Source organism: Kitasatospora sp. NPDC101155, from assembly GCF_044768305.1.
Taxonomy (GTDB): domain Bacteria; phylum Actinomycetota; class Actinomycetes; order Streptomycetales; family Streptomycetaceae; genus Kitasatospora.
The window spans coordinates 341,036-388,330 of record NZ_JBIWPN010000006.1 but is presented as its reverse complement, the minus strand read 5'-3'; the positions used below and the strand labels follow the sequence as shown (position 1 = coordinate 388,330).

The 47,295-nt window shown below is 71.6% G+C and carries 35 protein-coding genes, 1 tRNA gene and 1 pseudogene (1 of these 37 running past the window's edge); 22 read left to right on the top strand and 15 right to left on the bottom strand.

Annotated features, from left to right (window positions below):
• The coding region (locus ACIRYZ_RS12515; protein ID WP_402942650.1) for an ATP-binding protein at window positions 1-490 on the bottom strand (490 nt) is incomplete at its 3' end.
• Between the two features lie 161 nt (window positions 491-651).
• Between ACIRYZ_RS12515 and ACIRYZ_RS12510 the strand changes: the two genes are divergently transcribed.
• The 5 genes from ACIRYZ_RS12510 to ACIRYZ_RS12490 all read left to right on the top strand — a co-directional run bounded on the left by ACIRYZ_RS12510 (window position 652) and on the right by ACIRYZ_RS12490 (window position 3,333).
• A complete protein-coding gene (locus tag ACIRYZ_RS12510; RefSeq protein WP_402942647.1) occupies window positions 652-1,464 on the top strand; it encodes a helix-turn-helix transcriptional regulator in 813 nt (270 codons plus the stop codon).
• Window positions 1,461-1,661 carry a DUF397 domain-containing protein gene (locus ACIRYZ_RS12505; protein ID WP_402942644.1) on the top strand — a complete coding sequence of 67 codons (201 nt, stop codon included), beginning with the start codon at window positions 1,461-1,463 and terminating at the stop codon, window positions 1,659-1,661. Before ACIRYZ_RS12510 ends, ACIRYZ_RS12505 begins: the two co-directional genes overlap by 4 nt.
• A gap of 211 nt (window positions 1,662-1,872) precedes the next feature.
• The gene (locus tag ACIRYZ_RS12500) at window positions 1,873-2,730 is read left to right on the top strand and encodes a hypothetical protein (protein ID WP_402942642.1); all 858 of its coding nucleotides are present in this window, start codon (window positions 1,873-1,875) and stop codon (window positions 2,728-2,730) included.
• 236 nt (window positions 2,731-2,966) lie between these two features.
• Window positions 2,967-3,043: transfer RNA gene (locus tag ACIRYZ_RS12495), tRNA-Met, on the top strand.
• 47 nt (window positions 3,044-3,090) lie between these two features.
• Window positions 3,091-3,333, top strand: coding sequence for a hypothetical protein (locus ACIRYZ_RS12490; protein WP_402942639.1), 243 nt, complete (start codon window positions 3,091-3,093; stop codon window positions 3,331-3,333).
• Between the two features lie 289 nt (window positions 3,334-3,622).
• Here ACIRYZ_RS12490 and ACIRYZ_RS12485 read toward each other — a convergent pair whose 3' ends face one another.
• From ACIRYZ_RS12485 to ACIRYZ_RS12470, 4 genes are all read right to left on the bottom strand, one after another.
• On the bottom strand, window positions 3,623-4,183 hold the full coding sequence (locus ACIRYZ_RS12485; protein WP_402942636.1) for an ATP-binding protein: 561 nt from the start codon (window positions 4,181-4,183) through the stop codon (window positions 3,623-3,625).
• A gap of 139 nt (window positions 4,184-4,322) precedes the next feature.
• Window positions 4,323-5,543 carry an Ig-like domain-containing protein gene (locus tag ACIRYZ_RS12480; RefSeq protein ID WP_402942633.1) on the bottom strand — a complete coding sequence of 407 codons (1,221 nt, stop codon included), beginning with the start codon at window positions 5,541-5,543 and terminating at the stop codon, window positions 4,323-4,325.
• A gap of 191 nt (window positions 5,544-5,734) precedes the next feature.
• Window positions 5,735-6,994 carry an Ig-like domain-containing protein gene (locus ACIRYZ_RS12475; protein WP_402942630.1) on the bottom strand — a complete coding sequence of 420 codons (1,260 nt, stop codon included), beginning with the start codon at window positions 6,992-6,994 and terminating at the stop codon, window positions 5,735-5,737.
• 167 nt (window positions 6,995-7,161) lie between these two features.
• Window positions 7,162-8,400, bottom strand: coding sequence for an Ig-like domain-containing protein (locus ACIRYZ_RS12470; protein ID WP_402942627.1), 1,239 nt, complete (start codon window positions 8,398-8,400; stop codon window positions 7,162-7,164).
• Window positions 8,401-8,727: 327 nt separating this feature from the next.
• Here ACIRYZ_RS12470 and glgX point away from each other — a divergent pair, with 327 nt between their 5' ends.
• Window positions 8,728-10,938 carry a glycogen debranching protein GlgX gene (gene glgX / locus ACIRYZ_RS12465; protein WP_402942624.1) on the top strand — a complete coding sequence of 737 codons (2,211 nt, stop codon included), beginning with the start codon at window positions 8,728-8,730 and terminating at the stop codon, window positions 10,936-10,938.
• Here glgX and ACIRYZ_RS12460 read toward each other — a convergent pair.
• Window positions 10,939-11,133 (bottom strand): annotated as a pseudogene (locus ACIRYZ_RS12460) (Crp/Fnr family transcriptional regulator); the annotation flags it as partial. It lies immediately after the preceding gene.
• 123 nt (window positions 11,134-11,256) lie between these two features.
• Here ACIRYZ_RS12460 and ACIRYZ_RS12455 point away from each other — a divergent pair.
• Both ACIRYZ_RS12455 and ACIRYZ_RS12450 read left to right on the top strand, forming a co-directional pair.
• Window positions 11,257-13,077, top strand: coding sequence for an ABC transporter ATP-binding protein (locus tag ACIRYZ_RS12455; protein ID WP_402942621.1), 1,821 nt, complete (start codon window positions 11,257-11,259; stop codon window positions 13,075-13,077).
• On the top strand, window positions 13,074-14,960 hold the full coding sequence (locus ACIRYZ_RS12450) for an ABC transporter ATP-binding protein (RefSeq protein WP_402942619.1): 1,887 nt from the start codon (window positions 13,074-13,076) through the stop codon (window positions 14,958-14,960). Before ACIRYZ_RS12455 ends, ACIRYZ_RS12450 begins: the two co-directional genes overlap by 4 nt.
• 177 nt (window positions 14,961-15,137) lie before the next feature.
• Here the strand turns inward: ACIRYZ_RS12450 and glgP are convergent, their stop codons facing one another.
• Complete coding sequence (glgP, locus tag ACIRYZ_RS12445) at window positions 15,138-17,882, bottom strand: alpha-glucan family phosphorylase (RefSeq protein ID WP_402942616.1); 2,745 nt, start codon at window positions 17,880-17,882, stop codon at window positions 15,138-15,140.
• 1,080 nt (window positions 17,883-18,962) lie between these two features.
• Between glgP and ACIRYZ_RS12440 the strand changes: the two genes are divergently transcribed.
• The 7 genes from ACIRYZ_RS12440 (at window position 18,963) to pyk (ending at window position 31,949) form a co-directional block, all read left to right on the top strand.
• Window positions 18,963-20,918, top strand: a complete 1,956-nt coding sequence (locus ACIRYZ_RS12440) for an alpha-1,4-glucan--maltose-1-phosphate maltosyltransferase (RefSeq protein WP_402942681.1) — start codon at window positions 18,963-18,965, stop codon at window positions 20,916-20,918.
• Window positions 20,915-22,639 (top strand): maltose alpha-D-glucosyltransferase, encoded by a 1,725-nt coding sequence (gene treS, locus ACIRYZ_RS12435; protein WP_387617108.1) that lies wholly within the window; start codon window positions 20,915-20,917, stop codon window positions 22,637-22,639. The genes ACIRYZ_RS12440 and treS overlap by 4 nt, the downstream gene beginning before the upstream one ends.
• A 254-nt stretch (window positions 22,640-22,893) precedes the next feature.
• Window positions 22,894-24,384: a maltokinase N-terminal cap-like domain-containing protein gene (locus ACIRYZ_RS12430; RefSeq protein ID WP_393031665.1), complete on the top strand. Its 1,491-nt coding sequence runs from the start codon at window positions 22,894-22,896 to the stop codon at window positions 24,382-24,384.
• Between the two features lie 314 nt (window positions 24,385-24,698).
• The gene (glgB, locus tag ACIRYZ_RS12425; protein ID WP_402942612.1) at window positions 24,699-26,918 is read left to right on the top strand and encodes a 1,4-alpha-glucan branching protein GlgB; all 2,220 of its coding nucleotides are present in this window, start codon (window positions 24,699-24,701) and stop codon (window positions 26,916-26,918) included.
• Between the two features lie 153 nt (window positions 26,919-27,071).
• A complete protein-coding gene (gene pta, locus ACIRYZ_RS12420; protein ID WP_402942609.1) occupies window positions 27,072-29,207 on the top strand; it encodes a phosphate acetyltransferase in 2,136 nt (711 codons plus the stop codon).
• The gene (locus ACIRYZ_RS12415; protein WP_402942606.1) at window positions 29,204-30,427 is read left to right on the top strand and encodes an acetate kinase; all 1,224 of its coding nucleotides are present in this window, start codon (window positions 29,204-29,206) and stop codon (window positions 30,425-30,427) included. Before pta ends, ACIRYZ_RS12415 begins: the two co-directional genes overlap by 4 nt.
• 94 nt (window positions 30,428-30,521) lie before the next feature.
• Window positions 30,522-31,949, top strand: a complete 1,428-nt coding sequence (gene pyk, locus ACIRYZ_RS12410; protein WP_393031653.1) for a pyruvate kinase — start codon at window positions 30,522-30,524, stop codon at window positions 31,947-31,949.
• An 86-nt stretch (window positions 31,950-32,035) separates the two neighbouring features.
• Here the strand turns inward: pyk and ACIRYZ_RS12405 are convergent, their stop codons facing one another.
• The 4 genes from ACIRYZ_RS12405 to ACIRYZ_RS12390 all read right to left on the bottom strand — a co-directional run bounded on the left by ACIRYZ_RS12405 (window position 32,036) and on the right by ACIRYZ_RS12390 (window position 36,758).
• Window positions 32,036-33,526: a hypothetical protein gene (locus tag ACIRYZ_RS12405; RefSeq protein WP_402942603.1), complete on the bottom strand. Its 1,491-nt coding sequence runs from the start codon at window positions 33,524-33,526 to the stop codon at window positions 32,036-32,038.
• Complete coding sequence (locus ACIRYZ_RS12400) at window positions 33,523-34,212, bottom strand: DUF6114 domain-containing protein (RefSeq protein ID WP_402942600.1); 690 nt, start codon at window positions 34,210-34,212, stop codon at window positions 33,523-33,525. Before ACIRYZ_RS12400 ends, ACIRYZ_RS12405 begins: the two co-directional genes overlap by 4 nt.
• 152 nt (window positions 34,213-34,364) lie before the next feature.
• Window positions 34,365-35,036, bottom strand: coding sequence for a DUF6230 family protein (locus ACIRYZ_RS12395; RefSeq protein ID WP_402942597.1), 672 nt, complete (start codon window positions 35,034-35,036; stop codon window positions 34,365-34,367).
• A gap of 726 nt (window positions 35,037-35,762) precedes the next feature.
• A complete protein-coding gene (locus ACIRYZ_RS12390; protein WP_402942594.1) occupies window positions 35,763-36,758 on the bottom strand; it encodes a tetratricopeptide repeat protein in 996 nt (331 codons plus the stop codon).
• Window positions 36,759-37,259: 501 nt separating this feature from the next.
• Here ACIRYZ_RS12390 and ACIRYZ_RS12385 point away from each other — a divergent pair.
• Complete coding sequence (locus ACIRYZ_RS12385) at window positions 37,260-37,811, top strand: TetR/AcrR family transcriptional regulator (RefSeq protein WP_393031687.1); 552 nt, start codon at window positions 37,260-37,262, stop codon at window positions 37,809-37,811.
• A 183-nt stretch (window positions 37,812-37,994) separates the two neighbouring features.
• Here ACIRYZ_RS12385 and ACIRYZ_RS12380 read toward each other — a convergent pair whose 3' ends face one another.
• The 3 genes from ACIRYZ_RS12380 to ACIRYZ_RS12370 form a co-directional block, all read right to left on the bottom strand.
• The gene (locus tag ACIRYZ_RS12380) at window positions 37,995-39,680 is read right to left on the bottom strand and encodes a methylmalonyl-CoA mutase (protein ID WP_393031639.1); all 1,686 of its coding nucleotides are present in this window, start codon (window positions 39,678-39,680) and stop codon (window positions 37,995-37,997) included.
• A gap of 181 nt (window positions 39,681-39,861) precedes the next feature.
• The gene (locus tag ACIRYZ_RS12375; RefSeq protein WP_402942590.1) at window positions 39,862-40,203 is read right to left on the bottom strand and encodes a DUF3817 domain-containing protein; all 342 of its coding nucleotides are present in this window, start codon (window positions 40,201-40,203) and stop codon (window positions 39,862-39,864) included.
• Window positions 40,204-40,279: 76 nt separating this feature from the next.
• The gene (locus tag ACIRYZ_RS12370) at window positions 40,280-40,816 is read right to left on the bottom strand and encodes a MarR family winged helix-turn-helix transcriptional regulator (protein WP_402942587.1); all 537 of its coding nucleotides are present in this window, start codon (window positions 40,814-40,816) and stop codon (window positions 40,280-40,282) included.
• A 498-nt stretch (window positions 40,817-41,314) separates the two neighbouring features.
• Between ACIRYZ_RS12370 and ACIRYZ_RS12365 the strand changes: the two genes are divergently transcribed.
• Both ACIRYZ_RS12365 and ACIRYZ_RS12360 read left to right on the top strand, forming a co-directional pair.
• Window positions 41,315-42,943: a M4 family metallopeptidase gene (locus ACIRYZ_RS12365; protein ID WP_402942585.1), complete on the top strand. Its 1,629-nt coding sequence runs from the start codon at window positions 41,315-41,317 to the stop codon at window positions 42,941-42,943.
• 400 nt (window positions 42,944-43,343) lie between these two features.
• Complete coding sequence (locus ACIRYZ_RS12360) at window positions 43,344-43,475, top strand: M4 family metallopeptidase (RefSeq protein WP_402942582.1); 132 nt, start codon at window positions 43,344-43,346, stop codon at window positions 43,473-43,475.
• 114 nt (window positions 43,476-43,589) lie between these two features.
• Here the strand turns inward: ACIRYZ_RS12360 and ACIRYZ_RS12355 are convergent, their stop codons facing one another.
• On the bottom strand, window positions 43,590-43,907 hold the full coding sequence (locus ACIRYZ_RS12355; protein ID WP_393031624.1) for a DUF3817 domain-containing protein: 318 nt from the start codon (window positions 43,905-43,907) through the stop codon (window positions 43,590-43,592).
• A gap of 246 nt (window positions 43,908-44,153) precedes the next feature.
• Between ACIRYZ_RS12355 and ACIRYZ_RS12350 the strand changes: the two genes are divergently transcribed.
• From ACIRYZ_RS12350 to ACIRYZ_RS12335, 4 genes are all read left to right on the top strand, one after another.
• Complete coding sequence (locus tag ACIRYZ_RS12350; protein ID WP_402942579.1) at window positions 44,154-44,951, top strand: DUF2127 domain-containing protein; 798 nt, start codon at window positions 44,154-44,156, stop codon at window positions 44,949-44,951.
• Between the two features lie 105 nt (window positions 44,952-45,056).
• A complete protein-coding gene (locus tag ACIRYZ_RS12345; RefSeq protein WP_387617143.1) occupies window positions 45,057-45,695 on the top strand; it encodes an AIM24 family protein in 639 nt (212 codons plus the stop codon).
• Entirely contained in the window at window positions 45,695-46,345 is a 651-nt protein-coding gene (locus ACIRYZ_RS12340) for an AIM24 family protein (RefSeq protein ID WP_402942577.1), read from the top strand. Before ACIRYZ_RS12345 ends, ACIRYZ_RS12340 begins: the two co-directional genes overlap by 1 nt.
• Before the next feature lie 212 nt (window positions 46,346-46,557).
• Window positions 46,558-47,295, top strand: the 5' portion of a protein-coding gene (locus ACIRYZ_RS12335) for an AIM24 family protein (RefSeq protein ID WP_402942678.1). The gene runs 63 nt beyond the window's last position; only the first 738 of its 801 coding nucleotides appear in the window; the start codon lies at window positions 46,558-46,560; the stop codon falls past the right edge of the window.

Here is a 47,295-nt window from a genome sequence, read left to right as displayed (position 1 = left end):
TTTCGACGCCAGGTAAGCCATTGGGCCCAGGAATAACCTCCGAATTCCTCCCGGCTCTACCGGGAATACAACCAGGCGCTTTCAGGGCGCACTCGCACCAGGTGGTCTTGCCGACGTAGCCCTCGCCGCGCGGGTGGGCGCCCCAGGAGGTGGCGAGGGCGGCGACGAGTTCGAGGCCTCGGCCGGACTCGTCGTCGCGGGCGGCCTGGCGGAGGGCCGGGAGCTCGGGGCTCGCATCGGAGACTTCGATGCGGAGCACGGAACAGGTGGGGAGGAGGACCCGGACGCCGATCAGACGGTCGCGCGGGGTGCGGGCATGGCGGCAGGCGTTGGTGACGAGTTCGCTGAGGAGGATCAGGGCGGTCTCTGCGGACTCGACGGGCACCTCCCACTCGAAGGCCTGCCGGAGGAGGCGGATTCGGGCACGGCCGGCGCTGCGGGGGTGGGTGGAGAACATCCACTCGACGGCATCGACGGGCTGAGTGATCATCAAAGTCCTTGGACGCGTACGGAAGGCTTCACTCGCAAGGACTGAGTTCTGCCATTTCACCCTTCAAGAGTCGGTAGACGGGCTTAGCCTCGGGAGTAACACCGCTGGTACAGCGCGAGCTTGTAGCGCCCTCTGACCAGGGCAGGGAGGAGCGCCGGGCAATGAGCACGCCGAAGGAAAACCCGATGTCGTGGAAGTACTGCGGCAATCAGGTCAAGCGGTGGCGCGAACAAGCCGGCGTGACCCGGGAGGCGCTGAGCAAGGCGGCCTGCTACGACATCGAAAGCGTGCGGTCGATGGAGGCGGGGCGGCGGAAGCCGTCGCTCAAGCTCCTTCAGGTGGCGGATGAACTGTGCGGCGCGAAGGGCATGCTGGTGGGAGCGGTGGAGTTCCTGAAGCCCGAGAAGTTCCCGTCCTACTCACAGGGCTACACGGATGCCGAAAGCACGGCGATCGCGATCCACACGTACGAAGCCCTGCTCGTCCCGGGATTGCTCCAGACCGAGGAGTACGCCAGGGAGTTGATCAGCCACGCCTGCCCGCCCCTGGACGACGAGACGGTCGAGGTTCGTGTCGCGGGCCGAATGCAGCGCCAGGAGAAGCTGACTAGCTCACCGCCGGTGCTGTTCGGGTTCGTGATCTACGAAGCAGCACTGCACGCAAAGGTCGGCAGCCCGGACCTCATGAAGAGGCAGCTCGCACACATCGTCGAGATGAGCAACCTGCGCAACGTCGTAGTTCAGGTGCTCCCCGCAAGCCGCGCGGCATACCCGGCTCTCACGGGCCCCATGATCCTGCTGGAGACCGCCGACCACGAACAGCTGGCCTACGTGGAAGGACATCGAACCGGCGTACTGCATGCCGATCCTGACAAGGTCAACGTGATCACACAGCGGCATGGCATGATCCGCATGCAGGCCCTCAGCACCGAGGAGTCCGTAGAGTTCATCAGGAAAGTCGCGGAGGAGCTATGAGCGCCGGAGCCGACTGGTTCAAGTCCAGCTACAGCAACGACGAGGGCGGCGCCTGCGTCGAAGTCGCCGCCTCCCCTGCCGCCATCCACGTCCGGGACTCCAAGGACAAGGCCGGCCCGACCCTCACCTTCTCCCCCGAGGCCTGGTCCGCCTTCGTCTCCTTCGCGCCCGAAGCTCAAGCAGCGCGAGTCGAGTGACCCCCTAATGGAACGGTGGGGTAACCACCTTCCAACCACCCTCGCACGCAGCAGATATGACTTATCGTCACGACTACGCCACAGCCGGTTCCCCCGTGTAGCGTGCGCACTAATGAATCAGCCCCCGCCGGTGCGTCAACACCGAACGGGGGCCTGACCGGCACGATCGAAAGCGACGTTCGATCCTGTGGCTACCCACGACTCTACCGCCATGGCCGCGCCCGGGTACGGCAAGCAGTCCGCCCCGGAGCAACTTCCCCGCTCCGCCCGAGACTTCTCCCACCTGCCGGCGCGCGAGGCCTACCTCGCCTCCCTCATCGACCACCTCCCCGACGGCGCCGCCATGGACGCGAAGACCCTCGCCGTCCTGCAGCCCCACTACGGGCAGATGGCCGTCCGCACAGCCCTCACCAGGCTCTCCACCGCAGGTCACCTGCGTCGCGTCCGCGAGCGCATCGACTCCAAGGACTGCCGGTGGGTGTTCCGCACCTACTTCTCCCGGACGCCCCGCTCCGACGCCTGGTGGACGCACTTCCTCGCCACGGGCGAGGCGTCAACGTCCGGAGCGCCCGATCCCCCCAAGGGGCGAACGCTCAACCGCACCTCCCCCACCTCGGCCGCCTACGCCGCCCTCGCCGGCCTCGGCCTCGCGGACACCCGGCTCGCCCTCTCCGCCGCCGACTGCACGGCCCTCGAACCGCTCGCCGCCGAGTGGCTGGCCCGGGGCACCACGCTCGCCCTCTTCACGGCCGCGCTCACCGCGAACCTCCCGCCCGACGTCCACAGCCCCGCGGCCTTCACTCGCCGCCGCCTGCTCGACAAGATGCCCCCGGAACGCCCGCTCCCCCAGCAGCAGCCCACCCGCATCGTCGAGTGCACCGACTGCCGCACCCCCTGCCGCCCGCACGCCCTCCTCGGCGGCCTCTGCCGCGCCTGCCGAGGCAGCGACACCTTCAAGACCCCGCCACCCCACCCCGGCGCCCTCTCCCCCGCCGCCGTCCATCGCCATGCCGCCCGCATCCGTCATGAGCTCGGGGGCAGCAACACCCCAGCTCTCCATGCTCGTTGACGGAGGCCGGCCTGGCGGGCCGGGCCCGGCCGATCGGTGACCTGGCTGTCGACTACTGGGGTGGCGCCTGCCGAGAGGGCCTCAGGTGCGACTTCCGGCGGGACTACGGCGACTGCTCGCCCCGCCCTTGTCCAGCTGGCGCCGACTGCGCGTGAGTGGGCCGAGTGCAGGGTCTGGCTCGCTGGAAGAAACTGATTTCGTGTTGGCGCGGTTGTCGCCTAGAGTGGTCTCACCGACGCGGGGTGGAGCAGCTCGGTAGCTCGCTGGGCTCATAACCCAGAGGTCGCAGGTTCAAATCCTGTCCCCGCTACCACCAGGGCCGGGGCCGGCGCGTGATTGCGCCGGCCCCGGCCTTGTTCGTTGGTCAGTTCGCTACGCGAGCAGGATTGCGCCGAGGGCAAGAACAGCCATCGGAGGGGCGGGGCGCATCGGCCCGCCCCTCCGCCAACCGCCCGACGCACAGCCCCGGCCGCGCCGGGGCCGGCCATCGGGATCACCGTCCTCTACCCGTACCTGCGGGAGTCGCTGCACAGCACCGCGACGAAGCTCGGCGTCGACACCCCGATGCGCTCGCTGCGGAACCCCTGGCGGACGCCCGAGTAGGCCAACCGCGCCAGGGATCATGAATATTCACAGGTGGCGGCGTTAACCTATGCAAAATCTAAAGGTGAAGTAGGTTACAAACCTTGCAATCCAAGACGCCTGGTTTGCCCATATGCTGAGATCCGTGCGATAGTCAAGACATCGAACTTCGGCGGGCCCGACCTGGCACTGCCGACGCCCATCGCGCGGCACGCACCCCCTTGGTCGGCGCGATGACTTGCAGGGGCCCCCATCCGCCGGAACACGGCGAACCGGGGGCCCTGCGCGTATCCGGAACCGAAAGCGCGACTCAGTGCCGCTCGCGCACCCGCAGCTCGAACCAGACGCCCTTGCCGCGCGGCAGCAGGTCCGCACCCCACCGGTCCGCGAGGTCGTCGACGATCTTCAGCCCGCGGCCGCGCTCGTTCACCGGCCTGGCCTCGGCGAGGATCATGCAGGGCAGCGCCCGCGAGGAGTCGCGGACCTCGATCCGCAACCACCCGGGCTTACGGCTGACGTGCAGGCCGATGGTGCGCCCGGCGGCGTGCCGCACCGCGTTGCTCACCAGCTCACTGGTGAGCAACTCCCCGGCCTCCAGGAGCTGGTGGAGGTCCCAGGACTCCAGGACGTCCAGCACCAGCTTGCGGGCCACCGGGCCCGACTCCGGCCGGGACGGCAACCGCACCTCGTTCGGCGCGGACTGATCGCACAGCCTGCCCGAATACATCTCCCGCAGCTCCCGGGAACTGAGCCGCTCCAGCGCCGAGAGCGCGCCCTGGACATCGATCCAGGACGCGCTCTCGGCGACCACGCCGGCCCCGGGAACCGATGACTGATCTGTTTCGCCCCAACCCGCCATGCGGACCATCATTGCGGAACGCAAGCGGCCGCGTACGGACAATGAGCAAAGGATCTCTCCCGGATCGGCATATGCCCGGGGCAGGAAAGCAGTCAACCCGGGCCTGCACTCGTCAAGCCCGGGTTGACCTCAACACGCCCCTACCTGGCGATTACCACTGACTCCACGGCACGTTCCAGCCGCTCAGCCCGTTCGCCGGGTCGAGCGTCTCCTTCTTGGTGGAGTTCTTCACGATCACCACGTCCCCGACCATCGAGCCGTCGTAGAACTTGCCCATCGAGGTGCCGTCCCCGCCGCCCTTGACGTCCCGCAGGCCCACGCAGCCGTGGCTGACGTTGTCCTCCCCGAAGGCGTCGCTCCAGTAATTGCCGTGCACGTACGTCCCGCTGGTGGTCAGCCGCATCGAGTGCGGCACCTGCAGGTCGTACGGCGAGCCGGTCATGCCGGGCAGGGTGCTGGACTGCATCCGCACCGTGCCTTCCTTGGACATGATCACCATGGTGCCGTTCCAGGTCGGGTGTTCGTCCGAGCCGGAGGTGATGTCGATGTCGCTCGACTGCCCGTCCCGGACCACCGTCATCTTGTGCGCGGCGGCGTCAACCGTCGAAACCTGGGATCGCCCGATAGTGAAGGGCTCGTCCCGGTCGGTGCCGTACACCCCGGGGGCGATCTCCACGCTCTTGAGGCGGTAGTGCACCGTCACCTTGGTGCCCGGCTTCCAGTACTGCTCCGGGCGGAGGTCCAGCCGCCGGTCGTCGAACCAGTGGCCCTTGACCGCGGTGCCGTCGCTGGTCTCGAAGGTGATGCCCTTCGCGACCGCGTCCTTGTTCTTGACGTCCTTGCTGAAGTCCACCGAGACGATCATGCCGACGCCGTACGTGGCGTTGTCGTCCACGTTGTCGGAGGCCTTGGCCAGCGCCTCCGGGGTCAGCGTGGTGAAGCTGCTGTCCGCCGTGGCGACCACGCCGTTGGCGTCCGCGGCCATCGCGCTGACCTGGTAGGCGGTGCCCACCGAGAGGCCGGTGGACGGGGTCCAGCTGGAGCCGTCCGCGGCGATGGTGCCGGCGACCTCCTTGCCGGTCTTGTCGCTCACCTTGACGGTGGTGAGCTTGCCGCCGGTCGCCCCGATCTTGAGCGCGCCCGGCGCCACGTCCACCGCGCCGCTCTTCGGCTCGATGCTCACCGTGGCCGCCGACGCCTTCGGCGCCGAACTGGCGGGCGCCGCGGCGGGCTTGGAGGCGGCCGCGCCGGCCCCCAGGTCGGCCTTCGCGGCGCTGCCGCCCCCGCCACCGCTGCCGCCGCCACAAGCCGCGGTCAACGCCATCGCCCCGCCGACCAGACCGACGGCCACCACCCTGCGTATCGACCTCACGTCGACTCCCTCCCTCAGAACTCCCCGTGGACCCGACGGACCGGCGGACCCGACGCACCGGCGGACCCGACCCGTATACGCGCCCGGCCACCGGAAAGGTTGCGCCATTCGAGGGGCTTCTTGCCCCAAAAACCGAGCAGCCCGAACCCCAACGGGTGAGGATCGGGCCGCTCGGTGACAAACCCGCCGATCTACCAGCTGGCCCAGTCGACGTTCCAGCCACCAAGCCCGTTGGAGGGCGAGACGGTTTTCTCCTTGGTGTTCACGATCTTCACGACGTCGCCGACCATCGAGTCGTTGAAGAACTTGCCCGCGACCGAGCTGTCACTGCCACCCTTCTCGTCCGCCATCGAGATGCAGCCGTGACTCTTGTTGACCTTGCCGAAGGGGGCGGGGTCGGCCCAGTAGTTGCCGTGCACGAAGGTGCCGGAGGAGGTCAGCCGCATCGCGTGCGGGACGTCCTTGATGTCGTACTCGCCGCCGAGGCCGACGGTGTGCGAGTCCATGTGGGTGACCTTGTCCTTCTCCATGATCACCATCGTCCCGCCCCAGGACGGCGTCGCGTCCGCGCCCAGGGTGACCGGCACGGTGGTGCTCTTGCCGTCCCGCTCGACGGTCATCTGGTGCGACTTGGCGTCCGCGGTGGAGACCATGGAGCGGCCGATGGTGAACGGCTCATCCTTGTCCACGTCCCCGTACATGCCCGGCGCGACCTCGACGCTCTTCAGCCGGTACTTGATGGTCACCTTGGTGCCCGGCTTCCAGTAGTTCTCCGGGCGGAAGTCCAGCCGGTCGTCGCCGAACCAGTGGCCCTTGACCGTGGTGCCGTCGCTGGCCTCGACGGTGATCCCCTTCACGACCGCGTCCTTGTTCTTGACGCCCTTGCTGAAGTTCACCGAGACGATCATGCCGACGCCGTAGGTGGCGCCGTCGCTGATGTTGTCGTTGGTGGAGACCTTCTTCTCCGGCATCAGCGTGGTGAACGAGGTGGTCGACGCGGACACCAGCCCCGTGTCGTCCTTGGCCTGCGCGTTCACCTTGTACGCCATCCCGACGGCGAGCGCCGCCGCGGGCTTCCAGCCGCTGCCGTCCGGGGTGATCGCACCCTCGACCGGCTTGCCGTTCTTGTCGGTCACCTCGACCGTCGTCAGCTTGCCGTTGGAGACGGACACCTTCAGCGCGCTCGGCGCCACGTCCTGGGCGCCGTCCTTCGGCTCGACCGCGAGCACGGCCGCCGAGGCCTTCGGCGTGGCCGCGTTGCCCCCCGGGGCGGCCGTCCCATTCGCGTCCGCGGACGCCGTCGCGGCGGCGTCCCCCGAACTGCCGCCCTTGTCGTCGTTGCACGCCGCCGTGAGCAGCAGCACCCCACCCATGACCAACGCCATCGCACCCCTGCGCCCGTAGCGGTTGGTGGTGCGTATCGCGGCGCCGGCCGCCTTACCCGTCTTCACGGAATCTCCCCTCCCGGTGTCCACTCTCTTGACGCGCTGAGTGCCCCCATGAGTTGCACCGGGTGTCGATCTTTCACGCCGGGCCTCGACGCGCCGGAGCAGGATAGCTGGGCCGTCCGAGTGAAAACTCAGGGGAGGTGGGTGGAGCGGAGGTGAATCACCGGTGACTACCGCAGGGCGCTCCCGGCCACCCACTGCTCCCACGGCACGTTCCAGTCACCCAGCCCGTTCGACGGCGGCACGAAGTCCCCGGCCGAGGCCTTCACCTCCACCACGTCCCCCGGGACGGTGTGCTCGAACAGCCAGCCCGCCGGGGTGTCCTTGCTCGTGCCGCCCTTGGCGTCGGCCAGGCCGATGCAGCCGTGGCTGGTGTTGGCGGTGCCGAACACCCCCGGGTCGGCCCAGTAGTTGCCGTGCAGGAAGGTGCCGGAGGCGGTCAGCCGCATCGCGTGCGGGACGTCCTTGATGTCGTACTCGTTGCCCATCCCGACGGTCTGCGAGTTCATCCGGGTCACCTTGTACTTCTCCGACACCACCATCACGCCCCGGTAGGTGGGGTGGTCGGGGCTGCCGCCGGACACCTTGAGCACCCGGACCACCTTGCCGCCCTGCCCGGCCCGAACGGTCAGGGTGTGCGCGTCCAGGTCGACGGTGGAGACCTGCGCCCGGCCGACGGTGAAGTGCAGGTCCCGGCTCTGGGAGCCGAACACGCCCGGCGCGCCCTGCACGTCCTTGAGCCGCAACGCCACGGTGACCTTGGTGCCGGCCGTCCAGTACTGCCGCGGGCGGACGTCCAGCCGCTGGTTGCCGAACCAGTGCGCGGCCACCGGCACCGGCGGGTCGGCGGTGACCTGGACGGCCTTCTCCACCGCGGCCCGGTCGACGATCGGACGGCTGAAACGCAGCGAGACCGGCATCCCGACGCCGACCGTGGAGCCGTCCTCCGGGGTGAAGAAGGCGACGAAGGTGTGCGCCCGGGGGACGGTCGAGAACGCCGAGTGATGAGCCGCCCGCTGGCCCTGGTCGTCCTCGGCGACGGCGTCCAGGGTGAAGGCGGTGCCGAGCGGCAGCGGGCCGTCCGGTGCCCAGGCGGCACCGTCCGGGGTGATCGTGCCGGGCAGCTCGGCGCCCCTGCCGTCGGCCAGCCGGACCGACAGCAGCCGCCCCTGGGCGACGTTCACCCGCACCGGGCCCTCCGGAGGCACGTCCTGGGCGCCGTCCGCGGGCAGCGCGGTGAGCACCGCCCGGGACGGCGGCGGGGGCGGGGTGTACGAGGCGCCGGCCGCTCCGGCCGCATCCTCGGCGGGCGCGCCCGCCGGGCCGCCGCCACCACACCCCGTGAGCAGCACCAGGCACCAGCCCGCCACCCCCACCCACCGCGCCCACACCCCAACTCGGCGCCGCATCCCGGGGCCTCCCACTACTCGGTTCCGACGCCGGGAACAACGAGGGCCGTCCCAGCGGGGACACGCCAGTCACCCACCCCGTGGGCGCGCGCGCTTCGCCCCGCGCGCCCACCCCAAAACCCACCCCCACACCCGCGCCCGCCCACCCCCGGAGCGGCCACCCCCGGAGCCGCCCCCGGCCACCCACCCTCCCGAAAGCCACCCCCACACAAACACCCCCACCCCGCCATCCGCCGGTAAGCCCCCGTTCAGCGGCTTCCTCCCCCCGCAATCCGGGAAAGAGAAGGTGAACGGGTTCCGGGACACCCCGTTCAGGGAGGGACGGCCATGGCGTCAGGGCAGGAGCTGGAAGCCGGGGTACAGCCGGGCGGCGACCTGCGCCAGACCGAGCCACCGTGGCCCGGCAGCTGGCAGCCGCTCGGCGCCCGCTTCCGGACCGGTCAACTCGGCGGCGCGGGCACCAACTTCGCGCTCTGGGCGGCCGGCGCCGAGGCCGTCGACCTGTGCCTGTTCGACGAGGACGGCCGGGAGAGCCGGCACCGCCTGACCGAGCAGGACTTCCAGATCTGGCACGGCTTCCTGCCCGGCGTACGCCCCGGCGCCCGCTACGGCTTCCGGGTGCACGGCCGCTGGGACCCGTGGACCGGCGCGCGCTGGAACCCGGCGAAGCTGCTGCTCGACCCGTACGCCCGCGCCGTCGACGGCTGTTACACCTCGCACGACGCCGCCTGCTCCGCCGTCCGCAACTGGCCGGAGGCCGACGTCGCCGACACCGTCCGGGACAACCGCGACTCCGCCCCCTACGTGCCCAGATCCGTGGTCGTCCACGATGACGACGACTGGTACGACGACCACCGCCCGAAGACCCCGTGGGCCGAGACGGTGCTCTACGAGCTCCACGTCCGCGGCTTCACCATGCGCCACCCCGACGTCCCGCCCCACCTGCGCGGCACCTACGCCGGCCTGGCCCACCCCGCCGCGATCGCCCACCTCACCCGCCTCGGCGTCACCGCCGTCGAGCTGCTGCCGGTGCACCAGTACGCCAGCGAGGACCACCTGCAGGCCCGCGGCCTGGTCAACTACTGGGGCTACAACACGATCGGCTACTTCGCCCCGCACGCCGGCTACTCCTCCTCCGGCTCGCGCGGCGGCCAGGTCGGCGAGTTCAAGCGGATGGTCCGCGCCCTGCACGCCGCCGGGATCGAGGTGATCCTCGACGTGGTGTTCAACCACACCGCCGAGGGCGCCGAACTCGGCCCGGCGCTCTCGCTGCGCGGCATCGACAACGCCGCCTACTACCGCCTCGCCCCGCACCGCCCGCGCGGCTACGCCGACTACACCGGCTGCGGCAACACCCTGGACACCCGCCGCCCGCAGGTGATCCGGCTGATCACCGACGCACTGCGCTACTGGGTCACCGAGATGGGCGTGGACGGCTTCCGCTTCGACCTCGCGGCCGCCCTGGCCCGGGGCACGGACGGGGTCGACATGGAGCACCCCTTCCTCGCCGCCGTCTCCCAGGACCCGGTGCTCAGCCGGGTGAAGCTGATCGCCGAGCCCTGGGACGTCGGCCCGGGCGGCTACCAGGTCGGCGGCTTCCCCCCGCTGTGGGCCGAGTGGAACGACAAGTACCGCGACACCGTACGGGACTTCTGGCGCGGCGCCCGCCCGGACGTGCGCGAGCTCGGCTACCGGCTCTCCGGCTCCTCCGACCTCTACCAGCGCGGCGGCCGCCGCCCGTACGCCTCCGTCAACTACGTGACCGCGCACGACGGTTTCACCCTGCGGGACCTCGTCTCCTACGACCGCAAGCACAACGAGGCCAACGGCGAGGCCAACCGGGACGGCACCGACGACAACCGCTCCTGGAACCACGGCGTCGAGGGCGAGACCGCCGACCCCGCGGTCAACGCGCTGCGGCTGCGCCAACTGCGCAACCTGACGGCCACGGTGCTGCTCTCCGCCGGCGTCCCGATGATCACCGCCGGGGACGAACTCGGCCGCACCCAGGGCGGCAACAACAACGCCTACTGCCAGGACGGCGAGGTCAGTTGGCTCGACTGGTCACTGCTGGAGCAGCCCGGCTGGCGCGAGCTGTGCGACCTGACCGCCCGGCTGATCCGGCTGCGCCGCGCCCACCCGGTGCTGCGCCAACGGGCGTTCTTCTCCGGCCGGGCCGCCGCCCCCGGCGGTCAGCCGGACCTCGCCTGGTTCACCCCGCTCGGCAAGGAGATGACCGAGGCGGACTGGTTCGCCCCCACCGCCTGCCTCGGCATGCTGCTCTCCGGCAGCGCGATGTCCGAACGGGACGACGCCGGCCGGCCGACCGGGGACGACAGCTTCCTGCTGCTGCTCAACGCGGGCCGCGAACCGGTGGTGTTCACCCTGCCCGGGGAGCCATGGGCGGCACCGGAGGCCGCGTACGAGACGGTGGTGGACACGGCGGCCGCGGGCACGGGCGAGCCGTACCCGCGGGGCACGGTGGTGCTGGGCGGGCGCTCGCTGCAGCTGCTGCGGGCGCCCGCCCACGTGGGGTGATCAGGCCGGGGCGTGACCGACCTCGACGTTCTCCAGGATGCCGATCGCGTCCGGCACCAGCACCGCCACCGAGTAGTAGGCGCTGACCAGGTAGGAGGCGATCGCCTTCTCGTCGATGCCCATGAAGCGCACGTTCAGGCCGGGCTCGACCTCGTCCGGGATGCCGACCTGGGTGAGGCCGACCACGCCCTGGTTGTCCGAAGTCGGCGTTGCCGAGCAGGCCGAACTCCGGGTTGTTGGCCGGTTCTCGCCGGGTGCCACCGACAGGGGCGAAAAACCGGATGAGAAGTGACGGACTCTCTGCCTACCCTCACCGAGATGGCCGAGAACAGACAAGACGACGCCCCCGCGGCCAGGAGCCACCGCTCCACGGTCCGCTCCCTGCTGCGCCTGTGGCCCTACGCCCGAGCCGTGCGCGGCCGCCTCGCCGTCTCGGTGTCGGCCGCCTCGCTCGCCATGCTCAGCACCCTCGCCGTCCCGATGGTGCTCGGCCGGATCGTCGACGGCCCGCTCGCCTCCCACGACCTGGCCGGCCTCTGGCCGCCGGTCGGCCTGCTGCTGCTCCTCGGCATGGTCGAGGCCGCGCTGTTCTACACCCGCCGGGTGGTCCTCTCCCGCCCGCTGGGCCGACTGGAGGCCGCCATGCGCGGGGACCTCTACGCCAAGCTCCAGCGGCTGCCGGTCTCCTTCCACGAGCGCTGGGGCTCCGGCCAGCTGCTCTCCCGGGCCACCACCGACATGAACGCCATGCGGCTGTTCCTGGCCTTCCCGCTGGTGTTCCTGGTCGTCAACTCCGTGACGTTCCTGGCCGGCACGGTGCTGATGTTCACCCAGGACTGGCGGCTCGCCGTGATCGTCCTGCTGCCCTCCGTGCCGCTGTTCGTGCTCACCCGGCGCTTCGAGTCCGGCTACTCCGGCGCCGCCCGGCTCGCCCAGGACCAGAACGGCGACCTCGCCACCGTGGTCGAGGAGTCCATCCTCGGCATCCGCATCCTGAAGGCCTTCGGCCGCCACCGCTCGATGGCCGAGCACTTCCGCGAACAGTCGCACCGGCTGCGCCACACCGAACTGCGCAAGGCCCACCTGCTCGCCAACCTGTGGGCGGTGATCGTCGGCCTGCCGGAGATCGCTCTCGGCTGCGCCCTGGCCGTCGGCGCCTACCTGGTCGCCCACGACGAGCTGAGCGCCGGCACCCTGGTCGCCTTCCTCTCCACCGCGCTCGCGCTGCGCTGGCCGGTCGAGTCGCTCGGCTGGCTGCTCGCCTACGCCAACGAGGCCGCCACCGCCACCGACCGCTTCTTCGAGGTCCTGGACGAACCCGAGACCGAGGACCGGGGCACCGCCACCCGCCTCGGCGCCCCGGACGGCATCCGCTTCACCGGCGTCCGCTTCCGCTACCCCGACGCCCCCGTCGACAGCCCCGACCTGCTGGCCGGCATCGACCTGCACGTCCGCAGCGGCGAGACGATGGCCCTGGTCGGCACGACCGGCAGCGGCAAGACCACGCTCACCGCGCTGCTCCCCCGGCTGTACGAGACCACCGCCGGCACCATCACCCTGGACGGCCGGGACATCCGCGAGCTGCCCCGGGAGAAGCTGCGCGAACTGGTCGCGGTGGCCTTCGAGGAGCCCACCCTGTTCTCCGCCACCGTCCGGGAGAACGTGCTGATGGGCGCCCCCGGCGCGGACGAGCGGCAGCTGCGCTCGGCCCTCGCCACCGCCCAGGCCGGCTTCGTCGACCAGCTCCCGGCCGGGGTGGAGACCGAGGTCGGCGAGCAGGGCCTGAGCCTGTCCGGCGGCCAGCGCCAACGCCTCGCGCTGGCCCGCGCGGTGGTCGGCGGCCCGGCCTTCCTGGTGCTGGACGACCCGCTCTCCGCCCTCGACGTGCACACCGAGGCCCTGGTCGAACGGGCGCTGCGCGAGGTGCTCGGCTCCACCACCGCCCTGGTGGTCGCCCACCGCCCGAGCACCGTGCTGCTCGCCGACCGGGTCGCGGTGCTCGCGGACGGCCGGATCGAAGCCGTCGGCACCCACCAGGAACTGCTGCGCGACAGCGCGCACTACCGCGAACTGATGTCGGGCGAGGCCGCCCTCGGGTCGGACGGCCCCTTCGTTTCGGACAGGGAGCCCGCCCGATGACCACCATCGTCCAGCCCGCCCAGCCCGAACCGGCCGAGCCGGTCGGGCCGGTCGAGGAGGAGCTGCCCCCGCCCCCGGCCGACGAGGAGGACATCCCCGTCCCACCCGGCGCGCCGAGGGCACTGCTGCGCTCGCTGCTCGGCCCGCACCGGGCCCGGATCGCCGTCGCGATGGTGGTGATCCTGGTCCAGCAGGCCGCGCTGCAGTCCGGCCCGCTGCTGGTCGCGGTGGCGATGGACCGCGGCATCCCGGCGCTGCGCGAGCACGACTCCGGCCCGCTGATCGCGGTGGTGGCCGGCTACCTGTGCTGCGCCCTGCTCAGCCCGCTGCTGCAGTGGGCGTTCATCAAGATCAGTGCCCGGGTCAACCAGGACGTCCTGCTGGAGCTGCGCGGCCGGATCTTCCGGCACGCCCAGCGGCTCAGCCTGGACTTCCACGAGCGCTACACCTCGGGCCGGATCATCTCCCGCGCCACCAGTGACATCGACGCGCTGCGCGAGCTGCTCTCCGAAGGGCTCCAGGAGCTGCTGACCGTCTTCCTGTCGGTCTGTTACATCTCGGTGCTGCTGGTGGTGCTGGACTGGCGGCTCGGCCTGGCCTCGCTGTTCGCCCTCCTGCCGCTGGCCCTGGTCGCCCACTCCTTCCGCACCCGCTCCCGCCGGGTCTACCGCCGCTCACGGACCGCCGCGGCCTCGATGATCGTGCGCTTCACCGAGACCATGAACGGCATCCGCCCGGTGCAGGCCTTCCGCCGCGAGAAGACCAACGACGCCGCCTTCGCCGTGGTCAACTCACAGTCCTCCACGGCCAACGCGGAGGGCTTCCTGGAGCTCGCCCGCTACGTCGGCCTCTCCCGCGTCACCGCCAACCTCTGGACCACCGGCATCGTGCTGTTCGGGGCCTACCTGGTGGTGGACGACGCGCTGGAGCTGGGCGTGCTCACCGCCTTCGTGCTCTACCTGCGCCGCCTGTTCGACCCGATCGACCAGCTGGCGATGTTCCTGAACAGCTACCAGGCCGCCGCCGCGGCGCTGGAGAAGATCGCCGGCCTGCTGGCCCACGAGCCGACCGTCGCCGAGCCCGCCGAGCCTGTGAAGCTGCCGGCGGCGAGCGGGCGAGTCACAACGAGCGGGCGAGTCACAGTCACAGCCCGTGAGGTCTCCTTCGAGCGAACCCGCTTCGCCTACCGCACCGGCAAGGAGGTGCTGCCGCCCTTCGACCTGCTGATCCCGGCCGGGCAGACGGTCGCGGTGGTCGGGGCGACCGGCGCGGGCAAGTCGACGGTCGCCAAGCTGCTGGCCCGCTTCTACGACCCCACCGACGGCCGGATCCGGCTGGACGGGGTGGACCTGCGCGACCTCGCCACCCCCGAGCTGCGACGCGCAGTGGTGATGGTGACCCAGGAGTCCTTCCTGTTCTCCGGCACCGTCGCGGAGAACATCGCGATCGGCCGCCCCGGCGCCACCCGCGCGGAGGTCGAGCAGGCCGCCCGCGACATCGGCGCCCACGCGTTCATCACCGCGCTCCCGGACGGCTTCGACACCGACGTGCGCAAGCGCGGCGGCCGGATCTCCGCCGGCCAGCGCCAGCTGGTCGCCTTCGCCCGCGCCCTGCTGGCCGACCCGGCCGTGCTGATCCTGGACGAGGCCACCAGCTCCCTGGACGTCCCCGGCGAGCAGGCGGTCCAGCGGGCGATGCGCACCGTGCTGGCCGGCCGGACGGCGGTGATCATCGCGCACCGGCTCTCCACGGTGGAGATCGCCGACCGCGTCCTGGTGATGGACCAGGGCCGGATCGTCGAGGACGGCTCCCCGCAGGACCTGATCGACGGCTCCGGCCGCTTCGCCGCCCTCCACCGGGCCTGGCGGGACAGCCTCGTCTAGGAGGCCCCACAGTTGTGCCCGGCCGGGTGCGCCGTCACGCACCCGGCCGGGCCGCCGGCTCGGAGAACGCGGCCAGGGCGGCCGCTCCCCTCGGCCGACACACCGGGCAAGCGGACGGCTGCCGTCCGTAGCACCCCGGACGGCAGCCGCAGCGGGCGGTGTCAGCGCCCTCGGGTGTCAGCGCAGCAGCCCCGCGTCCATCCCCGCCGACTCCGCCGGGAGGGCGACCAGCCCCAGCTCGGCCGGGGAGGCCAGCCGGGGGTGGGCGGGCAGCACCCGGACGGTGTAACCGAACGGGCCGGTGCGGCCGAGCTCCAGCGAGCCCTCGTAGCGGGTGCGGCCGTCCAGGTCCGGACCGCCGACCGGCTTGAGGGCGAGCACCGAGGCGTCCGAGATGCCGTCGGTCTCGTCCACCCGGCCGGAGACCGCCTGCACCTCGACGTCGCCCGGCTCCAGCGCCCCGAGCGCGACCTGCACCCGCAGCGCCAGCGAGCTGCCCAGCTCCTGGGCCTCGGCCGGGCAGTCGGCCTCGACGTGCTCGACCCGCACGGCCGGCCAGCCGTCCCGGACCTTCGCCTTCCACAGCGCCAGCTCACGGGCGGCTGTGACTCGCCCGCTCGCCTCCAGACGCTCGGACCCGTTGCCGACGCTCCCTCCTTCGGCTCGGGGCGGGAGCTCCACCCTCAGCTCCCGCTCGGCCAGCGCCGCCGGGGCGTACAGCCGCTCGACGTACTCGCGCACCATCCGCCCGGCCAGCACCTTGGGCCCGAGGGTGACCAGGGTGTGCCGGACCATGGCGATCCAGCGGTGCGGCAGCCCGTCCGTGCCCCGGTCGTAGAACCGGCCGGCGACCTGCTCCTCGATCAGGTCGTACAGCGCGGCGGCCTCGATGTCGTCGCGCCGCTCGGCCTCGCTGCTCTCCGGGTCGAGCACGCCGGCGGCCTCGTCGGCGGTGGGGATCGCCCAGCCGTTCTGGCCGTCGTACCACTCGTCCCACCAGCCGTCCAGGACGGACAGGTTGAGGCAGCCGTTGAGCGCGGCCTTCATCCCGGAGGTGCCGCAGGCCTCCAGCGGGCGCAGCGGGTTGTTCAGCCAGACGTCGCAGCCCGGGTAGAGGCGCCGGGCCATCGCCATGTCGTAGTCCGGCAGGAAGACGATCCGGTGCCGCACGGTCGGGTCGTCGGCGAAGGCGACCATCTGCTGGATCAGCCGCTTGCCGCCGTCGTCGGCCGGGTGGGCCTTGCCGGCCACCACGATCTGCACCGGCCGGGTGGGGTGCAGCAGCAGGCCGCGCAGCCGTTCCGGATCGCGCAGCATCAGGGTGAGCCGCTTGTACGAGGGCACCCGGCGGGCGAAGCCGATGGTGAGCACGTCGGGGTCGAGCACCGAGGCGACCCAGCCGAGTTCTGCCTCGCCGGCTCCGCGCTGGCGCCAGGAGGCGCGCAGCCGGCGGCGGGCCTCGTCCACCAGCTGGGCCCGCAGGCTGCGGCGCAGGTCCCAGATCTCGGTGTTGCCGATCCGCTCCAGGCCGGTCCAGCGCTGGGTCTCGCCGGTGGTCATCGCCTCCTCGGCGCGGTCGGCGCCGATCTCGGCGGCGCCGAGGCGGACCACCGCCGGGTCGATCCAGGTGGTGGCGTGGACGCCGTTGGTGACCGAGGTGATCGGCACCTCGGCGGGGTCGAAGCCGGGCCAGAGGCCGTTGAACATCGAGCGGCTGACCTCGCCGTGCAGGGTGGAGACCCCGTTGGCGCGCTGGGCGAGCCGCAGGCCCATGGCGGCCATGTTGAACAGCTTCGGGTCCCCGCCGTACCAGGTCTCGGCGCCGAGCCCGAGCACCGACTCGACCGGGACGCCGGGCAGCGCGACGTCGCCGCCGAAGTGGCGGGCGACCAGCTCGCGGTCGAAGCGGTCGATGCCGGCCGGGACGGGGGTGTGGGTGGTGAACAGGGTGCCGGCCCGGACGGACTCCAGGGCGGCGGCGAAGTCCAGGCCCGCGGTGTCGGTTTCGGCCGGGCCGGCGGCGACCAGTTCGCGGATCCGTTCGACGCCGAGGAACCCGGCGTGGCCCTCGTTGGTGTGGAAGACCTCGGGGGCGGGGTGCCCGGTGAGCCGGCAGTAGGCGCGCACGGCCCGGACGCCTCCGATGCCGAGCAGCATCTCCTGGAGCAGCCGGTGCTCGCTGCCGCCGCCGTAGAGCCGGTCGGTGACGTCCCGTTCGGCTGGTGAGTTGGCCTCGATGTCGGAGTCGAGCAGCAGCAGCGGGACCCGCCCGACCTCGGCCTTCCAGACGTGGGCGGCCAGGGTGCGGCCGCCGGGCAGGGCGAGGTCGACCCGACAGGGGGTGCCGTCGGGCTCGCGGAGCAGGCTGACGGCGAGCTCGTCCGGGTCCAGCAGTGGGTAGCGCTCCTGCTGCCAGCCGTCCCGGTTGAGCGACTGGCGGAAGTAGCCGTGCCGGTAGAACAGCCCGACGCCGATGATCGGCACGCCGAGGTCGCTGGCCGCCTTGAGGTGGTCGCCGGCCAGGATGCCGAGGCCGCCGGAGTACTGGGGCAGTGTGGCGGCGATGCCGTACTCGGGCGAGAAGTAGGCGATCGCCCTGGGCGGCGGGGTGGCCCCGGTCTCCAGCTGGGTCTGGTACCAGCGCGGCCCGGTGAGGTACTCGCGCAGGTCGTCGGCGAGGTCGCCGAGTCTGCGCAGGAACCGCCGGTCGGCGGCGAGCGCGGCGAGCCGGGCGGCCGGGACCTCCCCGAGCAGCCGCACCGGGTCCTCGCCGGTCGCGGCCCAGACCTCCGGGTCCACGGACCGGAAGAGGTCCCTGGTCTCGGGATGCCAGGACCAGCGCAGGTTGAGGGCCAGCTCGTGCAACGGCTGGAGTTGTTCGGGCAGGACGGTGCGGACGGTGAATCTGCGGATTGCCTTCACAGGCGTGAAGCGTAGCCTTCTGGGCCGCCATGACAGTGGCTCAAGTGGGCTATTGGGCATCCGTTCGGCCTATTGATGAGATCGCATTCGGCGCATTGGTCTGCACGGGGGGCGCGCGAGGCGCGCATTCCGAGGCGTCGCGCTACCAATGCATGAACTCTGCGGAACGGATCCATTTCCGGATGCTCATCCACTCCGGACAAAGCCCGAAACTACTGTCGTACCGCTGCGAAAACCTTGTCCCCGGTGCGAGGATGACCGAAGGTCGTAGATGCTGCGGGGACGCCTCCCGTCACCGTGAAGCAGCACGTCCGAATCCTTTTCGCGTTGATCGTTCCCGTTCTCCCTTAGCCCGTTCGGCGCGCGCCGCGCACCGGCGCGTGTCCTCCACACCGGTCCGCTCGTTCACGGGTCGACCGAGCCGCCAGGGGCGTGCCCCCCGGAGGCGTGCGCCGGGACACGCGCGGGCTCCGGGGTGTCCAGCCACCGCCACGGCGGGCGCCGGGCAGGTTGCCGGGGACAGCGGCGCGGGCAGGCTCCGGTCGCACGTCCTCCCCACCCCAGCAGTCCTCCCGGCACTCCCCTGGCCCGACCCCCCGGCCCGCGGGAGCTGCCGCCGATCTCGGGCAGGAGTTTGGCATGCACGGCGACACGCGGGACCAGTCCACACCGGTGGCCGAAACCCTCGACGCAGCGGTCGCGGAATCCGCCGCGCGGATGGATTCTGACACTCGGACAGACCCGGCGATGCCGTCGCCGAGGGTGTCCGGGGCGGACCGTACCGAATCCTCCGAAGCCCCGGCCTCCACGGCACAGCCCTCCGCAGCGACCCGACAACCCGGGGTCGAGGAGGGCCGGACCGCGGCACCGCGCAGGCGCACCACCACCACGCGCCGCACCGCCGCCGCGACGGCCACCACCCGCCCGGCCGCCGACCCCGAGGCCGGCGCCTCGACCGCTGCCGCCGCGACCGCCCCTGCCCGCAGGAGCGGCGCGAAGGGCACGGCCAAGAGCCCCGCCAAGAGCACGACCAAGACCGCCACCAAGCCCTCCGCCCGCAAGACGACAGAGAGCGACACCGTGATCGGCCGCATCCCCGTCCTGGACGTCAGCCCCACCGTCGACGCCGGCCGCCGCCCGGCCAAGGCCGTCGTCGGCGAGACCTTCGCGGTCACCGCGACCGTCTTCCGCGAGGGCCACGACGCCGTCAACGCCAACGTGGTGCTGCGCGACCCGCGCGGCCGCAGCGGCCCGTGGACGCCGATGCGCGAGCTCGCCGAGGGCACCGACCGCTGGGGCGCGTACGTCACCCCGACCGCGCCCGGCCGCTGGTCGTACCTGGTGGAGGCGTGGAGCGACCCGATCGCCACCTGGCGCAAGGCCGCCTCGATCAAGCTGCCGGCCGGGATCGACACCGCGCTGGTGCTGGAGGAGGGCGCCCGGCTGCTGGAGCAGGCCGCCGCCGGGGTGCCGAAGAAGGAGGGCCGGGCGCACGTGCTGGCCGCCGCCGACGCGCTGCGCGACCCGGGGCTGCCGCCGCTGTCCCGGCTGGCCGCCGCGCTCGCCCCCGAGGTGCTGGAGCTGCTGGCCCGCTACCCGCTGCGCGAGCTGCTCACCGCCTCCCGGCCGCTACCGCTCCAGGTGGACCGCGAGCGCGCGCTGTTCGGCTCCTGGTACGAGTTCTTCCCCCGTTCGGAGGGTGCGGTGGTGGACCCCAACGGGGTCGAGCCGCCGCTGTCGGGCACCCTGCGCAGCGCCGCCGAGCGGCTGCCGGCGGTGGCCGCGATGGACTTCGACGTGGTCTACCTGCCGCCGGTGCACCCGATCGGGCGAGCCTTCCGCAAGGGCCCGGACAACACCCTGACGGCCGGTCCGCACGACGTCGGCTCACCCTGGGCGATCGGCTCCCCCGAGGGCGGCCACGACGCGGTCCACCCGGACCTCGGCACCATCGAGGACTTCGACCACTTCGTCGCCGAGGCCCGGGCCCTGCACCTGGAGGTGGCGCTGGACTTCGCCCTCCAGTGCTCCCCCGACCACCCGTGGGTGAACAAGCACCCGGAATGGTTCAGCCACCGCGCGGACGGCACCATCGCGCACGCCGAGAACCCCCCGAAGAAGTATCAGGACATCTATCCGATCAACTTCGATCAGGACATGGATGGAATCGTCAAGGAAACCATTCGAACCCTCCGGTTCTGGATGTCCCACGGCGTCCGGATCTTCCGGGTCGACAACCCCCACACCAAGCCGGTGGTGTTCTGGGAGGCGGTGCTCGGCGACATCGCCCGCACGGACCCGGATGTCGTGTTCCTGGCAGAGGCCTTCACCCGCCCGGCGATGATGCACACCCTCGCGAAGATCGGTTTCCACCAGTCGTACACGTACTTCACCTGGCGCAACACCAAGACCGAACTCACCGAGTACCTCACCGAACTCACCGGTGACGCGGCGGCCTACATGCGCCCCAACTTCTTCGCCAACACCCCGGACATCCTGCACGCCTTCCTCCAGCACGGCGGCCGCGCCGCCTTCGCGATCCGCGCGGTGCTCGCCGCCACCCTCTCCCCCAGCTACGGCGTCTACGCCGGCTACGAGCTGTACGAGAACGAGCCGGCCCACCCGGGCTCCGAGGAGTACCTGCACTCGGAGAAGTACGAGCTCCGCCCACGCGACTGGAACCGCACCGACACCCTCGCCCCGCTGCTCACCGTGCTGAACCGGCTGCGCCGGCGCCACCCCGCCCTGCAGCAGCTGCGCGACCTGCGCTTCCACCACACCGACAACGAGCAGGTGCTCGCCTACTCCAAGACCGCGACCACCCCCGAGGGCCTGACCGACCAGGTGATCACGGTGGTCAACCTCGACCCGCACCACGTCCAGGAGGCCACCGTCACCCTCGACGGTGACGGCCCGTTCGCGGTGCACGACGAGCTCACCGGCGCCGTCTACACCTGGGGCCGGCACAACTACGTCCGGCTCGATCCCTCAGCCGAGCCGGCTCACCTCCTCACGGTTCGGAGGAACCCAGCGTGACAGTGAACGAGCCCGTCCCCGACACCTTCCCCGAGACCTCGAAGAAGAACCTGGACCCCGAGTGGTTCAAGCGTGCGGTCTTCTACGAGGTGCTGGTGCGGTCCTTCCAGGACAGTAACGGCGACGGGGTCGGGGACCTCAAGGGGCTCACGGCCAGGCTCGACTACCTCCAGTGGCTCGGCATCGACTGCCTCTGGCTCCCACCGTTCTTCGCCTCGCCGCTGCGCGACGGCGGGTACGACGTGGCCGACTACAAGTCGGTGCTGCCGGAGTTCGGCGACCTCGCCGACTTCATGGAGTTCGTCGACGCCGCGCACGCCCGCGGCATGCGCGTGATCATCGACTTCGTCATGAACCACACCAGCGACCAGCATCCGTGGTTCCAGGCCTCCCGCGCGGACCCGGACGGGCCGTACGGCGACTTCTACATGTGGGCCGACGACGACAAGCAGTACCCGGACGCCCGGATCATCTTCGTCGACACCGAGACCTCCAACTGGACCTACGACCCGGTCCGCAAGCAGTACTACTGGCACCGGTTCTTCTCGCACCAACCGGACCTCAACTACGACAACCCCCGGGTCCAGGACGAGATGGTCGCCGGGCTGCGGTTCTGGCTGGACCTCGGCATCGACGGCTTCCGGCTGGACGCGGTGCCGTACCTGTTCGCCCGCGAGGGCACCAACTGCGAGAACCTGCCGGAGACCCACGAGTTCCTCAGGCGGGTCCGCAAGGAGATCGACGCCGACTACCCGGACACCGTGCTGCTCGCCGAGGCCAACCAGTGGCCGGAGGACGTGGTCGACTACTTCGGCGACTTCACCGGGGGCGGCGACGAGTGCCACATGGCGTTCCACTTCCCGGTGATGCCGCGGATCTTCATGGCGGTGCGCCGGGAGTCCCGCTACCCGGTGTCCGAGATCCTCGCCAAGACCCCGCAGATCCCCGCCGGCTGCCAGTGGGGCATCTTCCTGCGCAACCACGACGAGCTGACCCTGGAGATGGTCACCGACGAGGAGCGCGACTACATGTACGCGGAGTACGCCAAGGACCCCCGGATGCGCGCCAACGTGGGCATCCGCCGCCGGCTCGCCCCGCTGCTGGAGAACGACCGCAACCAGATCGAGCTGTTCACCGCCCTGCTGCTCTCCCTGCCCGGCTCGCCGGTGCTCTACTACGGGGACGAGATCGGCATGGGCGACAACATCTGGCTGGGCGACCGGGACGGCGTGCGCACGCCGATGCAGTGGACCCCGGACCGCAACGCGGGTTTCTCCTCGGCCGACCCGGGCAGGCTCAGTCTGCCGCCCATCATGGACCCGGTGTACGGCTACCAGGTGACCAACGTCGAGGCGCAGCAGAGCAGTTCGAGTTCGCTGCTGCACTGGACGCGTCGCATGATCGAGATCCGCAAGCTCAATCCGGCGTTCGGCCTCGGCACCTACACCGAACTGCCGTCCAGCAACCCCGCCGTACTGGCCTTCGTGCGCGAGTACGAGGGGGACCTGGTCATGTGCGTGAACAACTTCTCGCGGTTCGCGCAGCCGACCGAGCTGGACCTGCGGCAGTACGGCGGGCGGTACCCGGTCGAGCTGATCGGCGGGGTGCGCTTCCCGTCGATCGGCGAGTGGCCCTACCTGCTCACGCTGGCCGGGCACGGCTTCTACTGGTTCCAGCTCCGGCAGCCCCCGCGCCTGAGCGGGACCAGGCGGCCGAAGTAACGATCCGCCGCGCTCCACGGCATCCCGGTCCGCACAGCACCACCTGACCCTCCGGGGGCGCGAGTTGAACCCCCGCGCCCCCGGAGTTCTCTGCACCACCGCGTACGGAGAACAGCCCAACGGCCACCCACACGAAGGCGTGACACCCGAGCCGTGCTCGCGTGCCGCGACCGCCGCGCCGCCGAAATCCGGAAGACTGACGGACCCGGCCACGACCCGTCGGGCAGTCCGCGTCCTTCCGGGGAAAGGGAGTCATGTCCGAAACCTCCCGTTCTCAAGCCCATGTGCAGCACGACGCCCCGGCCGGTTCCGCCGCGCCGGCGGGCGTGCGGGGCACCGGGCCCCGGAGAACCGCCCTGGGGGTCAGCGAGCTCGTCCAGGCGGCCCTGCCGCTGATCGCCGAGTGGCTCCCCACCCAGCGCTGGTACGCCGGGAAGGGACGGCCCATCACCGGGCTCACCCCGGTGGTCGGAACCCCGCTCCAGGTCGGCGACCCGGCGCTGCTGCACCTGCTGCTGCGGGTCGAACACGCCACCACGGTCGGCGCCCCGCACGGCGACATCTACCAACTCCTGCTCGGCATCCGCTCGCAGGGCCCCGCGGGCATCGAGCCCAGCGCGGTGCTCGGCCGGCTGAGCCAGGGCCCGTACGACGGCGCCGCCCTCTACGACGCGGTGCACGACCCCGAGCTCACCGGCCGCCTGCTGGAACACCTCGCCACCGGCGACCGCTTCGGCTCGCTGTCCTTCCGCCGCACCCCCGGCTCCGGACTGCCCACCAACATCCCCGGCCGCGCCTCCACCGCCGAGCAGTCCAACAGCTCGGTCATCTACGGCACCTCCTACATCCTCAAGCTGTTCCGCCGCATCCACCCCGGCACCAACCCCGACCTGGAGCTCTCGCTCGCACTCTCCCGGGCCGGCTCCACCCGCATCCCCCGGGTCGCCGCCTGGTTCGAGAGCCGGATGGAACGCGCCGAGCCCGCCACCCTCGGGCTGCTGCAGCGCTACCTGCCGGACGCCGAGGACGGCTGGGAACTCGCCCTCGACCAGGTCGGCCGACTCAAGGGCGACCGCTCCCCCGGCAACTTCGCCATCGAGGCCCACCGGCTCGGCCGGGCCACCGCCGAGGTGCACCGGGTGCTGGCCCGCTCGATGCCGGTCGCCCGGCTCGACCGCACCCAGACCGGACGGCTCGCCACCGCGATGGCCGACCGGCTGGACAGCGCCGTCGCCGCCGTCCCCGGACTGCTGCGCTTCCGGGCCGCCCTGCGCACCGCCTTCCAGCAACTCGCCGACGCCCACCCGGACGGCCTGCCGGTCCAGCGCATCCACGGCGACCTGCACCTCGGACAGGCCATGCGCACCCCGCACGGCTGGGTGCTGCTGGACTTCGAGGGCGAGCCGGCCAAGTCCGTCAACGAGCGCCGCGAGCCGCAGCCCGCCCTGCGCGACGTCGCCGCGATGCTGCGCTCCTTCGACTACGCGGCCGCCCACCTGCTGGCCGGCGGCCCGGTCGACCCGGAGCTGGCCCACCTCGCCGCCGCCTGGGCCCAGCGCAACCGCACCGCCTTCTGCGCCGGCTACACCGCCGGGGGCGGCGCCGACCCGGCCGCCTCGCCGGAGCTGATGCGGGCGCTGGAGATCGACAAGGCGGTGTACGAGGTGGTGTACGAGGCCCGGCACCGGCCCAGCTGGCTGCCGATCCCACTGGCCGCGATCAACCGGCTCGCCCTCTCCGTCTGACTCCGCCCTCCCCGTCCCGCCCGCCACGAGTTCGCCCACCCCCGCCGCAGGAGGACCACGCCGTGACGCCGCCCGACCCGACCGGCCGCCCCACCCGCCCCGTTCCGGCCACCTTCTCGGCCGGGGCCTCCGCCCCGCCCCGAGCCGAAGGGCGCGCCGGTGCCGAAAGCGTGGGCCCCTCCTGCCCGATGGCGGGCAAGGAGGGAGAGCGACAAGCGACCGACGAAGGAGGGAGCGCCGGAGCGAAGAGCGTCGGCGCCGGATCAGAGCGCCCGGAGGCGAGCGGGCGAGCCACTCCACCCGAGGCACCCTTCGTGCCGGATCCTCCGACGGGTGCCCTGCGCCTCCCCGAGGCGCCGCTGCCGCCGGCCGAGGTGGAGCGGTTGGTGGGCGGGCAGCACCACGACCCGCACGCGCTGCTCGGCGCGCACCCGGTGCACGGCGGGACCGCGATCCGGGTGCTGCGCCCGTTCGCCGAGCGGGTGGTGGTGGAAACCGCCCAGGGCCCGGCCGAACTCACCCACCAGCAGGGCGGGTTGTTCACCGGGCTGTTGGCGGGCCGCGAACTCCCGGACTACACCCTGCTGGTGACCTACCCCGGCGGCGAGCCGCTGCGCCAGCACGACGGCTACCGCACCCCGCCCACCCTCGGCGAGCTCGACCTGCACCTGATCTCCGAGGGCCGGCACGAGCAGCTGTGGCAGGCGCTCGGCTCGCACGTGCGCACCGTCGGCGGCGTCCCCGGCACCGCCTTCGCGGTCTGGGCGCCGAACGCCGCCGGGGTCCGGCTGATCGGCGACTTCAACCACTGGGACGGCACCGGCCATCCGATGCGCTCGCTCGGTTCCTCCGGGATCTGGGAGCTGTTCGTCCCCGGCCTCGCCGAGGGCACCACGTACAAGTACGAGATCCACACCCGGCAGGGCTGGGTGCTCGACAAGGCCGACCCGCTGGCCCGGGCCGCCCAGTGCCCGCCCGGCACCGCCTCGGTGGTCACCTCCTCCTCGTACGCGTGGCAGGACGGCGAGTGGATGGCCCGCCGGGCCCGCGCCGCGCACCACCGCGCGCCGATGTCGGTGTACGAGCTGCACCTGGCCTCCTGGCGGCCCGAGCTCACCACCTACCGCGAGATCGCCGACGAACTACCGCGCTACGTCAAGGAGTTGAACTTCACCCACGTGGAGTTCATGCCGGTGATGGAGCACCCCTTCGGCGGCTCCTGGGGCTACCAGGTCTCCGGCTACTACGCCCCCACCGCCCGGCTCGGCGGCCCCGACGACTTCCGGTACCTGGTGGACACCCTGCACCGCCACGGCATCGGCGTGATCGTCGACTGGGTGCCCGCGCACTTCCCCAAGGACGACTTCGCGCTCGCCCGCTTCGACGGCGAGCCACTGTACGAGCCGGCCGACCCGCTGCGCGCCGAGCACCCGGACTGGGGGACGCTGGAGTTCGACTACGGCCGCAAGGAGGTGCGCAACTTCCTGGTCGCCAACGCCGTCTACTGGTGCGAGGAGTTCCACGTCGACGGCCTGCGGGTGGACGCGGTCGCCTCGATGCTCTACCTCGACTACTCCCGCGAGGGCGGCGACTGGACGCCCAACCAGTACGGCGGCCGGGAGAACCTGGACGCGGCCGCGTTCCTCCAGGAGATGAACGCGACCGTCTACCGCCGCTGCCCCGGCGTACTCACCGTCGCCGAGGAGTCCACCGCCTGGGACGGCGTCACCCGGTCCACCGACGCCGGCGGCCTCGGCTTCGGACTGAAGTGGAACATGGGCTGGATGCACGACTCGCTGGTCTACATGTCCAAGGAGCCGGTGCACCGCAAGTACCACCACAACGAGATCACCTTCTCGATGGTGTACGCCTACTCCGAGAACTACATCCTGCCGATCTCGCACGACGAGGTCGTCCACGGCAAGCAGGCCCTGGTCTCCAAGATGCCCGGCGACTGGTGGCAGCAGCGCGCCAACCACCGCGCCTACCTGGGCTTCATGTGGTCCCACCCGGGCAAGCAACTGCTGTTCATGGGACAGGAGTTCGCCCAGGGCGCGGAATGGCACCACGAGCAGGGCCCGCAGTGGTGGGTGCTCGACGAGAAGTGGCCGGCGCACCGGGAGCACCTGGGCGCGCGCCGCCTGGTCCGCGACCTCAACCGGATCTACCGGGACACCCCCGCCCTCTGGGAGCTCGACACCACCCCGGACGGCTTCCGCTGGCTGGACGGCGGCGCCGCCGAGGACAACCTGCTTTCCTTCGTCCGCTTCGCCGCCGACGGCACCCCGCTGGTCGCCGTCTGCAACTTCTCCCCCGTCGTCCGGCACGGCCACCGGGTCGGCCTGCCCGCCCTGGACAGCCGCGAGCAGCTCTGGGAGGAGGTGCTGAACACCGACGCCGAGACCTACGGCGGCGGCGGCGTCGGCAACTCCCACCCGGTCAAGGCCGAGCCTGTCGAGTGGAACGGCCAGCCCCGCTCGGCCGAGCTGGTCCTCCCCCCGCTCGCCACCGTCTGGCTCCGCCCGGCACGCTGATCCCCGTCCCTCCGGGCGCCCCTCCCGCGGGCGCCCGGAGGTGACCTTCGTCCCTTGCCGCCCGGGGCGCCCTCTGCTCGCGGACAGCTGTTCGGGGTGCGAAGGTATGGTCGAGATGACCACCTTCCGAGACGACGGGACGGAGACATCCACGTGGCGCGCAGCGTGTACGTGACCGGCATCGACCGGGGGGACGGCCGACAGGCCGTCGAACTCGGGGTCATGGAACTGCTCACCCGCCAGGTGGACCGGGTCGGGGTGTTCCGTCCGCTGGTGCACGCGGCCGCCCCCGGCGAGCCGGGCTCGGACCACGTGGTCGAACTGCTGCGCGGCCGCTACCGGATCGAGCTGCCCGGCTCCGAGCTGTACGGGCTCACCTACGAGGAGGCCACCGCGCTGCAGGCCGCCCAGGGACAGGACGAGCTGGTCTCCGCCCTGGTCGACCGCTTCCGCGCGCTGGAGCGGCGCTGCCAGGCCGTCCTGGTGCTCGGCACCGACTTCGCCGACACCAACATCCCGGACGAACTGGCCTTCAACGCCCGCCTCGCCAACGAGTTCGGCGCCGCCGTGCTGCCGGTGGTCGGCGGCCAGGGCAAGGACCCGGAGGCCGTGATCGCCGAGGTGCGCAACGCCCACCGGGCGTACACCGACCTCGGCTGCGAAACCCTGGCCATGATCGCCAACCGGACCGCCCCGAGCGCCAAGCAGCGGATCCAGCGCACCCTCACCGAGAAGCTGCCGATCCCCGCCTACGTCATCCCGGAGGAGCCGGCCCTGGCCGCGCCGACCGTCGCCCAGCTGGTCGAGGCGACCGGCGCCGAGGTGCTGCTCGGCGATGCCGCGGGCCTGGCCCGGGACGTGCGCGGCTTCGTCTTCGGCGGCGCCATGCTGCCCACCTTCCTGGACGCGCTGACCGAGGGCGCCCTGGTGGTCACCCCCGGGGACCGCGCCGACCTGGTGGTCGGCTCACTGGCCGCCCACGCGGCCGGCGCCCCGCCGATCGCCGGCGTGCTGCTGACCCTCGGTCAGCACCCCGGCCCCAACGTCATGGCGCTGGCCGCCCGCCTCGCCCCCGGCACCCCGGTCGCGGTCGTCCCCGAGGGCAGCTGGCCCACCGCCGCCACCCTGACCCACCTGGAGGGCGCGCTCACCGCGGCCAGCCCCCGGAAGGCCGAGATCGCCCTCGGCCTATTCGAACTGCACGTCGACACGGCCGAGTTGACGAACCGGATCGAGGTCGGCCGGTCCGAGCGGGTCACCCCGATGATGTTCGAGCACGAGCTGCTGGAGCGCGCCCGGGCCGGTCGCCGACACGTCGTCCTGCCCGAGGGCACCGAGGAGCGGGTGCTGCGCGCGGCCGAGATCCTGCTGCGCCGCAACATCTGCGACCTCACCCTGCTCGGCGAGATCGACGCGGTGCGCCGCAAGGTGGCGAGCCTGGGCATCGACCTGCCGCAGGCCGGGGGAGAACCGGGCGCCGACCGCGCCCAGGCCCGGATCGTCGACCCGGCCACCAGCCCGCTGCGCCGGCAGTTCGCCGAGCTGTACGCCCGGCTGCGCGCCCACAAGGGAATGACCGTCGAACTGGCCCTGGACGTGGTCACCGACGTCTCCTACTTCGGCACCCTGATGGTCCAGGAGGGCATCGCCGACGGCATGGTCTCCGGCGCGGTGCACTCCACCGCGGCGACCATCCGGCCCGCCTTCGAGGTGATCAAGACCTCGCCGGGCGCCTCGATCGTCTCCTCCGTCTTCTTCATGTGCCTGGCCGACAAGGTACTGGTGTACGGCGACTGCGCGGTCAACCCCGACCCGGACGCCCAGCAGCTGGCCGACATCGCGATCCAGTCCGCCGCCACCGCCGCCCAGTTCGGGGTGGAGCCGCGGGTCGCGATGCTCTCCTACTCCACCGGCACCTCCGGCTCGGGCGCGGACGTCGACAAGGTCCGCAAGGCCACCGAGCTGGTCCGCGAGCTGCGCCCGGACATCCTGGTCGAGGGCCCGATCCAGTACGACGCGGCGGTGGACGAGCTCGTCGCCGCCACCAAGCTGCCGGGCTCGCCGGTGGCCGGGCGGGCGACCGTGCTGATCTTCCCTGACCTCAACACCGGCAACAACACCTACAAGGCCGTCCAGCGCTCGGCCGGCGCGATCGCGGTCGGCCCGGTGCTGCAGGGGCTGCGCAAGCCCGTCAACGACCTCTCGCGCGGGGCACTGGTGCAGGACATCGTCAACACCGTCGCGATCACCGCCATCCAGTCCCAGGACGACAAGGAGCCGAGCGCATGAGTGAAGGGACGCGCGTTCTGGTGCTCAACGCCGGCTCCTCGTCGGTGAAGTACCAGCTGATCGACATGCTGGACGGCGCCAAGCTGGCCTCCGGGCTGGTCGAGCGGATCGGCGAGTCGAGCGGCCGGCTGGCGCACACCCCGCGCGCGGGCGAGCGGCGCGAGGTGCTGCAGGTCTTCCCGGACCACTCGGCCGCGCTGAAGGCCGTCGCCGAGGAGCTGGCCGCCGACGGCCTCGGGCTGGACTCCCCCGAGCTGGCCGCGATCGGCCACCGGGTGGTGCACGGCGGCAAGCGGTTCACCGAGCCGACCGTGATCACCGACGAGGTGCTCAAGGAGATCCGCCGGCTGATCCCGGTCGCGCCGCTGCACAACCCGGCCAACATCACCGGCATCGAGGTGGCCCGCGCGCTGCGGCCCGACCTGCCGCAGGTGGCCGTCTTCGACACCGCCTTCCACGCGTCGATGCCCGAGTACTCGGCCCGGTACGCGATCGACAAGGCCGTCGCCGACGAGCACCGGGTACGCCGCTACGGCTTCCACGGCACCTCGCACCAGTACGTCTCGCGGGCCACTGCCCGGCTGCTCGGCAAGGACCCGGCCGAGGTCAACGTGATCGTGCTGCACCTGGGCAACGGCGCCTCCGCCTCGGCGGTCAGCGGCGGGCACTGCGTGGACACCTCGATGGGCCTGACCCCGCTGGAGGGCCTGGTCATGGGCACCCGTTCGGGCGACATCGACGCCGGCGTGGTGTTCCACCTGCACCGGGTCGGCGGGCTGTCCGTCGACGAGATCGACGACCTGCTCAACCGCCGCAGCGGCCTGCGCGGCCTGTGCGGCGAGAACGACATGCGCGAGATCATGCGCCGGGCCGACGAGGGGGACGCGGACGCGAAGCTCGCCTTCGACAGCTACGTCCACCGGCTGCGCAAGTACATCGGCGGCTACTACGCGGTGCTCGGCCGGGTGGACGCGATCGCGTTCACCGCGGGCGTCGGGGAGAACGCGGCGCCGGTGCGCGCGGCGGCCACCGCCGGGCTGGACGAGCTGGGCATCGCCGTGGACCCGGAACTGAACTCGGTGCGCTCGGGCGAGCCCCGGATCATCTCGCCCGCGTACGCCCGGGTGGCGGTCGCGGTGGTGCCCACCGACGAGGAGCTGGAGATCGCCCGACAGGCCTTCGCCCTGGTGCACCTGGAGGGGGAGAAGTCCGAGGACTGACACACCGTCGTCTCGCTCCTCGGAATCCTTCGTCGGCGATTCCCCACGATTCGTGCCGAATGCACCTATAGCACGAACGGATAGACTGATCCATATGCGCCGAGCGAAAATTGTCTGCACCCTGGGTCCGGCGACGGACTCCTACGAACAGCTGAAGGCCATCGTCGAGGCGGGCATGAACGTCGCCCGACTGAACATGAGCCACGGCAACCACGCGGACCACGAGGAGCGGTACCGAAAGGTCCGCCAGGTCTCGGAGGACACCGGCAAGGCCATCGGCGTCCTGGCCGACCTCCAGGGTCCCAAGATCCGTCTGGCGACCTTCGCCAACGGCCCGGTGACCGTCGACAACGGCGACGAGTTCACCATCACCACCGAGGACGTCCCCGGTGACCAGCACATCTGCGGTACCACCTACAAGGGCCTGCCCGGCGACGTGAAGCCCGGCGACCCGATCCTGATCAACGACGGCGTCATCGCCCTGGAGGTCGTCAGCGTCGACGGCCCGCGGGTGAAGACCGTAGTGGTCGAGGGCGGCGTGCTCTCGAACAACAAGGGCATCAACCTGCCCGGCGCGGCCGTGAACGTGCCCGCCCTGTCCGAGAAGGACAAGGACGACCTGCGCTTCGCGCTGCGTCTGGGCGTCGACATGGTCGCCCTGTCCTTCGTCCGCAACGCGGACGACATCAAGGACGTCCACGAGGTCATGGACGAGGTCGGCATCCGGGTGCCGGTCATCGCCAAGATCGAGAAGCCGCAGGCCGTCGAGGCCATGGAGGAGATCGTCCTCGCCTTCGACGCCATCATGGTCGCCCGCGGCGACCTGGCCGTGGAGTACCCGCTGGAGCGGGTGCCGCTGGTCCAGAAGCAGCTGATCACCCTGGCCCGCCGCAACGCCAAGCCGGTCATCGTCGCCACCCAGATGATGGAGTCGATGATCCACGCCAGCCGCCCGACCCGCGCCGAGGTCTCCGACGTCGCCAACGCCATCCTGGACGGCACCGACGCGGTGATGCTCTCCGCCGAGTCCAGCGTCGGCAAGTACCCGGTCGAGACCGTCCGCACCATGAGCCGGATCTGCGAGAAGGCCGAGGAGGAGCTGGTCTCCCAGGGCCTCCAGCCGCTCAACCCGGGCCGCAAGCCGCGCACCCAGGGCGGCTCGGTCGCCCGCGCCGCGTGCGAGCTGGGCGACTTCCTGAACGGCAAGGCGCTGATCGCGTTCACCAAGTCCGGTGACACCGCGCGTCGGCTGTCCCGCTACCGCTCGCCGATCCCGGTGATCGCGTTCACCCCGGACGCGGCCACCCGCAACCAGCTCTCGCTGAGCTGGGGCGTCGAGTCGTACGTCACCGAGCAGGTGGCCACCACCGACGCGATGGTCGCGCAGGTCGACCGCGAGCTGCTGAAGATGGGCGCCCTGAGCGAGGGCGACACCGTCATCGTCACCGCCGGTGTCCCGGTCGGCATCCCCGGCACCACCAACATGGTGCAGGTGCACCGCCTGGGCAGCCACGGCGAGTGACGCTCCGCTAGCACGAACGCAGGTGGGGCGGTCCTCCTGAACGGGAGGGCCGCCCCACCTGCGTTTCGGCGTCCGCTACGTGCCGCCTACTTGTCGCTGTAGGGGGCGTCGTCGTTGAACAGGTGCATCCCGGGGATGTGCAGGGTGCCGCCGAACTGGCCGGCCTGCTTGGCGGTGACCCCGGTCAGCTCCAGGTCCAGCGGGATCGGGATGGCGCCGATCAGGTCGTACAGCCAGCGCGGCAGGGTGTCCGGGGTGAGGGTGATCTCGCCCAGGTCGATCGGGATCGGCAGGCCGAGCACCTTGGACAGGTGGCCGGAGAGCCGCTCCACGTACATGGTGACCGGGCCGTTGCGCATGGTCGAGGTCGAGCCCGGGGCGCCCTGGACGTGGAAGGTGACGCCGTTGCCCTCCAGGGTCGACATGTCGAGATTGTCGATGTCCACGCTGTCGACCACGAACTTCAGCACCCGCTTGGTGCCGGTCGGGGTCTTCACGTCGTAGACACCGTGGAAGACCGAGCCGTGCAGTGCCAGCCGGCTGGTCTGCAGCGTCCAGTTCTGCTCCGGGACGACGTGCCCCGGGGTGGCCGCGCCGGCGGTCAGGTTCCGGGCGTCCACCGCGCAGTTGGGGTTCGCGGTGGGCGAGGCGGACGGCGTGCCCGAGGCGCTCGTGTCGGGCGTGGGCGTCGTGGAGGCGCCGGCCGAGGGGGTCGCGGTCGGAACCGCCTTGGGGCTCGCCTTGCCGGTCGGCGCGGTGGCGGCCGGCGAGGGCTGCCCGCCGACGGGCTGGCCGCCCGAGGACTGCGCGGCGGGCGGCGCGGCCTGCTGGGTACCGGCGGCCGGGGCCTGCGGCTGGGCCGGCTGCGCCGGGGTGCCGACTCGCGGGGCCGGGGCGGCCGGGGCCTGGGGGCCCGGCGCGGGGGCGCCCGGCGCGGGAGTGGCGGTCGGGGTGGCACTCGGTGTCGGGCCGGCCGAAGCACCCGGGTTCAGCAGGTGGTTGATGCCGCCGACGATGTCGTCGATCAGTCCGGCCTGGCTCGCGGTGGCCGTGCCGTTGCCGGTGCCCTGGTAGACGGCGCTCACCGCACCCGAACCGCCGGTGTCGACGGAGCGGACCACGGGCGGCTTCACCGGCGAGGTGGGCGTCGTGGCGGCCGGCGGCTTCACCGGCGAGGTGGGCGGCGCGGTGGTCGGCGTCTGGGTGGGCACCGAGGTCGGGCCGGTCGAGGGCGCCGCGGTGGCCCCGGCGGTCGGAGCCGCCGTCGGCGCCGTACCGGGCGTGTCGGACGGGCCGGGCGGCGGCGCGGGCAGCTCGCTCTTGGGGACGGGCGTCTCGATCGGCGCGACGTCCGGGACGGCGGCGGGCGCGGTGGGGCAGGGCTTGCCCGCCGCGGACTCGGCGACCGCCGGGTTGGGCGTGTAGGCGGCGGCCATCAGCAGCGCGGTCGGCACCGCCGCCATCGCCAGCGCGCGGCCTCTCAGCCGGACCCGGACCGGCGTGCGCGGCGCCGCGTGTCTGCCGGAGCGCTGCGCGGGGACGGCCGTGCCCTCAGCTTGCTCGGCCGGCCCGCTCACCGCGCCTCCTCCTGGCCCCCGGCACCGCCCTGCTGCGGAACGGCGGCCTCGGCGGCGGCCTCGGCCGCCGCGGGCTCCTTGGGCGCGCCCTGGGCGGGCAGCTTCGCGGTGGGCGCCTCGGCGGCCTCGGCGCCCTTCACAGCTGCTTCGGCAGCGGTCTCGGCGGTCTCGGCTTCAGCGGCCGCGGCGGGCTCGGTGGCGACGCTCTCCGCCACCGCGTCGCCCTCCGCCTTCTCGGCCCGGCGCGCACGCCGTCCCCTGGCCGGCCGGGTGGACGGCTCCGGCAGCGGCGCCCAGGAGACCATCAGCCCGCCGCCGATCAGACCGGGCAGCAGCGCCAGTCCGAAGCCCGCCAGGTTGGAGACCGGGATCGAGACCAGGGTCAGCAGGATGGTCGCGATGCCGCCGAAGACCCGTACGGCGGGCTGGAACCAGGCGGTCGCGCCGAGGATGATCATCAGCACCCCGATGATCAGCGATCCGGCACCCGCGGTGGTGGACATCGCGATGGTCAGCCCGCCGAACGTGAGGTGCGCGTACGGGAAGTAGAGGATCGGGACGCCGGCGATCATGGCCAGCAGGCCGCCCCAGAAGGGCCTGGTGCGGCGGAATTCGCGGAAGTGCCGCCACAGCCACCCGATGGGGTTCTGCTGGCGGGGCCGCGTCTCGACCGTTGCGCTGGACATGGTGCAACTCCTCGACGTCGCTACGAGGGAAGAACAAAAGGGGGGTGGGCCGGGAACAGCGGTCGCCCGCCGCCCCCGGCCCCAGGTGGACCCGTCGTCCCGGCACACCGGGCGGCGTGCCGTCAGACGGGGTCCGGAACGTCAGTCGAGGCTCAGAAGCACTCGTTGCCCGCGCCGTCGCCGCTCTTCAGCGCGAGGTTCAGGCCGTTCAGCTTGAAGGTGCCGGCCGAGGTGGCCCGCGCGGTCTGCTGAACGCCGCTCAGGTCGGCGACCTGGGCGGACTGGGCGAAGCCGGTCGGACCGGTCGGCAGGCCGGCGCCGCCGCCCGCCTTGGTGACGCCGGCGTGCGGGGCCCAGCCCTGGGTGGCCGAGCCGGACAGGGTGGAGGCGTCCTGACCGATGTTGATGTTGGTGAAGGTCGCGTCCGCCTTCAGCTGCTCAAGGTCGATCAGCAGGTTCGAAGCCTCAACCGGCTTCGCCGCGTCGGTGCCGGCGTGCAGCTGCAGGGTGATCTTGCCCAGGCCGAACGCGGACAGGTCGGTCACCACCGACTGGCACAGGTTGTTGATGGTGGCGTGGTCGAAGGCCGAGACCGCGACCGGGTGCGGCTTGCCGTTCGCCTCGATGTCGACGGAGCCGAACTGGGCGAAGTTGGTGCCGTGCAGCTGGTCGGTGCTGACCTTGAACTGCTGGCCGGAAATGCTGAACGAGGCGGCGAGCGCGCTGTTGGCGATCGAGACGCCGACCATCGCGGTGGCCGCGACGCTCGGCACCATCACCAGGGCGAAGCGCTTCCAGCGGGTCTTGCCGTAGGTCTTGGACATGCGAGTCCTCCTTCTAGGACGTACATCTCCGGCTCCCCGGCGGCGCGTCCCGCGCCGGTGGGGGCCTGGGATGGGAGAGAGCTACGTCCTCGGTAGCGGAGAGCGCCTTGGGCGTCGTCGGACGCGGGAGCGGCCGGCGCAACGCGGCACTCCCGTCCCGATACCGGCCGTCCTTGTGGGACGACGGGTCGGACCGACGACATCGGCGATCACCCCCGAGCGACAACCAGCGACCGCGCAGGGCCGCGCGGCCGGTCGAGGACAGGAACCGCCGTGGGACCGCGGATACCCCCCTGCCCTCCCTACCGCCGACCGGGGTCGGCGGATCACCCGGTGGGGATCCCGCACTCCGCGTTGGCCGACCGGCTGTCGGTGGGTGTGGAGTCTGGGACCGGGCGTGGCCGATCGTGCTTGAATCCCGGGCGAAGCACAAGGGGTGCCTTACTGACGGGTAATGCAACAGCAGGTGGCGTTGATCATGAAAACGTCCGAAATTACACCCTGCGTGACGCCTTGAAGAAATCGCGGCGACGAAATCCGCCGGAAACACCAGCGAAACACCCGCGGGTGGTCACTGAACGTGACCACCCGCGGGTGAAATCAAGATTTGGTAAACGTCTGTCCGGTTGACCGGATTGTCGCCAAATCTCCAGCGACACCGCAGGTCATCCGCCGTGCCAGGCACCCGGTGCCAGGCAGCCCGGCAGGACCCGGCCGGTACCGGACTCAGAACAGCACGCGGGCCAGCGCCGTCCGGGCCGCGACGACCCGCGGATCCTCGGCGCCGATCACCTCGAACAGCTCCAGCAGGCGCAGCCGGGCGGTGTCCCGGTCCTCACCGAAGGTCCGGCCGACGGTGTCCACCAGGCGGCCGAAGGCGTCCTCGACGTGACCGCCCACCAGGTCCAGGTCGGCCGCCCGCAGCTGGGCCTCGACATCCTTCGGATCGGCGGCGGCCGCCGCCCGGACCGTCTGCAGGTCCAGGCCCTCGACCCGCTGCAGCAGCTCCGCCTGGGCCAGGCCCAGCTTGGCCTCGGTGTTGCCCGGCTGGTCGGTCAGCACGTTCTTGTACGCCTGGATCGCACCGCCCAGGTCGCCGGCGTCCAGCGCGTCGTGCGCGGCGGCCAGCGCCGGGTCCTCGGGCCGCTGCGGGGCGGCGGCCGGGGCCTCGCCCAGGGCGACCGCGCCGCCGGAGATGCCGAAGCGCTGCTCGGCGACCAGGATCAGCTGGTCCAGCACCTTGCGGATGTTGGCGGCGCTCTCCGCGCCCTGGAACAGCGGCACCAGCTGGCCGGCCACCACGGCCATCACGGCCGGGATGCCCTGGATGCCGAACTGCTGGGCGATCAGCTGGTTGGCGTCCACGTCGATCTTGGCGAGCACGAAGCGGCCGGCGTACTCCTCGGCCAGGCCCTCCAGGATCGGGCTGAGCTGCTTGCAGGGGCCGCACCACTCGGCCCAGAAGTCGATGACGACCGGCACCTCGGCGGAGCGCTGGACGACCTCGTCCTCGAAGGTGTCCTCGGTGACGTCGATGACGAGCTGGTGGGCGGCGGACTGGTCGGGGGCGACTCCGGCCGCTTCGGCGGCGGCCGCCTGACGGGCCCGCTCGACCCGGGCCTGCTCGGCCTTCTGGGCGGCCTCGCCGGCCGCCTTCACTGCGGCGAGGTCGACCGCGCCGCGCAGGGCGGAGCTGTTGAGACGCGAATTCCGTGGCTGCATGGCACCATCCTCCCCCGTCCGCGCTGCCCGCGGGCACCAACCTCCGGAAAGTCGCCCCGCGCGGGCTGCGCGGCGACGGGTTTCCGGGCGGTGCACCCCTCCCCCGGTAGTCTGAACCGTTCGGCGCGGATCCCCACCCGCACCCGCGCCGCCCCCGTCCCACGGGATGCGGCGCCTGGTTGTCACTGCTTTCGCTACAGGTCGTAGCGTAACTGGAGCCGGTGCCCCGGCCGCAAGCCCAACCTGCGCTTCGGGGACGTGACCTGCCCCACTTTCCCGACCCGCCCGGCTGCCCGAATCGACGAACAGTCGCTACCGTTACCAGCCCCACCCAAGTTACTTACCAGTAAAGCGCAAGGAGACCCGGTGCCGGCCGCCCAGCCCTCCGCGAGCCCGGACAGCACGGTCCCGGACAGCACAGTCCGGGGCAGCACAGTCCAGGAGGGGACGAACGCGTCCCGGGCCAAGGGCCGCCCGCGCAGCGCCGCCGCCGACCTCGCGATCCTCGACGCCACCCGCGAAGCCCTGGCCGAACTCGGCTGGGGCGGACTGACCATGGGCCATGTGGCCACCCGCGCCAAGGTCGCCAAGACCACCCTCTACCGCCGCTGGCCGTCCAAGAACGAGCTCGTGGTGGACGCCGTCGCCAGCCTCTTCGACGAACTGGTGATGCCCGACCTCGGCAACCTGCGGGCCGACATCGAGGCCGTGGTGACCCAGTTCGCCGACCTGCTGGCCCGCCCGGAGACCCAGGCCGCGCTGCTCGCGCTGTTCGCCGAGGGCACCCGCGACCCGCTGCTGCACCGCCGGATCCGCGAGGCGATCGTGGACCCGCAGAAGCACCTGGTCCGGCAGGGCCGGGCGGCCGCCCAGGCGCGCGGAGAACTCGGACCGGACACCGACGCCGAGTCGGCCCGCGAGGAGGTCGACATCATCTTCGACACCATCGCGGGCACCGTCGAGCACCGCGTCCTGGTCAGCGGCGAGCCGATCACCCCCGAGTGGACCCGCCGCTTCACCGACCTGCTGCTCGGACCGCTCACCACCGGCTGAGGGCATGCCGAAGCCGCCGTACGGAACCCCGTACGGCGGCTGCTGCTACTCGCCCGCTCGCCTCCGGGGCGCTCCGACCCGGTGCCGACGGTCGGCGCTCCGGCGCTCGTACCTCGCTTGTCGCTTCTCCCTTTCGGCACCGGCGCGCCCCTTCGGCTCGGGGCGGCTCGGGTGTTCAGGCGATCAGAACGCCGCGTTCTCCTGGTACGTCCCCCACTCCTGCCGCAGCGCGTTGCAGATCTCGCCGAGCGTCGCCTCGGCGCGCACCGCGTCCAGCATCGGCGGGATCATCGACTCGCCCGAGCGCGCCGCCGCCAGCATGGCGTCCAGCCCGGCCCGCACCGCCGCCTCGTCCCGGGCCGCCTTGCGCTCGCCCAGCACCCGCACCTGCTCGCGCTCGACCTCGTGGCTGACCCGCAGGATCTCCAGGTCGGGGGTGACGCTGCGCGGGTGGCAGTTGACGCCGACCACGCGCTTCTCGCCCTTCTCCACACCCTGCTGGTACTGGAAGGCCGCCTCGGCGATCTCGCCGGTGAACCAGCCCTCCTCGATCCCGCGCAGGATGCCGGAGGTGATCGGGCCGATCTCGTGGTCCTCGTGCCCCTTGTCGAGGATCCGCTGGAAGATCGCCTCGGCCTGCTGCTCGATCCGGTCGGTCAGCGCCTCGACGTACCAGGAACCGCCCAGCGGGTCGGCCACGTTGGTGACGCCGGTCTCCTCCATCAGCACCTGCTGGGTGCGCAGCGCGATCTCGGCGGCCTGCTCGGAGGGCAGCGCCAGGGTCTCGTCCAGCGCGTTGGTGTGCAGCGAGTTGGTGCCGCCCAGCACCGCGGAGAGCGCCTCGACGGCGGTGCGCACCACGTTGTTGTACGGCTGCTGCGCGGTGAGCGAGACGCCGGCGGTCTGGGTGTGGAAGCGCAGCCACTGCGCCTTGTCGGTCTTGGCGCCGAAGCGGTCGCGCATCCAGCGGGCCCAGATCCGGCGCGCGGCACGGAACTTGGCGATCTCCTCGAAGAAGTCCAGGTGCGCGTCGAAGAAGAAGGACAGGCCGGGTGCGAAGACGTCCACGTCCAGGCCGCGGGACAGGCCCAGCTCGACGTAGGCGAAGCCGTCCGCGAGGGTGTACGCCAGCTCCTGCGCGGCCGTCGCCCCGGCCTCGCGGATGTGGTAGCCGGAGACGGACAGCGGCTTGTACGCGGGGATGCCCTTGGCGCAGTGCTCCATCAGGTCGCCGATCAGGCGCAGGTGCGGCTCGGGGGCGAAGAGCCACTCCTTCTGGGCGATGTACTCCTTGAAGATGTCCGTCTGCAGGGTGCCGTTGAGCACCGCCGGGTCCACGCCCTGGCGCTCGGCGGCGACCAGGTACATGCAGAAGATCGGGACGGCCGGGCCGCTGATCGTCATCGAGGTGGTGACCTCGCCGAGCGGGATGCCGTTGAACAGCACCTCCATGTCGGCGGCCGAGTCGATGGCCACGCCGCAGTGGCCGACCTCGCCGAGCGACTTCGGGTCGTCCGAGTCGTAACCCATCAGGGTGGGCATGTCGAAGGCGACCGACAGGCCGCCGCCGCCCGCGTCCAGGATCATCCGGTAGCGCTCGTTGGTCTGCTGCGCGTTGCCGAAGCCGGCGAACTGGCGGATGGTCCAGGTGCGGCCCCGGTAGCCGGTGGGGTGCAGCCCGCGGGTGAACGGGTACTCGCCCGGCCAGCCGATCCGCTCGAAGCCCTCGACGGCCTGCCCGGGGGCCGGGCCGTACACCGGCTCGACCTCGTCGCCGGACAGGGTGGTGAAGTCCGCGTCCCGCTTGCGGGCCTTGTCGTACCGCTGCTGCCAGCGCTGCCGTCCGCGCTCGATCTCCTCGGCGTCCATGGGCCGAACTCCGCTCCGTACGGCCGCCACGGCACCGGGCGGCACAGCTATTAGGACGTCCTACTAATTTACTCGGACGTCCTAGTAGTTGTCGATGGATACCCGCTCGACGCGAACCGGAAAACGACGGCGCCCCTCCCCCGCCCGGGGAAGGGGCGCCGTTTCGCGCGGTCGGCCCGGCTCAGACGCCGGCCGGCTGGCGGGCGCCGTCGCCCGCCTGGAGCTTCTCGGCGGCCTCGCGGGCCACCTTGCGCTCGAAGACGAAGGAGAGGAAGGGGATGCAGCCCGCCGCCAGGGTCAGCACCAGTCGGCCCAGCGGCCACTTCAGCTTCTGCCCGAGCAGGAAGGTCACGATGAAGTACCCGATGTACAGGTAGCCGTGCAGCATCGCGACGTAGGTGGTCACGTCCTCGGCGGTGCTGAAGCCGTACTTCGCCACCATGAAGCCGCAGAACACCAGTAGAGCCACACCGGTCGCAATGGCCAGGCCGCGGTACCAGCCCAGCAGGGGGGTCGCCTTCATACTCTTCCTCGCCTTGCTCGGCAGTTTCGGCCGGTACGCCCGGATCCGCGCACCGCTCCCACGAGGGTAGCCGCCCTCACGGCCGCTCCTTCGCAGCCCCCTCGTCCGGCTCGGCGAAGTCCCCGGCCGCGATCCGCAGCGGCTTGAGCAGTTCGAACACCTGGCGGCACTGCTCGGGGCCGTACTCCTCCAGCCCGAACTCCATCGCCATGAGCTCCCGGGTGGCCTCCTCGACCACCGCGCGGCCGCGCCGGGTGATCGAGGCGAGCACGCCGCGGCCGTCCAGCGGGTTGGGGCGGCGGGCGACCAGGCCGGCCCGTTCCAGCCGGTCGACGGTGTTGGTGACGCTGGTCGGGTGGACCATCAGTCGCTCGCCGATCTTGGACAGCGAGAGTTCGCCGGTCCGGCTGAAGGTCAGCAGCACCAGCGCCTCGTACCGGGCGAAGGTCAGCCCGTACGGCTTGAGCACCGCGTCGACTCTGGAGAGCAGGATCTGGTGGGCGCGCATGATCGAGGTGATCGCCGCCATCGAGGGCACGGTGCCCCAGCGGCGGGCCCACAGTTCGTCGGCGCGGGCGATCGGGTCGAAGTCGAGTGCGAGGGGCTTGGCCACCTCCTTACCGTACCGGCGGACGGGACGTGTGCTACCAGCTGTCCTGATGGTGGACAAGTGCGACGCGTGGCGGGATCCCGCCAATCGGACGGCCAGGTCCATACCTGGACATTGCGCCGGCGTGAACGCCGAACAACAGCCGCCCGACGCACGGAGGTTGACCACTGAAACGCTCAACGCCGCGCTACCAGGCCTCGATTCGGACCGAAACCCGCTGAAAGACCGGGTAAAAAATCCCCTTTGTCCTTCCGTTCACAATCCCCTCCCTTGGCGGGACTTGGCCAATTCATGAACAAGACCTGTCATTTGATTTGCTCGATTGTCATGCTTTCCGCCAACCCCGTTCGACAGCCACCACCCCCACCCAACCGGTGGCAGCCGCACGACCGCTCGGGGTCCTCGCACGTCAGCGCCCGTTCCGCCCCTCAGGTGCCGACCCCGGCCCCCGGGACGAGGCGCGACCGCGCCCAACACGCGGTTTCCCGGAAGGACTCGTCCGTGAAGCGAAAGCTCGCCGCAGTCGCCGTACTCTCCGCCACCGCCCTGCTCACCGGCGTCGTCCAGGTCAGCGCCGCCCAGGCGGACCCCACCCCGCACGCCCGGACCGCGCAGCAGCGCGCCGACCTGATCGCGCTGGCCAACGGCCAGGCGGGCAAGGTGGCGCACGCCCTGGCCCTGGGCGGCCAGGAGCAGCTGGTGGCCAAGGACGTCGTGGTGGACGCCGACGGCTCCCGCCACTTCCGCTACGAGCGCACCTTCGCCGGGCTCCCCGTCCTGGGCGGAGACCTGGTGGTGCACCAGAAGGCGGACGGCTCGACCACCGCCGTGGACAAGGCCGTCGGCGCGCAGCTCGCCCTGCCGAGCCTCACCCCGCCGATCCCGGCGGACAAGGCCGCCGCCCAGGCGACCGGCGCCGTGCAGTCCACCGTCGGCATCACCGTCGACGAGGACGAGTCCCCGCTGACCGAGGTGCACCAGGCCGGCAAGGCCGAGCTGGTCGTCTGGGCCACCGACGGCAACCCGCGCCTGGCCTACCGCACCACCGTCGAGGGCCTGCGCGCCGACGGCACCCCGAGCAGCCAGCTGCTGGTCACCGACGCCGCCACCGGCCAGGTGCTCTCCACCCACGAGCAGGTGCAGACCGCCTCCGGCACCGGCAAGGGCGTCTTCGTCGGCAGCGTCCCGCTGACCACCACCCAGAGCGGCACCTCGTACCAGCTGAAGGACGCCACCCGCGGCGGCCAGTCCACCTTCACCCTGAAGAACAAGACCTCCGGCTCCGGCACGCTGGTCGCCAACTCGACCGACTCCTTCGGCAACGGCCTGGTCTCCAACCCGGAGTCCGCCGCCGTGGACGCCCAGTACGGCGCCGCGGCCACCTGGGACTTCTACAAGAACACCTTCGGCCGCAACGGCATCAAGAACGACGGCGTCGGCGCCACCAGCCGGGTGCACTACGGCTCCAACTACGTCAACGCGTTCTGGAGCGACAGCTGCTTCTGCATGACGTACGGCGACGGCGCGAGCAACACCCACCCGCTGACCGCGCTGGACGTGGCCGGCCACGAGATGACCCACGGCGTCACCTCCGCCACCGCGGGCCTCAACTACTCCGGCGAGTCCGGCGGCCTCAACGAGGGCACCTCGGACATCTTCGGCACCATGGTCGAGTGGTACGCCAACCTGGCCGCCGACAAGCCGGACTACCTGATCGGCGAGCAGATCAACATCAACGGCGACGGCAAGCCGCTGCGCTACATGGACCAGCCGTCCAAGGACGGCAAGTCCGCCGACTACTGGTCCTCCTCGGTCGGCAGCCTGGACGTCCACTACTCCTCGGGCGTGGCCAACCACTTCTTCTACCTGCTCGCCGAGGGCAGCGGCGCCAAGACGATCAACGGCGTCAGCTACAACAGCCCGACGTACAACGGCTCGACCCTCGCCGGCATCGGCCGGGACAAGGCCGCGCAGATCTGGTACAAGGCGCTGACCACCTACTTCACCTCGACCACCAACTACGCGGGCGCCCGCACTGCGACCCTCAAGGCCGCTTCGGACCTGTACGGCGCCTCCAGCGCCGAGTACAACGCCGTCGCCGCCACCTGGAGCGCCGTCAACGTCAACTGACGCACGGCGCACGGACGCCCGGGACCTCGCCGGAGGGCAGGCCCCGGGCGTCCGCCCATGCCGGCGCCCGAGCGCCGCGCGCCCGGGCCCGGGACCCCGCCGGCCCCGGAGGCCGTCAAGGCCGACCGGCTGGCGGGGTCCCGCCAGCGGGACGAACCGCGGATTCCGGGCAATGGGCGGCAGCCGAACCATCCGCACCGGCGCTGGCGACTCCTGGCCAATCCCCGGCGACGCCCTGTCCTTCCCGCCACGAATTGTCATGCTTCTGACCAAGCTCCCGTCCGACGACCGCCTCCCCCACCAGCGCCCAGTGGAGCGCTGGTCAGACGCGGACACCGCCAAGGGGGCAACCCCTTGGGCGCGCGGTGAACTGCAAGCCCGGGACCCTGGTCTCGGGTCGTTGACCTCCACCACCAACTACAAGGCCGCCCGCACCGCGACCCTGAAGGCCGCGGCCGACCTGTACGGCGGCACGGCCGGCGCCGAGTACAAGGCGGTGGCGGCGGCCTGGAGCGGGGTCAACGTCAACTAGACCCCGTCAACCGCGCCCCGCCCTGGACCACCCCCGGCAAGAAACGGCGACAGGCTGCCGCGGCCCTTCGGGAGAGGAGGCCGTGGCAGCCTGTCGACCGTCCACGCGTTCGCGTCAGGCGGTGGCGGCGGCGGGCTGCAGCTCGCCGCGCTCCTCCTGGGCAAGGGTCCGCTCGGCGTAGACGCCGCCGAACGGCAGCACCGAGAGCACGAACAACAGGATGCCGCGCTTGCGGTCCCACTTCTGCGTCTGCCAGGCCTGGATCCAGAACACCACGTACAGGATGAAGAGGGTCCCGTGGACAGGGCCGAGCACCGGGACGGCGTTGAAGCTGGTGGTGTACTTCAGCGCCGTGCAGATCAGCAGGAGGACGAAGGAGATCCCCTCGGGAGCGGAGACCAGGCGCAGGCGGTGGACGGCGCTGCTGTTCACGTTGGATACCTCAATACGGGGGTCGGAGGCGTGGGCACGCTTGTGAAGCGACTCACAAGCCTTCCGGCCATTATCACCGAGCACATGTCCGAGCCCCGGGCCGGGGGTGGCCACCGTGCCCGATGTCACAGCCACGCGCCAGAACCCGGCCGAACGCAGCAGACCGTCGTCCGTACCCCCTATCCTCTTGCCCGCGCGCCCACCGATCCGGGCGCTCACGGCATCGCACACGGGGGTATCCACACCATGTTCAAGCGGGACTGGGACCGCAGGACCTGCGCCAAGCGCGGGCACGTCACCTACGCGCCGACCGAACCCGAGCTGGCCTCCCGGCTGCACGCCGCCACCGCCGTGGGCGACGCCTGGCGCTGCCTGCGTTGCGGCGACTTCGCGCTCGGCGCCCCGCACGGCTCCGGCCCGGCCGCGAACGCCCCGCTGGTACCGCGCGGCAAGGCGCTGCGGGACATCTTCATCCTGCGCTTCCTCGCCATCGAGCGGGTGCTGCGCGGCATCGTGATCATCCTGATCGCGTGGGGCGTCTGGAAGTTCTCCAACCACCAGGACGCGGTGCAGCGGGTCTTCGACCAGGACCTGACGGTCTTCAAGCCGATCGCCGACCACTTCAACTGGGACCTGGACCACGCCCCGGTCGTCGAGACGATCCGCAAGACCTTCGGCTACGAGAAGAAGACCCTGCTGATCGTCGCGGGCGCGCTGCTGGCCTACGCGCTGATCGAGATCGTCGAGGCGGTCGGCCTCTGGCTGGGCAGGCGCTGGGCCGAGTACCTGACGGTGGTCGCCACCGCGGCCTTCCTGCCGCTGGAGGGCTACGAGCTGAGTCACCACGTCAGCCCGCTGAAGATCTGCACCCTGCTGCTGAACATCGCCGCGGTGCTGTGGATCATGCTCTCCAAGCGCCTGTTCGGCCTGCGCGGCGGCGCGGTCGCCTTCGAGGCGGAGCGCCACTCGGCCTCGCTGCTGGAGGTCGAGGAGGCGGCCGGCACCGTCCCGCACCCCGGCCACGGGGCGCACGCGCGGCCCTGACTCGCACCTTTGTCCCAGGCCCGACCTTGAACCGTTGTCCCGGGTCCGGGCCTGTTCGTCCCCGCCCTCTCGCCCAACCACGGCCGCAAAAGCTAGATTGCGGCCGTGGCACAGTTCAGACTCCAGGGCTCGCGGGTGCTCGCCGTCGAGTTGGCCGGCGACGCCGTCAAGGCCCGGCACGGCTCGATGGTCGCCTACACCGGCCAGATGACCTTCAAGAAGCTGACCGGCGGCGGGGACGGACTGCGCGGCATGGTCGCCCGCAGACTCACCGGCGAGCGGATGACCGTCATGGAGGTGAAGGGGCAGGGCACCTGCTACTTCGCCGACAAGGCCACCGAGATCAACCTCGTCCGGCTGAACGGCGAGACGCTCCACGTCGAGTCGGACAACCTGCTGTGCACCGAGGCCGGCCTGCACACCGGCACCACCTTCACCGGGCTGAACGGCGTCTCCTCCGGCAACGGCCTCTTCACCACCAAGGTGGAGGGGCACGGCTGGGCCGCCGTCACCTCCAACGGGCCCGCCGTCATCCTGCGGGTCGGCAAGGACATGCCGCTGCGGGTCGACCCGGGCGCGTACCTCGCGCACACCGGCAGCCTGCACCGCAGCCTCAAGTCGGGCGCGGGCTGGACCACGGTGATCGGCGAGGGCGGCGGCGAGGCCGTCCAGGTCGAGTTCACCGGCGAGGGCCTGGTGTACGTCCAGCCCTCGGAGAAGGTCACCCTCGGGGGTGACGTCTGATGGGCTTCACCCGGATCAACGGCAAGCTGGTCGAGGCCCAGGTGGTGCCCGGTCAGCCGCTGTTCAGCCAGCGCGGCGCGATGATCGCGTACACCGGCGACGTCCGGTTCACCCCGAACATCACCGGTGGCCAGGGCGGGGTGATGTCGATGATCGGCCGCCGGGTCGCCAACGAGGACACCCCGCTGATGACCGTCGAGGGCCAGGGGCGGGTGATGTTCGGCCACGGCGGCCACCACGTCCAGGTGATCGACCTGGTCGACGACACCCTGTTCGTCGAGGCGGACCGGCTGCTCGCCTTCGAGGGCACGCTGCGGCAGTCCACCGTGTTCCTCGGCTCGCAGGGCGGGGTGATGGGCATGGTCCGGGGCCAGGTCAGCGGGCAGGGCCTGTTCACCACCCGGCTGGAGGGCCACGGCTCGGTCGCGGTAATGGCCCACGGCGGGGTCTTCGAGCTGCCGATCACCCCGGGCCGGCCGGTGCACGTCGACCCGCAGGCGTACGTGGCGCACCGCGGCGAGGTGCGCAACAAGCTGTCCACGGCGATCGGCTGGCGCGAGATGATCGGCCGGGGCTCGGGCGAGGCGTTCCAGCTGGAGCTGTCCGGGCAGGGCGCGGTGTACGTCCAGGCGAGCGAGGAGAAGCTCTGATGTCCTACCCGCCGCAGCCGCCGCAGCCGCCGTACGGGCAGTCGCCGCACGACCAGCCGACCCAGCCGGGCCTCGCGGTGCCGCCGGTCGCGCCGAACTACGGCCCGCCGCAGGACTACCCGCCGCCCCCGCCGCCCGGCTACCCGCAGCAGCCGTCCCAGCAGCCCCAACAGGCCTACGCCCAGGAGCAGTTCGGCGGCCCGCAGGCCCCGCTGCCGACCACCCACGGCGGCGAGGGCCCGGTGGTGTACGACGCGTACACCCTGCCGGCCAACGACAACGTCAACCCGTACACCTTCGCGGTCGACCTGAACGGCTCCTACTTCCTGCAGAAGGGCAAGATGATCGCCTACTACGGCGACATCACCTTCCGCGGCGTGGGCGCCGGGATGGTCGACCGGGTGCTCGGGCAGCACTTCAACTCCCCGCTGCACGCGGCGGACTGGGTGGTCGCCCAGGGCGCCGGCAAGCTGCTGCTGGCCGACCGCGCCTTCGACCTCAACTCCTACGACCTGGACGACGGCAACCTGACCGTGCGCTCCGGCAACCTGCTCGCCTTCGACCCGACGCTGCGGCTCAAGCAGTCGATCATCCCGGGCTTCCTGACCCTGATCGGCACCGGCCGCTTCGTCGCCGCCTCCAACGGGCCGGTGCACTTCGTCGAGCCGCCGATCCGGGTGGACCCGCAGGCGCTGGTCGGCTGGGCGGACTGCCCGGCGCCGTGTCACCACTACGACCACGAGTACCTGCACGGGGTGGTCGGCGGCCTGCGACGACTGACCGGCATCGGCGGCGTCTCCGGCGAGGAGCACCAGTTCGAGTTCATCGGCACCGGGCAGGTGCTGATCCAGTCCAGCGAAAAGCTGCTGGCCGAGCGGTCGGTGGGCGTGGTGGACGCCGAGGCGGGCGTGCCGGGCGGCGGGGTGCCGCCCCAGCAGGCCCACGCCGGC

What these genes read in the sequence shown, in the direction of transcription:
- ACIRYZ_RS12485 (WP_402942636.1), bottom strand. Translation starts at nt 4,183, where the DNA reads ATGATGGTCCGCATGGCGGGTTGGGGCGAAACAGATCAGTCATCGGTT.
- ACIRYZ_RS12450 (WP_402942619.1), top strand. Translation starts at nt 13,074, where the DNA reads ATGACCACCATCGTCCAGCCCGCCCAGCCCGAACCGGCCGAGCCGGTC.
- ACIRYZ_RS12510 (WP_402942647.1), top strand. Translation starts at nt 652, where the DNA reads ATGAGCACGCCGAAGGAAAACCCGATGTCGTGGAAGTACTGCGGCAAT.
- ACIRYZ_RS12505 (WP_402942644.1), top strand. Translation starts at nt 1,461, where the DNA reads ATGAGCGCCGGAGCCGACTGGTTCAAGTCCAGCTACAGCAACGACGAG.
- ACIRYZ_RS12390 (WP_402942594.1), bottom strand. Translation starts at nt 36,758, where the DNA reads ATGCAGCCACGGAATTCGCGTCTCAACAGCTCCGCCCTGCGCGGCGCG.
- ACIRYZ_RS12430 (WP_393031665.1), top strand. Translation starts at nt 22,894, where the DNA reads ATGTCCGAAACCTCCCGTTCTCAAGCCCATGTGCAGCACGACGCCCCG.
- ACIRYZ_RS12455 (WP_402942621.1), top strand. Translation starts at nt 11,257, where the DNA reads ATGGCCGAGAACAGACAAGACGACGCCCCCGCGGCCAGGAGCCACCGC.
- glgX (WP_402942624.1), top strand. Translation starts at nt 8,728, where the DNA reads ATGGCGTCAGGGCAGGAGCTGGAAGCCGGGGTACAGCCGGGCGGCGAC.
- ACIRYZ_RS12400 (WP_402942600.1), bottom strand. Translation starts at nt 34,212, where the DNA reads ATGTCCAGCGCAACGGTCGAGACGCGGCCCCGCCAGCAGAACCCCATC.
- pyk (WP_393031653.1), top strand. Translation starts at nt 30,522, where the DNA reads ATGCGCCGAGCGAAAATTGTCTGCACCCTGGGTCCGGCGACGGACTCC.
- ACIRYZ_RS12395 (WP_402942597.1), bottom strand. Translation starts at nt 35,036, where the DNA reads ATGTCCAAGACCTACGGCAAGACCCGCTGGAAGCGCTTCGCCCTGGTG.
- ACIRYZ_RS12350 (WP_402942579.1), top strand. Translation starts at nt 44,154, where the DNA reads ATGTTCAAGCGGGACTGGGACCGCAGGACCTGCGCCAAGCGCGGGCAC.
- ACIRYZ_RS12500 (WP_402942642.1), top strand. Translation starts at nt 1,873, where the DNA reads ATGGCCGCGCCCGGGTACGGCAAGCAGTCCGCCCCGGAGCAACTTCCC.
- ACIRYZ_RS12380 (WP_393031639.1), bottom strand. Translation starts at nt 39,680, where the DNA reads ATGGACGCCGAGGAGATCGAGCGCGGACGGCAGCGCTGGCAGCAGCGG.
- ACIRYZ_RS12470 (WP_402942627.1), bottom strand. Translation starts at nt 8,400, where the DNA reads ATGCGGCGCCGAGTTGGGGTGTGGGCGCGGTGGGTGGGGGTGGCGGGC.
- ACIRYZ_RS12340 (WP_402942577.1), top strand. Translation starts at nt 45,695, where the DNA reads ATGGGCTTCACCCGGATCAACGGCAAGCTGGTCGAGGCCCAGGTGGTG.
- ACIRYZ_RS12415 (WP_402942606.1), top strand. Translation starts at nt 29,204, where the DNA reads ATGAGTGAAGGGACGCGCGTTCTGGTGCTCAACGCCGGCTCCTCGTCG.
- ACIRYZ_RS12375 (WP_402942590.1), bottom strand. Translation starts at nt 40,203, where the DNA reads ATGAAGGCGACCCCCCTGCTGGGCTGGTACCGCGGCCTGGCCATTGCG.